This is a genomic window from Limnohabitans parvus II-B4 (assembly GCF_003063455.1).
Lineage (GTDB): Bacteria > Pseudomonadota > Gammaproteobacteria > Burkholderiales > Burkholderiaceae_C > Limnohabitans_A > Limnohabitans_A parvus.
On record NZ_NESN01000005.1, the window covers coordinates 228,895 to 283,429 of the forward strand.

General features: G+C 56.8%; 58 protein-coding genes, 1 tRNA gene and 1 pseudogene (2 of these 60 running past the window's edge). 35 read left to right on the forward strand and 25 right to left on the reverse strand.

All coding sequences use genetic code 11. From position 1 onward, the window contains the following. A pseudogene (locus B9Z37_RS13460) lies at positions 1 to 270 on the reverse strand (GspE/PulE family protein) (its annotated part extends 987 nt beyond the left edge of the window); the annotation flags it as partial. Positions 271 to 402: 132 nt separating this feature from the next. Beyond that, positions 403 to 1,563 carry an ABC transporter ATP-binding protein gene (locus B9Z37_RS13465; protein WP_108313534.1) on the reverse strand — a complete coding sequence of 387 codons (1,161 nt, stop codon included), beginning with the start codon at positions 1,561 to 1,563 and terminating at the stop codon, positions 403 to 405. Positions 1,564 to 1,668: 105 nt separating this feature from the next. Between B9Z37_RS13465 and B9Z37_RS13470 the strand changes: the two genes are divergently transcribed. Further along, a complete protein-coding gene (locus tag B9Z37_RS13470) occupies positions 1,669 to 3,303 on the forward strand; it encodes an ABC transporter permease (RefSeq protein ID WP_108313535.1) in 1,635 nt (544 codons plus the stop codon). A gap of 42 nt (positions 3,304 to 3,345) precedes the next feature. Here B9Z37_RS13470 and B9Z37_RS13475 read toward each other — a convergent pair whose 3' ends face one another. Then, positions 3,346 to 4,290: an ion transporter gene (locus B9Z37_RS13475; RefSeq protein WP_108313536.1), complete on the reverse strand. Its 945-nt coding sequence runs from the start codon at positions 4,288 to 4,290 to the stop codon at positions 3,346 to 3,348. Between the two features lie 33 nt (positions 4,291 to 4,323). Continuing rightward, positions 4,324 to 5,838, reverse strand: a complete 1,515-nt coding sequence (locus tag B9Z37_RS13480; RefSeq protein WP_108313537.1) for an acetyl-CoA hydrolase/transferase family protein — start codon at positions 5,836 to 5,838, stop codon at positions 4,324 to 4,326. A 247-nt stretch (positions 5,839 to 6,085) separates the two neighbouring features. Here B9Z37_RS13480 and soxZ (B9Z37_RS14745) point away from each other — a divergent pair, with 247 nt between their 5' ends. Continuing rightward, positions 6,086 to 6,895 (forward strand): thiosulfate oxidation carrier complex protein SoxZ, encoded by an 810-nt coding sequence (gene soxZ, locus B9Z37_RS14745; protein WP_338066599.1) that lies wholly within the window; start codon positions 6,086 to 6,088, stop codon positions 6,893 to 6,895. 100 nt (positions 6,896 to 6,995) lie between these two features. Further along, the gene (locus tag B9Z37_RS13490) at positions 6,996 to 7,697 is read left to right on the forward strand and encodes a Crp/Fnr family transcriptional regulator (RefSeq protein WP_108313538.1); all 702 of its coding nucleotides are present in this window, start codon (positions 6,996 to 6,998) and stop codon (positions 7,695 to 7,697) included. A 271-nt stretch (positions 7,698 to 7,968) separates the two neighbouring features. Here the strand turns inward: B9Z37_RS13490 and B9Z37_RS13495 are convergent, their stop codons facing one another. Continuing rightward, positions 7,969 to 8,307, reverse strand: coding sequence for an ArsR/SmtB family transcription factor (locus tag B9Z37_RS13495; protein WP_108313539.1), 339 nt, complete (start codon positions 8,305 to 8,307; stop codon positions 7,969 to 7,971). Positions 8,308 to 8,436: 129 nt separating this feature from the next. Here B9Z37_RS13495 and B9Z37_RS13500 point away from each other — a divergent pair, with 129 nt between their 5' ends. From B9Z37_RS13500 to B9Z37_RS13530, 7 genes are all read left to right on the forward strand, one after another. Next, positions 8,437 to 9,495, forward strand: a complete 1,059-nt coding sequence (locus B9Z37_RS13500; RefSeq protein WP_108313540.1) for an efflux RND transporter periplasmic adaptor subunit — start codon at positions 8,437 to 8,439, stop codon at positions 9,493 to 9,495. A gap of 12 nt (positions 9,496 to 9,507) precedes the next feature. Next, positions 9,508 to 12,735 (forward strand): efflux RND transporter permease subunit, encoded by a 3,228-nt coding sequence (locus B9Z37_RS13505; RefSeq protein ID WP_108313541.1) that lies wholly within the window; start codon positions 9,508 to 9,510, stop codon positions 12,733 to 12,735. Positions 12,736 to 12,767: 32 nt separating this feature from the next. Next, on the forward strand, positions 12,768 to 12,977 hold the full coding sequence (locus tag B9Z37_RS13510) for a YgaP family membrane protein (protein WP_108313542.1): 210 nt from the start codon (positions 12,768 to 12,770) through the stop codon (positions 12,975 to 12,977). Positions 12,978 to 13,006: 29 nt separating this feature from the next. Continuing rightward, complete coding sequence (locus tag B9Z37_RS13515) at positions 13,007 to 14,371, forward strand: TolC family outer membrane protein (RefSeq protein ID WP_108313543.1); 1,365 nt, start codon at positions 13,007 to 13,009, stop codon at positions 14,369 to 14,371. 9 nt (positions 14,372 to 14,380) lie between these two features. After that, on the forward strand, positions 14,381 to 14,671 hold the full coding sequence (locus B9Z37_RS13520; protein WP_108313544.1) for a rhodanese-like domain-containing protein: 291 nt from the start codon (positions 14,381 to 14,383) through the stop codon (positions 14,669 to 14,671). Positions 14,672 to 14,693: 22 nt separating this feature from the next. Then, complete coding sequence (locus B9Z37_RS13525; RefSeq protein WP_108313545.1) at positions 14,694 to 15,047, forward strand: carboxymuconolactone decarboxylase family protein; 354 nt, start codon at positions 14,694 to 14,696, stop codon at positions 15,045 to 15,047. A gap of 87 nt (positions 15,048 to 15,134) precedes the next feature. Then, positions 15,135 to 16,079, forward strand: coding sequence for a cyanophycinase (locus B9Z37_RS13530; protein WP_108313546.1), 945 nt, complete (start codon positions 15,135 to 15,137; stop codon positions 16,077 to 16,079). Between the two features lie 104 nt (positions 16,080 to 16,183). Here the strand turns inward: B9Z37_RS13530 and B9Z37_RS13535 are convergent, their stop codons facing one another. After that, the gene (locus tag B9Z37_RS13535; RefSeq protein WP_240606729.1) at positions 16,184 to 16,603 is read right to left on the reverse strand and encodes a rhodanese-like domain-containing protein; all 420 of its coding nucleotides are present in this window, start codon (positions 16,601 to 16,603) and stop codon (positions 16,184 to 16,186) included. Between the two features lie 367 nt (positions 16,604 to 16,970). On the opposite strand from B9Z37_RS13535, the gene B9Z37_RS13540 reads away from it, so the two are divergent. The 5 genes from B9Z37_RS13540 (at position 16,971) to B9Z37_RS13560 (ending at position 20,126) form a co-directional block, all read left to right on the forward strand. Then, positions 16,971 to 17,294 (forward strand): ArsR/SmtB family transcription factor, encoded by a 324-nt coding sequence (locus B9Z37_RS13540; RefSeq protein WP_108313548.1) that lies wholly within the window; start codon positions 16,971 to 16,973, stop codon positions 17,292 to 17,294. Positions 17,295 to 17,372: 78 nt separating this feature from the next. Further along, positions 17,373 to 17,783 carry a DsrE family protein gene (locus tag B9Z37_RS13545; protein ID WP_108313549.1) on the forward strand — a complete coding sequence of 137 codons (411 nt, stop codon included), beginning with the start codon at positions 17,373 to 17,375 and terminating at the stop codon, positions 17,781 to 17,783. A 41-nt stretch (positions 17,784 to 17,824) separates the two neighbouring features. Continuing rightward, positions 17,825 to 18,130, forward strand: a complete 306-nt coding sequence (locus tag B9Z37_RS13550; protein ID WP_108313550.1) for a c-type cytochrome — start codon at positions 17,825 to 17,827, stop codon at positions 18,128 to 18,130. Between the two features lie 12 nt (positions 18,131 to 18,142). Continuing rightward, a complete protein-coding gene (locus tag B9Z37_RS13555; protein ID WP_108313551.1) occupies positions 18,143 to 19,417 on the forward strand; it encodes an FCSD flavin-binding domain-containing protein in 1,275 nt (424 codons plus the stop codon). A gap of 88 nt (positions 19,418 to 19,505) precedes the next feature. After that, a complete protein-coding gene (locus tag B9Z37_RS13560; RefSeq protein ID WP_240606730.1) occupies positions 19,506 to 20,126 on the forward strand; it encodes a c-type cytochrome in 621 nt (206 codons plus the stop codon). Positions 20,127 to 20,178: 52 nt separating this feature from the next. On the opposite strand, the gene B9Z37_RS13565 is transcribed toward B9Z37_RS13560, so the two are convergent. Beyond that, on the reverse strand, positions 20,179 to 21,279 hold the full coding sequence (locus tag B9Z37_RS13565; RefSeq protein ID WP_108313553.1) for a YeeE/YedE family protein: 1,101 nt from the start codon (positions 21,277 to 21,279) through the stop codon (positions 20,179 to 20,181). A gap of 519 nt (positions 21,280 to 21,798) precedes the next feature. On the opposite strand from B9Z37_RS13565, the gene B9Z37_RS14675 reads away from it, so the two are divergent. Further along, the gene (locus B9Z37_RS14675) at positions 21,799 to 22,011 is read left to right on the forward strand and encodes a thioredoxin domain-containing protein (RefSeq protein ID WP_240606731.1); all 213 of its coding nucleotides are present in this window, start codon (positions 21,799 to 21,801) and stop codon (positions 22,009 to 22,011) included. 63 nt (positions 22,012 to 22,074) lie between these two features. Here B9Z37_RS14675 and B9Z37_RS13575 read toward each other — a convergent pair whose 3' ends face one another. Continuing rightward, the gene (locus B9Z37_RS13575) at positions 22,075 to 22,692 is read right to left on the reverse strand and encodes an SAM-dependent methyltransferase (protein ID WP_108313554.1); all 618 of its coding nucleotides are present in this window, start codon (positions 22,690 to 22,692) and stop codon (positions 22,075 to 22,077) included. Between the two features lie 174 nt (positions 22,693 to 22,866). On the opposite strand from B9Z37_RS13575, the gene B9Z37_RS13580 reads away from it, so the two are divergent. The 15 genes from B9Z37_RS13580 to B9Z37_RS13650 all read left to right on the forward strand — a co-directional run bounded on the left by B9Z37_RS13580 (position 22,867) and on the right by B9Z37_RS13650 (position 35,099). Next, the gene (locus B9Z37_RS13580; protein WP_108313555.1) at positions 22,867 to 23,247 is read left to right on the forward strand and encodes a rhodanese-like domain-containing protein; all 381 of its coding nucleotides are present in this window, start codon (positions 22,867 to 22,869) and stop codon (positions 23,245 to 23,247) included. 113 nt (positions 23,248 to 23,360) lie between these two features. Next, the gene (locus B9Z37_RS13585; RefSeq protein ID WP_108313556.1) at positions 23,361 to 23,669 is read left to right on the forward strand and encodes a c-type cytochrome; all 309 of its coding nucleotides are present in this window, start codon (positions 23,361 to 23,363) and stop codon (positions 23,667 to 23,669) included. 127 nt (positions 23,670 to 23,796) lie between these two features. Further along, on the forward strand, positions 23,797 to 24,120 hold the full coding sequence (locus B9Z37_RS13590) for a hypothetical protein (protein ID WP_240606732.1): 324 nt from the start codon (positions 23,797 to 23,799) through the stop codon (positions 24,118 to 24,120). 128 nt (positions 24,121 to 24,248) lie between these two features. Next, positions 24,249 to 24,821, forward strand: a complete 573-nt coding sequence (locus tag B9Z37_RS13595; protein WP_108313557.1) for a DUF302 domain-containing protein — start codon at positions 24,249 to 24,251, stop codon at positions 24,819 to 24,821. Positions 24,822 to 24,847: 26 nt separating this feature from the next. Next, complete coding sequence (locus tag B9Z37_RS13600; protein WP_108313558.1) at positions 24,848 to 26,167, forward strand: OmpP1/FadL family transporter; 1,320 nt, start codon at positions 24,848 to 24,850, stop codon at positions 26,165 to 26,167. Between the two features lie 134 nt (positions 26,168 to 26,301). Beyond that, positions 26,302 to 26,607 (forward strand): ArsR/SmtB family transcription factor, encoded by a 306-nt coding sequence (locus B9Z37_RS13605; protein ID WP_108313559.1) that lies wholly within the window; start codon positions 26,302 to 26,304, stop codon positions 26,605 to 26,607. 22 nt (positions 26,608 to 26,629) lie between these two features. After that, complete coding sequence (gene soxC, locus B9Z37_RS13610) at positions 26,630 to 27,994, forward strand: sulfite dehydrogenase (protein ID WP_240606733.1); 1,365 nt, start codon at positions 26,630 to 26,632, stop codon at positions 27,992 to 27,994. Beyond that, a complete protein-coding gene (locus tag B9Z37_RS13615) occupies positions 27,978 to 29,054 on the forward strand; it encodes a c-type cytochrome (RefSeq protein WP_108313560.1) in 1,077 nt (358 codons plus the stop codon). Before soxC ends, B9Z37_RS13615 begins: the two co-directional genes overlap by 17 nt. A 68-nt stretch (positions 29,055 to 29,122) precedes the next feature. Further along, positions 29,123 to 29,578 (forward strand): thiosulfate oxidation carrier protein SoxY, encoded by a 456-nt coding sequence (gene soxY / locus B9Z37_RS13620; protein ID WP_108313561.1) that lies wholly within the window; start codon positions 29,123 to 29,125, stop codon positions 29,576 to 29,578. A gap of 48 nt (positions 29,579 to 29,626) precedes the next feature. Beyond that, the gene (gene soxZ / locus B9Z37_RS13625) at positions 29,627 to 29,938 is read left to right on the forward strand and encodes a thiosulfate oxidation carrier complex protein SoxZ (protein WP_199227503.1); all 312 of its coding nucleotides are present in this window, start codon (positions 29,627 to 29,629) and stop codon (positions 29,936 to 29,938) included. A 138-nt stretch (positions 29,939 to 30,076) separates the two neighbouring features. Continuing rightward, the gene (soxA, locus tag B9Z37_RS13630) at positions 30,077 to 30,820 is read left to right on the forward strand and encodes a sulfur oxidation c-type cytochrome SoxA (protein ID WP_407067241.1); all 744 of its coding nucleotides are present in this window, start codon (positions 30,077 to 30,079) and stop codon (positions 30,818 to 30,820) included. An 18-nt stretch (positions 30,821 to 30,838) separates the two neighbouring features. Further along, positions 30,839 to 31,495, forward strand: a complete 657-nt coding sequence (gene soxX / locus B9Z37_RS13635) for a sulfur oxidation c-type cytochrome SoxX (protein ID WP_108313564.1) — start codon at positions 30,839 to 30,841, stop codon at positions 31,493 to 31,495. Between the two features lie 60 nt (positions 31,496 to 31,555). Beyond that, positions 31,556 to 33,292, forward strand: a complete 1,737-nt coding sequence (gene soxB / locus B9Z37_RS13640) for a thiosulfohydrolase SoxB (RefSeq protein WP_108313565.1) — start codon at positions 31,556 to 31,558, stop codon at positions 33,290 to 33,292. 65 nt (positions 33,293 to 33,357) lie between these two features. Then, a complete protein-coding gene (locus tag B9Z37_RS13645; RefSeq protein WP_108313566.1) occupies positions 33,358 to 34,356 on the forward strand; it encodes an MBL fold metallo-hydrolase in 999 nt (332 codons plus the stop codon). Positions 34,357 to 34,445: 89 nt separating this feature from the next. Beyond that, positions 34,446 to 35,099: a DUF4395 family protein gene (locus B9Z37_RS13650; protein WP_240606734.1), complete on the forward strand. Its 654-nt coding sequence runs from the start codon at positions 34,446 to 34,448 to the stop codon at positions 35,097 to 35,099. Between the two features lie 16 nt (positions 35,100 to 35,115). On the opposite strand, the gene B9Z37_RS13655 is transcribed toward B9Z37_RS13650, so the two are convergent. The 4 genes from B9Z37_RS13655 to B9Z37_RS13670 form a co-directional block, all read right to left on the reverse strand. After that, a complete protein-coding gene (locus B9Z37_RS13655; RefSeq protein WP_108313568.1) occupies positions 35,116 to 35,361 on the reverse strand; it encodes a hypothetical protein in 246 nt (81 codons plus the stop codon). Beyond that, positions 35,340 to 35,687 carry a rhodanese-like domain-containing protein gene (locus tag B9Z37_RS13660; protein ID WP_108313658.1) on the reverse strand — a complete coding sequence of 116 codons (348 nt, stop codon included), beginning with the start codon at positions 35,685 to 35,687 and terminating at the stop codon, positions 35,340 to 35,342. Before B9Z37_RS13660 ends, B9Z37_RS13655 begins: the two co-directional genes overlap by 22 nt. A 17-nt stretch (positions 35,688 to 35,704) precedes the next feature. Next, a complete protein-coding gene (locus tag B9Z37_RS13665) occupies positions 35,705 to 36,079 on the reverse strand; it encodes a rhodanese-like domain-containing protein (protein ID WP_240606735.1) in 375 nt (124 codons plus the stop codon). A gap of 106 nt (positions 36,080 to 36,185) precedes the next feature. Next, positions 36,186 to 36,260 (reverse strand) — tRNA-Arg (locus tag B9Z37_RS13670). Between the two features lie 87 nt (positions 36,261 to 36,347). On the opposite strand from B9Z37_RS13670, the gene B9Z37_RS13675 reads away from it, so the two are divergent. Beyond that, complete coding sequence (locus tag B9Z37_RS13675) at positions 36,348 to 38,009, forward strand: PAS domain-containing hybrid sensor histidine kinase/response regulator (RefSeq protein ID WP_108313569.1); 1,662 nt, start codon at positions 36,348 to 36,350, stop codon at positions 38,007 to 38,009. Here the strand turns inward: B9Z37_RS13675 and B9Z37_RS13680 are convergent. From B9Z37_RS13680 to B9Z37_RS13695, 4 genes are read right to left on the reverse strand one after another with little or no spacing between them, the layout of a single operon-like run. Further along, positions 37,969 to 39,153 (reverse strand): vWA domain-containing protein, encoded by a 1,185-nt coding sequence (locus B9Z37_RS13680; RefSeq protein WP_108313570.1) that lies wholly within the window; start codon positions 39,151 to 39,153, stop codon positions 37,969 to 37,971. The genes B9Z37_RS13675 and B9Z37_RS13680 overlap by 41 nt on opposite strands. Beyond that, complete coding sequence (locus B9Z37_RS13685; RefSeq protein WP_108313571.1) at positions 39,147 to 39,776, reverse strand: GNAT family N-acetyltransferase; 630 nt, start codon at positions 39,774 to 39,776, stop codon at positions 39,147 to 39,149. Before B9Z37_RS13685 ends, B9Z37_RS13680 begins: the two co-directional genes overlap by 7 nt. Further along, the gene (locus B9Z37_RS13690; protein ID WP_108313572.1) at positions 39,773 to 40,009 is read right to left on the reverse strand and encodes a hypothetical protein; all 237 of its coding nucleotides are present in this window, start codon (positions 40,007 to 40,009) and stop codon (positions 39,773 to 39,775) included. The genes B9Z37_RS13685 and B9Z37_RS13690 overlap by 4 nt, the downstream gene beginning before the upstream one ends. Before the next feature lie 9 nt (positions 40,010 to 40,018). Next, a complete protein-coding gene (locus tag B9Z37_RS13695) occupies positions 40,019 to 40,861 on the reverse strand; it encodes an AAA family ATPase (RefSeq protein ID WP_108313573.1) in 843 nt (280 codons plus the stop codon). A 106-nt stretch (positions 40,862 to 40,967) separates the two neighbouring features. Between B9Z37_RS13695 and B9Z37_RS13700 the strand changes: the two genes are divergently transcribed. Continuing rightward, positions 40,968 to 41,627: a c-type cytochrome gene (locus B9Z37_RS13700; protein WP_108313574.1), complete on the forward strand. Its 660-nt coding sequence runs from the start codon at positions 40,968 to 40,970 to the stop codon at positions 41,625 to 41,627. A gap of 114 nt (positions 41,628 to 41,741) precedes the next feature. Here B9Z37_RS13700 and grxD read toward each other — a convergent pair whose 3' ends face one another. The 4 genes from grxD to hemA form a co-directional block, all read right to left on the reverse strand. Then, positions 41,742 to 42,065: a Grx4 family monothiol glutaredoxin gene (gene grxD, locus B9Z37_RS13705; RefSeq protein ID WP_108285042.1), complete on the reverse strand. Its 324-nt coding sequence runs from the start codon at positions 42,063 to 42,065 to the stop codon at positions 41,742 to 41,744. Between the two features lie 99 nt (positions 42,066 to 42,164). Further along, the gene (gene prmC / locus B9Z37_RS13710) at positions 42,165 to 42,998 is read right to left on the reverse strand and encodes a peptide chain release factor N(5)-glutamine methyltransferase (protein ID WP_108313575.1); all 834 of its coding nucleotides are present in this window, start codon (positions 42,996 to 42,998) and stop codon (positions 42,165 to 42,167) included. Next, positions 42,995 to 44,083, reverse strand: coding sequence for a peptide chain release factor 1 (gene prfA / locus B9Z37_RS13715; protein WP_108313576.1), 1,089 nt, complete (start codon positions 44,081 to 44,083; stop codon positions 42,995 to 42,997). The genes prmC and prfA overlap by 4 nt, the downstream gene beginning before the upstream one ends. Before the next feature lie 127 nt (positions 44,084 to 44,210). Beyond that, on the reverse strand, positions 44,211 to 45,482 hold the full coding sequence (gene hemA, locus B9Z37_RS13720; protein WP_108313577.1) for a glutamyl-tRNA reductase: 1,272 nt from the start codon (positions 45,480 to 45,482) through the stop codon (positions 44,211 to 44,213). Positions 45,483 to 45,596: 114 nt separating this feature from the next. Here hemA and B9Z37_RS13725 point away from each other — a divergent pair, with 114 nt between their 5' ends. Further along, positions 45,597 to 45,875 carry a hypothetical protein gene (locus B9Z37_RS13725; RefSeq protein ID WP_108313578.1) on the forward strand — a complete coding sequence of 93 codons (279 nt, stop codon included), beginning with the start codon at positions 45,597 to 45,599 and terminating at the stop codon, positions 45,873 to 45,875. Positions 45,876 to 45,967: 92 nt separating this feature from the next. Here B9Z37_RS13725 and ugpQ read toward each other — a convergent pair whose 3' ends face one another. The 5 genes from ugpQ to ugpB all read right to left on the reverse strand — a co-directional run bounded on the left by ugpQ (position 45,968) and on the right by ugpB (position 50,907). Beyond that, a complete protein-coding gene (ugpQ, locus tag B9Z37_RS13730; protein ID WP_108313579.1) occupies positions 45,968 to 46,702 on the reverse strand; it encodes a glycerophosphodiester phosphodiesterase in 735 nt (244 codons plus the stop codon). 10 nt (positions 46,703 to 46,712) lie between these two features. Next, on the reverse strand, positions 46,713 to 47,723 hold the full coding sequence (ugpC, locus tag B9Z37_RS13735; RefSeq protein WP_108313580.1) for a sn-glycerol-3-phosphate ABC transporter ATP-binding protein UgpC: 1,011 nt from the start codon (positions 47,721 to 47,723) through the stop codon (positions 46,713 to 46,715). Then, positions 47,723 to 48,577 carry a sn-glycerol-3-phosphate ABC transporter permease UgpE gene (gene ugpE, locus B9Z37_RS13740; protein WP_108313581.1) on the reverse strand — a complete coding sequence of 285 codons (855 nt, stop codon included), beginning with the start codon at positions 48,575 to 48,577 and terminating at the stop codon, positions 47,723 to 47,725. Before ugpE ends, ugpC begins: the two co-directional genes overlap by 1 nt. A 34-nt stretch (positions 48,578 to 48,611) precedes the next feature. Next, positions 48,612 to 49,493 (reverse strand): sn-glycerol-3-phosphate ABC transporter permease UgpA, encoded by an 882-nt coding sequence (gene ugpA / locus B9Z37_RS13745; protein WP_053171788.1) that lies wholly within the window; start codon positions 49,491 to 49,493, stop codon positions 48,612 to 48,614. Between the two features lie 109 nt (positions 49,494 to 49,602). Further along, positions 49,603 to 50,907 carry a sn-glycerol-3-phosphate ABC transporter substrate-binding protein UgpB gene (ugpB, locus tag B9Z37_RS13750; RefSeq protein ID WP_108313582.1) on the reverse strand — a complete coding sequence of 435 codons (1,305 nt, stop codon included), beginning with the start codon at positions 50,905 to 50,907 and terminating at the stop codon, positions 49,603 to 49,605. Between the two features lie 271 nt (positions 50,908 to 51,178). Between ugpB and B9Z37_RS13755 the strand changes: the two genes are divergently transcribed. Then, positions 51,179 to 54,535 carry the 5' portion of a DUF3683 domain-containing protein gene (locus B9Z37_RS13755; protein WP_108313583.1) on the forward strand. It continues 534 nt past the right edge of the window, so the window shows 3,357 of its 3,891 coding nt (coding positions 1-3,357); it begins with the start codon at positions 51,179 to 51,181; the stop codon falls past the right edge of the window.

Sequence of the window (54,535 nt, forward strand, 5' to 3'; positions counted from 1 at the left end):
CACCTTGATGCGTGACGACAGGCGGTCTTTGAGCGCCATGGGTGGGCTGGTCATTTCGCGCAATTCGCCATCGATGCGCATGCGCACCCGGTAGTGGTTTTCGTAGGGTTCAAAGTGCAGGTCAGAGGCCTTGAGCGTGACCGCCTGTTCTAGCAGTTGCTGCACCAAACTGACAACAGGCGCATCGTCGATAGCCCCCAGCATGGGGCGGTTGTTGAGCTTGTCCAGCATGGCGTCTCCATGAGTTATTTTGTTTTCAATTGAAAACGTATCATGAGCCGCCTTGGGCTGTTTGTAAATGTGGCAAGCAAAAACCGACAGGTGGCGCTGCCGTCAGGTGCAGGGTTGGTTGGACGGACGGCTGTGGCAGCGGCAGGGCCACTGTGCAGACTCTGCAGCGCTTCAGACGAACTTGACGGGCTGGTATTGCGGGTCAGTGTGTTCACAGGCCTGTGCCTTGGAGCAGGGCATCTGGCACAGCTCGCGGTTTTGAACCGGGCATGCACGGTTGAACGTGACCACATGGTCCACCTCGGCACGGATGCCGATCCACTCGCCCAGTTTGTGGTCGTGGTGGCTGGGCACATGGGCCATCAGCAATTCGCCGCTGGCCAGGCGCAGGGTGTACAAAAACTCTGATCCGCGGAAGGCCTTGCGGATGATCTCGGCCTTCACCGGGGCGTGGTCATCGTGCACGATGTCGTCGGCCCGCAGTAACACGTCGCACTGGCCACCCTCAAAGGCGCATGGCAAGGGGCATTCGGCCACATCGCTCAATGTGCCGACGGGGGTGTCGACCATGATCTGACCGTTCACTTCGCGCAACGTGGCTGGAGTGAACACCCCATGGCCAATGAAGTCCGCCACAAAGCGGGTGGCCGGGCGGTGGTACAGGCTGTAGGCATCGTCCCACTGGTGCAATTGGCCTTCGTTCATCACGCCAATCACGTCGCCGATGGCAAAGGCTTCGAGCTGGTCGTGCGTGACCAGCAAGGCGGTGGCCTTGGCGGCCTTGAGGATGTTGCGCACCTCATGGGCCAGGCGCTCGCGCAGGTCGATGTCCAGGTTGGAAAACGGCTCGTCCAGCAGCAGCAAATCGGGCTTGGGGGCCAACGCCCGGGCCAGGGCCACGCGTTGCTGTTGACCGCCCGAGAGTTCGTGCGGGTAGCGTTTGTCGGCACCGCCCAAACCCACCAACTCAAGGACTTCGGCCACGCGTTGCTGGCGTTCGGCTTTGGGCAGATGGTTCAGACCAAAGCCCACATTGCGGCCTACATCCATGTGCGGAAAAAGGGCGTAATCCTGAAACACCATGCCAATGCGGCGGCTTTCTGCGGGTTCGGTGTGTCCCGCTTCGCTGACCACGCGGCTGGACAGCAGGATCTTGCCGCCCGAAACAGGCTCCAGTCCGGCCACGGCACGCAGCAGCGTGGTTTTGCCGCAGCCAGAGGGGCCAATCAGCACGCCAATGTCACCCGCACGCAAGTTCAGGCTCACACCGTGCACGGCGGGCGTTGGGCTGCCTGGGTAATGGATGTCCAGTTGGCGAAGTTCTAGAAACATGAGAAGGATTGTAGGCAGGTTGGATTGGCCTCCCATGGCCGTGGGCTGATCGCCAGCAGGCTGGCTCCTACAATAAGCCATGACCTTGTTGAATCCGGTTTCTTGATGCAGCACACCCTGGCCCGCCGTTTGTCGGGTCTTCCCTCGCTGTTTTATGCCTTGCTGGCACTGGCTTTGGCCTTGCCAGTGTTGGCCGTGCTCGGCTCGTGGCTGCAATGGAGCCCGCAAAGCACCGACATTTTGCTGGAGATGGGGCGCACTGTGCTGCCCGATTACGCGCTCACCACCTTGGGTCTTTGCCTGATGGTGGCTGTGGGTGTGACGGTGCTGGGCCTGGCCACGGCGGCTCTGGTCACGCTGTTTGACTTTCCAGGGCGGGGTGTTTTTGAGTGGTTGCTGCTCTTGCCTTTGGCCATGCCCGCTTATGTGGTGGCTTATGCATACACCGACTTTTTGCAGTTCAGCGGCCCGCTTCAAATGGGCTTGCGTGACTGGTTTGGGCTCAAGGGCCGGCTGTGGCCCGATGTGCGCAGCGTCTGGGGCGCGGCGCTGGTGTTCACGTTGGCGCTCTACCCTTATGTGTATCTGCTGGCCCGCACCGCCTTGGTGGAACGCGCTTCGGGCCTGATGGAAGCGGCCCGCTTGCTGGGCGCTCCCTTGTCACGCCGCATTCGCGAGATTGCTTTGCCATTGGCTCGACCGGCCGTGGCCGCAGGCGTGGCACTGGCGCTGATGGAAACCCTGGCCGACTTCGGTGTGTCCAGTTACTTCGGCATCCAGACCTTCACTGCGGGCATCTACAAAGCGTGGCTGTCCATGGACAACCGCATTGCCGCAGCGCAACTGGCCACGGTGCTGTTGGCGGTGGTGGTGGTGTTGCTGCAACTGGAGCAGCGGGCTCAAAACCGCATGCGCTTCAACCAAGGGCGTGGTTCACGCCAAGGTTCTGCCGAAGCGCAGCCCGTGGTGCTGCGGGGTGCACAACGGGTCATGGCCTGGGGGGTGTGCAGTTTGCCCGTGCTGCTGGGCTTTGTGTTGCCCGTGCTCATCATGTTGCGGGCATTGGCGGCAGAAACGACCGATTTGCCCTGGGCCCGTTTTGGCCAATGGGCGCTGACCAGTTTGCGCTTGGGCGCGGTGACCGCCTTATTGGCGGTGGCTGTGGCGCTGGCGCTGGCTTTCAGCGTGCGCACACGGGCCGACCGCATCAGCCAGGGGGCCATTCAGCTGGTCGGGTTGGGTTATGCCATTCCCGGCGCGGTGGTGGTGGTGGGTTTGCTCTTGCCCGTGGGCTGGATTCAGCAGACCTGGCCCGCCTCTTCGGCCGGAGCCTGGATCACGGCCACTTCATTGGGTTTGGTTTGGGCCTACCTGGTGCGCTTTTGCGCCGTGGCCTTGCAGTCGGTGCAAAGCGGCTATGCCCGCATTCCGGCCAGCCTGGACGATTCGGCCCGCATGCTGGGCGTGACCGGTTGGGGCCTGATGCGCCGCGTGCATGCCCCTTTGCTCAAACGCACCACCTTGGCGGCCATGCTGCTCGTGTTTGTGGACGTGATGAAGGAGCTGCCCGCCACCATGGTGTTGAGGCCCTTCAACAGCGACACGCTGGCGGTGGTGGCCTACCAGTTGGCGCGAGACGAGCGCTTGGGCGAAGCGGCTTTGCCTTCGCTGGCGCTGGTGCTGGTGGGCTTGATCCCTGTGATCATGCTGAGCCGCACATTGCGCCAGACAAAATCCTGAAACCATCGGCAGGCCAGGGCATGATGCGCCCTTCCAGCCGGCTTAAACAGACTTCTTGTCGTTCAGCGATTGTTCTTCGACGATCTGCCGGACGATGGCCTTGGCATGGTCTTCGGTGAGGCTGAATTCCTGACGCAAGTGTTCAATGGTTCGTCGCTCTTTTGCACTCACGTGGCCGTCTTTGAGGACTTCTTCCACCTCGGTGGTGAATTCAATTTCTTGCGTCCGCACGCGTGTGGCAAATGCCGACGCCACGATGCCGGTCAGCAACGCCACCGTGAACACCCCAGACAGCGCTGTGAGCGCACCGATCACTTTGCCCCAGACGGATATGGGCGTGGCGTCGCCATAACCCACTGTGGTGATGGTGACGATGGACCACCACATGGCGTCGGGAATGGTGCCGAATTTGTCGGGCTGCAAGGCATGCTCTGCGTAATACATCAGGCATGAGGTGATGAGGATCGAGAGCGCCAGCAGGTAAAGCGCGGAGATGAAAACGTCTTTTTCTGCGTAGATAGAGGCAATCAGGTCTTCCAGCGCCGTGGAGTAATGCGACAACTTCAGGATGCGCATGACCCGAATGACACGCAAAAAGCGCAAATCCAGACCTGGCCACAAGTATTGCAAGAAAAACGGCACGATCGCCAGCAAGTCAACCAGGCCGTGAAAACTGAACATATAGCGCAGACGCCGCCGGTTTGCGCTGGCATGCTTGTTGGCGTGGTGGTTTTTCTCTGCGGCTGTCCAGATGCGCAACAGGTATTCGATGCTGAAAAACACCATCGAAACCGTGTCGAACCAAGCCAGTGCCTGGTGGTGTTGCTCGCCGATCGAGGGCACGGATTCGATGACCACAGCCACCACATTGCACAGCACCATCAAGGTCAACACCCAGGAAAATACCCAAGCGGTCTTTTGGTCTTTGTGGCTTTTGAGTTCAAGGATCAGAAACAGCCGGTGTCTTATTGGGAGGGGTGCGTTCATGCGCACATCTTAGACAAGAATGCCCGTCGACTTTTACATCTGCCCAGTCTTCAGATAGCGGCTATGCCAGCTCAGCGCTTCGTCCATCATGTGAGGCGTGTGCAGACCTGCGCTGCTGTGCCTGGCGCGTTCCATGTAGTCCAGCAATTGGGGCCTGAACGAAGGGTGAGCGCAGCGTTCCATGATCAACTTGGCGCGTTGGGTCGGGGCCAGCCCGCGCAGGTCGGCCAAGCCTTGCTCGCTCACGATCACCTGCACATCGTGTTCGGTGTGGTCGTGATGCGACACCATGGGCACGATGCACGAAATGCGTCCCTCTTTGGCCACGGAAGGCGTCATGAAAATCGACAAATAGGCATTGCGCGCAAAGTCGCCCGAGCCGCCAATGCCGTTCATGATGCTCGAGCCCATGATGTGGGTGGAATTCACGTTGCCGTAAATTTCGGCTTCGATCATGGCGTTCATGGCAATCACGCCCAGGCGACGCACCAATTCTGGATGGTTGCTGATCTCTTGTGAGCGCAACACGATGCGCTGGCGGTAAAAGTCGATGTTGCCCTTGAACTCGGCCGCCGCATCGGGGCTGAGCGATAAGGCTGTGGCCGACGCAAACGCCAGTTTGCCCGACCGCAGCATGTCCAGCATGCCGTCTTGCAGGACTTCGGTGTAGGCCGTCAGGTTTTCAAAAGGGCCTTGGTTCAGACCGGCCAGCACCGCATTGGCCACATTGCCCACGCCCGATTGCAGCGGCAGCAGTTCGTTGGGCAAGCGACCGACTTTGACCTCATGCGTCAGGAACTCGATGATGTGGCCCGCGATCCGGGACGACACTTCGCTGGGTGGGTCAAAAGCGGCGTTGCGGTCGGCGTGGTCGGTCACCACCACGGCGATCACCTTGGATGGATCGCACTGCAGATGGGGCTGACCAATCCGGTCACTGGTCTTGACCAAAGGAATCGCTTGGCGGTGTGGCGGCAATTGCGTGCCGTAATAAATATCGTGCATGCCCTCCAGTGCAGGGTCTTGGTGCAGATTGACTTCCAGAATGATTTTGTCGGCCTGGTCCAGCCAAGTCTTGTTGTTCCCTACCGAAGTGGACGGGATCAAGCGCCCATCGGGCAAGATGCCCGCCACCTCCACCACGGCCACATCCAGTTTTCCCAGAAAGCCGAACCACGCCGCTTGCGCCACATGCGAGAGGTGCATGTCGGTGTAAAGCATTTGTCCGGCGTTGATCAGCTTGCGGCAAGTTGGGTCTGACTGGTAGGGCAGTCGCATCTCGATGCCTTGGGCCTGGGCCAGTGCGCCGTCCAGCTCGGGGGCGGTGGAGGCCCCGGTCCACAGCCCAATGCGGGCATGGGTTTGGCCCGACGCGTGCAAGGCCGCCAGCCGTGCCGCCAAAGCCTGCGGCACCGCCTTGGGGTAGCCTGCACCGGTGAAGCCGCTCATGCCCACATTGGCTCCTACAGGGATCAATTCGGCCGCTTGTTCTGCGGTCATGACTTTGCCAAGCAAAGCGGCATTCTGGATGCGGGCGACAAAGGGCATGTGTGGTTTATCAGATCAACAGAACGCACGAGTGTGCATGGCTTGAGTCTGTCTGTCTTTGCGTCAGGACACACATGTGCCTCCGATCATCCTGCAATTGACGCGACGATAATGCTGCGTAAGGTTATTTTTCGAGAAAAAACGATGAAGATTCAGCTTGCATTGATGGCCACGGCCTCCGGCTATGACGGCACGCTTGCCACAGGCGTAGCTGTATGTATGTGGGCCGGAATGTACAAAGCCTGATATGTTGATTCCTGCTAATCTCATCCGGCGCCAACTTCTGCAACACGCTGCTGCCAGCGGTGCATGTCTGGCTTACGGTGTACGACCTGCTCTGGCCTTGGCTTCAGCCCCTGTTTTTGAGGGTAAAACCCTGGCTCAAGTGGCCAAAGCACTGGGGGCCAAATCGATCGCAGCCAGTGCCGATGTGCGTTTGAACACCCTGGATTACGCCGAGAATGGAGCCGCTGTGCCGGTGGACATCAGTACTTCTTTGACGGGTGTCGAGCGGGTTGTATTGTTTGTCGAGAAGAACCCCACGCCATTGATCGCTGTTTTTCAGCTCAGTGAGGCGGTAGATACCGTTTTGACGCTGCACACCAAGCTGGCCCAGACCTCTGCGGTCTATGCGATGGTGATTACAGCCGACGGCCGTGCGCTGCATGCGAAAAAAGAAGTCAAGGTGGTGTTGGGCAGTTGCGGTGCAGTCTCCGAAACGCCGGACAACGTGGATGCCAAACGCCCCACCGAACCCACCCGAATTCGTGCACAAAATCAAGGGGATTCGACCTTGGTGCGCATGCGCATGGCGCACGAGATGGAGTCCGGCCAACGCAAGAATGCAGTAGGCAAATTGGTGCCCACTTGGCACATCAACCAAGTGTCGATCCAGCTCAATGGCAAACTGATTGTCGCGGCCGATTGGGGGCCGGGTGTTTCGCGCAACCCGTATCTGCAATTCACCCTTAAAAAGGCCAAACCCGGCGACAAACTCTCGGTCATTTGGCGTGACAACAAAGGGGCCATGCGCACCGACGATCTGTTGTTGGTTTGATCCGCCCCTTCTGCCCCTGAGCCGATGTCTCTGTCGGATGGCTTGTTGCCCATTGGCCTGTGTCAGCAGGCGGGGCTGTGGGCATGCTAAATTCAAAGCCATGATTCCTATCCAAATCGATTCCGCATGGAAAGGCACCTCGGACTGCCGCAACTGTGGCATTCGGGACATGGTGTTGTTTGCTGACCTCAACGAGCAAGACTTTGGCGAAATCCATACGCCCATTGATGACATGGTTTTTGCAGTCGATTCTGTCCTTTACAACGAAGGGCAAACGGCATTGGGCGTGTTCACCTTGCGCAAAGGCATGGTCAAGCTGGTGAGAGCCACAGCAGATGGACGCGAACGAATTGTTCGTGTTTTGCGTCCAGGCGACGTGCTAGGCCTGGAAGCATTGGCTACCGAACGTTATGACACTGAAGCCATGGCATTGACCGAAGCCAGCGTGTGCCGCATTCCCTTGGCGGTGCTTCACCACCTGTCTGCCACTTCCCCACGCCTGCACAAACGCCTGATGCAAAAGTGGCAACAAGCCCTCAAGGACGCAGACGACTGGCTGGCCGATCTGAACTTTGGCTCCGCACGTCAGCGGGTGGCCTCTTTGGCGCTCAAAATGCGCGACCCCGAGCAGCCTCATATGACCTCTTTTTTTGCGCGAGATGATATGGGTGCCATGCTCGATATCAAACTCGAAACTGTCAGCCGCGAAATCAGTAGCTTGGTTCGTGACGGGGCGCTTAAGCCTTGCGATAAGCAAGGCCGTCGCTATGAAATCCTTAACGAAGCGATGTTGTTGCGCTGATCAGCATGCCCGAAGTTCAGATGCGTTTCGCTGGCAGCCCCACATGCTGACCGTGTGGAGCGGCCACCCCATCTAGCAGGATGCCGTGGGAGACTTCTGCCTGCATCACATCACTTTGACGGCCGATCAGACTTTTTGAGCATGCCCCCAAAGTCTGTTGAACCTGGGCGGGGTGACTTGATCGGTAGCGAGAGTTGTGGGTTTTATGGCTATTTTTGGTGGTGAAACAGCGCACTGACATGCCTGCACCGCAGACTTAGCCTCACCCATGTCAGGACAGCGAAGTGAACGCGGCACGCCGTCCGGCCGACTTTTCCATTTGGCGGGCGATGTTGCCGCAGACCAGATCACACAACTCGAAGATCGAAGGATCGGTGATGCGGTAGTAGGCGCTGGTGCCCCGGCTTTCGCGCTCGACCAGGCCTTGTTGCGTCATCAGGGCCAGGTGGCGCGAAACGTTGGCGGCGGTGAAGCCGCACATTTGGGCCAATTCGCCCACATTGCGTTCGCCTGAGCGAAGGATGTTGAGGATTTGCAGTCGGGTGGGTTCGGCCAGTACCTGAAAGTAAGCCGCAACTTCCACCAATGCGCCCTCAGGCAGCTGTTTCATTGGGCTGCAATCGGTGGAGTTTGGGGGAAGGGTTGAATTCATCGTGTCGTTTTTCCGGAGTTTCATTTTTTATTGTATCATTGCGTAATTAATCAATCAGTTAAATAAGCAAATTCTGAAGGAATAACAATGAAGCGCACCCATTTGCTGACCTTGGCTCTTTTTGCATCGGTGTCTGTGCATGGCACCGCCATGGCGGCCGATGCGCAGGCCCTGAAAGTGATTTCGGTCCAAGTGGCCAACGGCGCTCAGTCTGAAAGCAGCGTGGATGCGGTGGTCGAAGCCGTGCGACAAACCACCTTGTCAACCCAGGTTGCGGGCGCAGTGGTGACCCTGCAAGTCAAAGCCGGCGACCGTGTCAGGGCCGGACAAGAGTTGTTGCGCATTGATGCCCGTGCGGCCCAGCAAGGTGTGGTGGGGGCAACAGCACAGGTTGAGGCTGCACAGTCTCAATTGGCAGTTGCAACACAAGAATTGAACAGACAAAAACAGTTGTTGCAAAAGCAATACATCAGTCAAGGTGCTTTTGACCGCGCACAGGCTCAATGGGATGCGGCCAAGGCGCAAGTCAAATCGTTGCAAGCTCAGACGCAAGTGGCGCAAGCGCAGTCAGGGTTTTTCATTGTGAAAGCCCCCTATGCCGGCGTCGTGAGTGATGTGTCGGTGACTTTGGGCGACATGGCCCTGCCAGGACGTGCTTTGGTGACGATGCACGACCCGTCCGCCTTGCGTGTCACAGCATCGGTTCCGCAAGCCTTGTTGGCTTCAGTGGGCGCCCAGCAAAAAGCCATTCGCTTTGAGTTGCCGGGGGTGGCGGGCTTCGCCACACCTCAAACGCCTCAGCAAGTACAGGTCTTGCCCGCAGTGGATCCTGTGACGCACACAGGGCAGATTCGATTGAGTTTGCCTGCAGCTGCCCAGGGTTTGGCCCCGGGCTTGTTTGCAAGGGTGTGGTTGCCGGGTGTCAGCGCGGGGCAGTCGGTGGCTGAGCGGGTTTATTTGCTCAGCAGCGCCATTGTCCGTCGGGCTGAAATGACGGCCGTTTATGTGGTCAATACCCAGGGCAAGCCCAGTTTGCGTCAAGTTCGACTGGGGCAAACACTGGGTGACCGCGTGGAGGTTCTGAGCGGACTGCGCAAAGACGATCAAGTGGCGGCTGAGCCGCAATTGGCTGGCGCGGTGCGCTGAAAGGGCTTGGAAATGAATGAGCCTAAAAGCCAAAGCGTTGAATTGAGCATTTCGGGTCGCATCGCGGCTCTGTTCCAGAGCGCACAGATCACGCCGCTCTTGGCCTTGGTGGCTTTGCTGCTGGGCATATTTGCGGTGCTGGTCACGCCCCGTGAGGAAGAGCCTCAAATCAATGTGACCATGGCCAATGTGCTGATCCCGTTCCCAGGAGCAGCCGTGCGCGATGTGGAGCAGATGGTGGCCATTCCGGCGGAGCAGGTGTTGTCAAAAATTGCCGGTGTGGAACACATCATGTCGGTTGCGCGCCCGGGTGTGGCGGTGTTGACGGTGCAGTTCAAAGTGGGCGTGCCACGCACCGAGGCATTGGTGCGTTTGCATGACACCATCCGAAACAATGCCGACTGGCTACCTAAGGGCTTGGGTGTCATGGAGCCCCTGGTTAAACCCAAAGGCGTGGACGATGTGCCCATTGTGACGCTAACGCTCTTTAGCAAGAATGAGGATGCCAGCGCCTACAGCCTTGAGCGTGTGGCACACAGCATAGAAGCCGATATCAAGCGCGTCAAAGGGACGCAAGATGTACAGACTCTGGGTGGTCCAGATCGAGCGGTTTTGGTTCAGATTGATCCTGGGAAAATGGCCGGATTTGGCGTGACTGTCCAAGACCTGCGCATGGCACTGCAGTCGGCCAATATGGGCTTGCCTGTGGGTGAACTGATCACAGGCAATAAAAGTGTCAGCATTGAGGCTGGACCTTTCCTGTTGCAAGCCAGTGACGTGGCTGACCTGGTGGTTGGGGTGCAAGGCGGTCGTCCGATATTTGTGAAAGATGTGGCCGAAGTGGAAGAAGGTCCTTTGCCTGCCACCCGTTATGTGACGCATGGCCTTGGCAAGGAAGCTGGTGGCGGCGAATACCCCGCTGTGACACTGACGGTCACCAAGAAACCGGGCGAGAACGCCATCGACGTTGCTAATGCAGTGATGGACCGCGTGGCTGAGCTGCGCGGCACGGTGATACCGGACGAGGTGGATGTGGCCGAAACCCGCAATTACGGCACCACGGCCAATGACAAAGCTCAAAAACTGATTCAAAAACTGCTTTTTGCCACCGCTGCGGTGGTTGCACTGGTGTTCATTGCGCTGGGCAAACGTGAGGCGGCGATTGTGGGCACAGCTGTCATCCTGACGCTCACGGTGACACTGTTCGCCTCATGGGCTTGGGGCTTTACGCTCAACCGTGTGTCGCTGTTTGCACTGATTTTTTCGATCGGCATTTTGGTGGATGATGCGATTGTGGTGGTGGAAAACATCCACCGCCATCAACAGCTTTACCCAGGTAAGTCGCTGGCCGAGATCATCCCCGGTGCGGTCGATGAAGTAGGTGGGCCGACCATTCTGGCCACGTTAACGGTCATTGCCGCACTCTTGCCCATGGCCTTTGTGAGTGGCTTGATGGGGCCCTACATGAGTCCGATCCCGATCAATGCCAGCATGGGCATGCTCTTGTCGTTGGCGATTGCTTTTGTGGTCACGCCTTGGCTGGCACGCATTTGGATGAAGCCATCGCACGCAGCTGATGCGCATGCTGCACCTGCTGGATTGGCCGCCAAATTGGGTCCTTTGTTCGAGCGGGTATTTGAGCCCTTGCTGCACAACGAACAGGGGGCGCGCAACCGCAAGTTGTTAGGTCTGGGCATTGCGAGTTTGATCGCTTTTTCGCTGGTGCTGCCAGCGACAGGGCTGGTGCTGCTCAAGATGCTGCCATTCGACAACAAGTCTGAATTTCAGGTCGTGGTGGACATGCCTGCAGGCACACCCGTCGAGGAAACTGCCGCCGTCATGCGCGAATTGGGGGCCCACTTGGCGCAGCAGCCCGAAGTGACGGACTACCAAGCGTATGCGGGCACTTCATCGCCGATCAATTTCAACGGCTTGGTGCGCCAGTACTACTTGCGCTCGGGTGGTGAGGTGGGCGATATGCAGGTCAAACTGGTGGATAAGCACGACCGAAAAGACAAGAGCCATGCGATTGCCACGCGTCTGCGCCCTGAACTGCAAGCGATTGGCCAGCGCTTTGGTGCGAATGTGAAAGTGGTCGAAATGCCACCTGGCCCACCTGTGTTGGCGCCCATCGTCGCTGAAATTTACGGCCCTGATGCTGAAGGCCGTCGTCAGGTGGCCAAAGCTGTTCGGGCCATCTTTGAGAAGGCCGACAATGTGGTGGACGTGGATGACAGCAGTATTGCCTCCGCACCGCGCACATTGTTGCTGGTGGACCGTCGTAAAGCGGCCGCATTGGGCATTCCCCAGCAGGCTATCGTCACCACTTTGCGTGCGGGTTTGGCCGGAGAAGCCGCCACTTACTTGCACGACGGCAGCAAATACCCAGCTGCTGCTTTGATCCAGTTGTCCGCAGAGCGGCATGGCGATTTGTCTGCTTTGCTGCAACTCACGGTTCGCGGCGCTTCTGGTAAGTTGGTGCCGATCCGCGAGCTGGTCACCGTGACCGACAGCGAGCGCGAACAGCCGGTGATCCACAAGGACTTGTTGCCTGTGAACTTTGTGACCGCCGATATGGCGGGAAAGCTGGACAGTCCGCTGTACGGCATGTTCAAGATGCGCGGCGAGATTCAAAAAATCCAGACGCCCGATGGCTTGGGCCTCGATGAATACTTCATCAGCCAGCCATCAGACGCATGGCGCGGCTACGCTCTCAAGTGGGACGGCGAGTGGCAGATCACTTACGAGACCTTCCGCGACATGGGCGCCGCCTATGCGGTGGGCTTGGTACTGATCTATTTGCTGGTGGTGGCGCAATTTGGCTCTTACCTCACGCCGCTGATCATCATGGCACCGATCCCACTGACCATCATCGGCGTCATGCCCGGACACGCGCTGCTGCAATCACAGTACACCGCCACGAGCATGATCGGCATGATCGCGTTGGCTGGGATCATTGTGCGCAACTCTATCTTGCTGGTGGACTTCATTAATCTGCAGGTCAAAGAGGGCATGGCTTTCAAGCAAGCAGTGGTCCAGTCGGCCATTACACGTGCACAGCCCATCATGCTCACGGGTGGCGCGGCCATGCTGGGTGCCTTCTTTATCTTGGATGACCCGATTTTCAACGGTCTGGCGATTTCGCTGATCTTCGGTATTTTTGTCTCGACCATCCTCACGCTGGTCGTCATTCCCACGCTTTACTACGCGGCTTACCGTCGTCAGTATGAAGCGGCTTGATTTTTAAACCTGAAACTTTTGGAGAAATTCTCATGAAATCCTGGCAAATCGTACGCCTCGTCGCTGGCACCTTCATTCTTTTGTCGCTGGCTTTGGGCATTGAAGGTAGCCCCATTTTTGTGAGCCCTTGGTGGTTGGCTTTTACCGCTTTTGTGGGTGCCAACCTGCTGCAAAGTGCACTGACAAAGTGGTGCCTGATGGACACCATTTTGCGCAAAGTGGGTGTTGAGCCTGGTTGCTGATTCGTTTCCAGATCATTCGGAGCCCTAAGATGATTTCACGCACGCTGATCGCCGCTTGGGTGCTGAGCGCTACAGCCGCCAACGCCACAGACCTGATGCAAGTTTGGCTGGCAGCTCGCCAGCACGACCCGCAAGGCGCGGTTAGCCAGTCCAGTCGGGCTGCTGGGGCCACGCGGAACGACCAAGCCGCTGCTCTGTGGCGACCCCATCTTGGCTTGAGTGCCAGTGGGGGGGGGTCCAGTGCTCAAAGTCAGATGAATGGTGCGCAGTTCGCCATGCCCAATTCGAGTCCTGTCAGCGGCGCATCGTTTGGCACCTCGGTCAATGGTGGTGCGGCCACGCGCTGGACCCTCCATGCCAAGCAGCCGCTGTACAGTCTGGAACGGCGCGCTCAAAGCAAGCAATTGGGCATTGCTGCCCAGGCCAGCGAGCACGAATGGCAAGGGGTTCAGCAGGACTGGATGTTGCAAACTGCACAGCGTTACTTTGATGTGGTGCAGGCTGAGCGACGGCTGGCGCTGGTGCTGCAACAGCAGCAAGCGGTGAACAAAGCCTTGGTCGAAGCGAAAGATCGCTTTACTTTAGGTGATGTGCCAGTGACCGACACACACGAAGCTCAAGCAAGGGCTCAGGCTTTGTCTGCCCACGCGATTGCTGCAGTCAATGACTTGGACATGACGCGGCAGGTTCTGGCTGACGTCACAGGCTTGCCAGTTCAATCGATTCAACTGCAAGCGCCTGGGCGTGCATCGGTGACCCAGGTCATCGAGCCTTTGGCCGATTGGCTGCAACGCGCCGAGCAAAGTAATCCGTTGCTCAAGCTACAGCAGGCGCAAGCGGATGCGGCGCAGCAAGACATTGAAAAATACCGCGCCGTGGCTTCGCCCACTCTCGATTTGGTGGCTCAGGCTTCGCGCGACCGCATCAGTGGCTCTGGTGACTATGGTTCGGCCAGCAACACGCAAAGCCAGCAGATGGTCGGTTTGTTGCTGAATGTGCCGCTGTACTCCGGTGGCTGGCGCAGTGCCAAGCTTCAAGAGGCCATGCATTTGCATGACAAGGCTCGCGCTGAGTTGGCGCGTAGTCGGATGCAGGTTAGTCAGATGACCCGTTCTGCGTGGCAGGCTGTGCAAAGTGGGCAGGCCCGTTTGGCGGCACTCGATGCCGCCCGCACAGCCAGTCAAGCCCGCTTGGCTTCGACCCAGTTGGGGCGCCAGGTGGGGGATCGCACCACACTGGATTTACTCAACGCGCAAAACGATGCCAGTGCAGCCGAGTTGGCTTGGCTGCAAGGCCAAGTTGAAACTTTGATCGCGCAATTGCGTTTGCACGCGATGGCCGGACAACTGGGTGAGCCCCAGCTTCAAGCGGTCAATGCCGCATTGTCTAACTGAGGAGAACCGATGACCGCCATCAATACAGCCCCCCTTTTGATCATCGATGTGCGTTCACCAGGCGAGTTTGCCTCGGGTCATGTGCGTGGTTCGATCAATCTACCTCTGGACCGCTTCGCCCAAGCCATTGAGCAAGTGGTGCCGGATAAATCGACCTCCGTGCTTTTGTGCTGTGCTTCAGGTGGCCGTTCTGGTATGGCCTGCAGCTTCATGCAACAGATGGGTTACCAGCAAGTGAGCAATGGCGGCTCAGCAGGATCGGTGTCCGTGCAATGTGGTCTACCGATTGACCGTCTTTGATTGAATTTTGAAAGGAAAGAGCATGAGTACCTTTGATCACCCCGGTTTGATTCAGAACATCAACCATTCATTAGCCGGCTTGCGCAAAGCGCAACCGGATGCCATGCAGGGCTTTGGTCAGCTCGCCAAAGCGGCGATGGCCGAAGGTGCAGTGAGCGAGAAGCACAAGGAGCTGATTGCACTGGCCATCGGCATCACGCAGCATTGTTCGGGTTGCATTGGATTCCATGTCAAAGCTTTGCGTCGTTTGGGTTGCACGCGTCAGGAGTTGGAAGAAATGCTGGCTGTTTGCGTGTACATGGGCGGCGGACCTGCATTGATGTACGCGTCTGAAGCCGAGGCGGCTTGGGATGCGTTTGCACCAGCACAGAACTGAGGTTGTTTCTTGACGCCTTCAGTCCCTTGAGGTTTTAAATGGTCTGGTGCACACCCTAATTTGCGGTTCATGGTTTAGAGTGAAAACATGAACCGCAGAGACGTTTTAGCTCGAATGATCGCCAGTACAAGCGTGGCGTTGACCCCATTGTTGGGGCTGCCTGTGTTGGCGCAGCGCCACAGAATGTCCCGATTGGTCATTGTTGGCGGTGCCGAAGACCGCCTGCAGGACCGCATCATCTTGCGCAAGTTCATCGATTACTGCGGCGGAAGCGAGTCCAAAATTCGCATCGTTACCGCAGCCAGTACCGACCGTGACGGCGTTTGGCAAAGTTATCGCAATGTTTTCACTGCCTTGGGTGTCGAAGACGTGCAGCGACTTGAGCTCGATAGCCGTTCCAGTGCGCATTCAATCTCACTGCAGTCTGAGATTTTGCAAGCCGATGGCATCTTCATGAGCGGTGGCGATCAGTCCAGGCTCATGGACAGCTTGTGGGATACGCCGGCCTACCAATCGCTGCACCAAGCTTTTCACATGAATGGTTGTTGTATCGGCGGCACCAGCGCTGGCGCTGCGGTCATGTCGCGTCACATGATTGCCCAGGGGCCTGCAGTGCTGCGACCGAGCAAGGAGGCTGTGGACACTGATATTGGTCTTGGGCTTTTGTCGCAAGCGGTGGTTGATCAGCATTTCTCAGAGCGCAGACGACTGGCGCGTTTGCTGTCGACATTGGCGATGCGACCAGACTTGTTGGGGGTTGGCATTGACGAAGACACCGCTTTGGTGATCGAGCGTGGCGAAGCCATCGAAGTCATTGGTAAAGGTTCAGTGACCTTGGTCGATCCCTCGCAGATGCAATCCAATGTGGGCGAACTGGAGAGCTTGGAGCAAATTGAAATGCTGGGCGTTCAGCTGCATTTGTTGCCAGCAGGTCATCGCTACAGTACGAAATCCGTTGGCCATACGCGTCGTACGCAATCTTTGCACCAGGCTATTGAACGCTTGGTCGCTGTGGGGCCGATCCGCCGCTGAACAACTCAGGCAGTGATACCTGAGGTGCGGGAAATGCGTGAGACCTCAAAAGTGTGAAGCCAATTTTTGGGAGAGTTTTGTGGACTTGCTGTACGAGGGCGGAATCAGAATTCGTCTTTCACCATGGTCAAACCCAGAGCATCCCAGTCGAGCATGCCGCCGCGGTAGTAATAAATTTTGTCAGCAGGGAAACCATCGCGTGTCATGGCACGGATCGCCATTGGGCTTTGCGGGCAAACGGGACCGTTGCAGAAGGCGAATACCTTTTTGGCTGCAGTGCAGTTCCACAGTGCCCCTGATTTTTGGCAACCGAGCTCATTGAGGCGCGAAGCCACTTCTGTGTAGGGGATGCCCACAGAGCCAGGGATCGTCCCTTTGACACGGTCGTTGGCGTCGCGCATGTCGACCACCAAAGAATTGCGATCACTCAAAGCTTCCAGAATTTCAATTTCACCCACAGGGTGTACGCCAGGCACAGGTACCAAAGGCTGCAGGGAACCACCGTTTTTGCCGGCTGTTGTCATGACCCGAGTGATTTCTACAGACCCCTTTGTAGTTTTGACAACAACAGTTTTTTGGTTGTCAAAAATATTCAATGGCGTCCCTACGGGAATGACGGCAGCTTGGCCAAAAGCCACGCTTGCAAAACCGAGTCCCAAGAGCCAAGTAGCAATGCATTTCATGGTTATTTTTTCAAAATAGCAAAAGTGTGCATATGGTCACTTAGATGGCTTGAACTGGCCATGACATAAGTCAACGAGCGCACTCGGGTTAACCCTTGTTTGTTTTGATCGATTGGGGAACACGGTGCGGAAATTGGCGTTTGCGGCAAGTGTTTTGGGAGACAATCAGGACTTAAGCTGAAACCAGACGGGAAGAATTATGGTCAATATGACCAAAAAATCGGTGCAAGATCAGTCCATTGCAGTATCGGACGAGCAAATAGAAAAGGCCGCAGAAGTTTTTCGAGTGATGTCTGCGCCTATGCGCCTGAGGATCATCAGCTGCTTATGCAGTGGCGAAAAAAACGTCGGTGAATTATTGAGTGAGATCAATACCACCCAGCCCAATATGTCGCAGCATTTGAATACGCTTTATCAGGCGGGTGTGCTCGACAAGCGCCGCGATGGCGTTCAAATTTATTACCGCATCGTCAATGACAACATCGTCAACATTTGTCGTGCGGTGTGCAAACAAACCGATATTGAAAGCTGAGTGTCAGTTTCGAGTCGGGTTTTCACTGTCGCTTCAATGTCCTTCAAGGCGCTAATATCAGTCCATCAGGAGACACGGATGAAGCGTTTTTTATTTTTGATTTCAGGCTTGCTCGCATGCACTTTGAGCATGGCGCAAATCAAGGTGGTTTATCACTTGAGCGAAGGGATTCCTCAAGCCTCGCGTGCGATTGGCAATATTCGCAACCACCTCAATGCAGATCCGACAGCCAAAATTGTGGTGGTCACTCACGGCTTGGGTATTGACTTCCTTCTCGATGGTGCAACCAATCAGATGGATCAACCCTTCGCTGGCAGCGTCAGCGATTTGGTGGGCAAAGGCGTGGAGTTCCGTGTGTGCAACAACACATTGGTTTCGCGCAAAATTCCTGCAGAGAAGGTACAAATGGAGGCCAAAGTGGTTCCTTCAGGGGTCGCAGAAGTGGCCAAACTACAAGCCAAAGAAGGCTTTGTGTATCTGCGCCCTTAAAGGGCATTGGTCGTCAGCTAACAGTTTTTTGAGGAGTCTTCATGAAAATTCAACATGCTTTGACAGCGGCCGCATGGGTCTGTTTGTCGGGCCTGGCTCAAGCCCAGGTCGATCCGCTGCATGTGCGCAGCTGGGCTGCATCGTGCGCGGCCTGCCATGGCACTGATGGGCGTGCGCAGCCGGGCATGGAGTCCTTGGCGGGTGCCAACAAGGACGACATGGTCAAGAAAATGTTGGATTTCAAAGCAGGCCGTAAGCCTGCCACCATCATGCACCAGCTGTCCAAGGGTTATTCCGATGAACAGATCGTCGCCATCGCAGGCTACTTCGCCGCCCAAAAGAAATAAGGAAAGACAGCCATGCAACGTCGTCATTTTTTACAGACTGGTTCCGCATTGGGTGCCATGGGCTTGGTTTCGGGTTGTGCCACTGTGGGTGGGGGCAGTGGCCCCAAAGTGGTGGTCATTGGCGGTGGCTATGCCGGCGCAACAGCGGCCAAATACCTGAGGATGTGGTCTGAGCACAAAATTCAAGTCACGCTGGTGGAACCCAACGATGCTTTCATTTCATGCCCTATTTCCAATTTGGTGATTGGTGGCAGCAAAACCATCAATGAAATCACCACGCCTTATGACAACCTGACCAAGCGCCATGGTGTACAAATCATCAAGGACCGCGTTAACACGATTGATGCCGACAAGCGCATCGTCAAGCTGGCGGGTGGTACCGAGTTGAGCTATGACCGCCTGATCGTTTCACCCGGTGTGGACTTCATGTGGGAAACGTTGCCAGGCATGGCCAAGGCAGATGCCAAGGACAAAGTCATGCACGCCTGGAAGGCGGGCGTGCAAACCCTCACGCTGCGCAAGCAACTGGAAGCCATGCCCGATGGTGGTGTGTTTGCCATGTCGATTCCGCTGGCTCCATACCGCTGCCCGCCCGGCCCGTATGAGCGTGCTTGCCAGGTTGCCGAATATTTCACAAAAGCCAAGCCCAAGAGCAAAGTCTTGATTTTGGATGCCAACGATGACGTGACATCGAAAGGGCCGTTGTTCAAAAAAGCTTGGGCTGAACGTTACAAAGGCATCGTGGAATACCGCGCTAAACACCGCGTGACCGATGTCGACGCGTCCACCAACACCTTGAAGTTCGAGTTCAACGACGACATCAAGGCCAACGTGCTCAACGTCATTCCTGAAATGCGTGCGGGTGATATCGCTGTCAACGCCGGTTTGGCCACAGCCAACAAGCGCTGGTGCGAAGTTGATTTCCTGACGTTTGAGTCCAAGGCCGCGAAAAACGTGCACGTTCTGGGTGACTCGATCCAGATTGCTCCTGGCATGCCTAAATCAGGCCATATGGCGAACCAGCATGGCAAGACCTGCGCGGCAGCTGTGGTTGCCTTGTTGATGGGTAAACAGGTCAACCCTGCCCCGATTTACAACAACACCTGCTATAGCTTTGTCAGCTCGGAAGACGTGGTTCATGTGTCCAGCGTGCACCGCTACGACGCCGATAAGAAAACCATGTTGACAGTGCCTGGGTCGGGTGGTGTGTCCAGTGCTGCCAACGAGTTGGAGGGCCGCTACGCCCACGCTTGGGCGCGCAACATCTGGGCCGATACCTTGGCGTGATGCTGAAACCGAAAACGCCGCAGTCGTTAGACTTGCGGCGTTTTTTTACGGCAATTTTTCTGCAATCTGTTGCTGATCGAGGCACATCATGAAAAACCAAAATTCAACTCGTCGCTTGTTGCAAGCGGCTTTTTTGCTCAGTGTTGCCACGTTGAGCGCATCGGCCATGGCTCAGGCTGATGAAGCGCGCGCCAAAAAAATCGTCGGCGGATCTTGCTTTGTGTGCCACGGGGCAGAGGGTGAATCGTCCAGTGAAGTGTTTCCTCGTTTGGCAGGCCAGCACTGGGAATACACAGCGAAGCAACTTGAAAACTTCAAGTCAGGCAAGCGCAAGAGTACAGCCATGGCCGACATGGTGGCCAAGTTGACCCCTGATGAAATGGCGGCCTTGGGCAAATTTTTCGAAAAACAAACCGCCGCAGTTGAGCCGCCTAAAGACGCTGATTTGGCTGCGGTAGGCAAGTTCATTTACCACAAAGGCAACAAATACAGTGGTTTGGCCGCTTGTGCCAGCTGCCACGGGGCAGAGGCCAAGGGCACAACCTCTTTGCCACGTTTGGCTGGCCAATACGCTGCGTACACGGAAACACAGCTCAAGCAATTCAACCAGCGTGAGCGCACCAACGACAACGCGGTGATGCATGCCATCACAAGCAAAATGTCACCCTTGGAAATGGCGGCTGTGGCTGAATATTTGAGCGGCAAATAAGCAGGGCAAGTCGGGTTCAATCCAGGGTATGTGGCTGCACTGATTGCACTCTTCAGGGCAGTTTGAATCCCTCTGCCTGAGTCTTGGTCGATGAGGCGGAGTTGCTGCTCTCATCAAGCCAGCGATCGGTCAGGCCAGCACCAAGCCACATACCGACCAGACTCACCCATGCGGTGAGCGCGAAAATAGCGCCGCCTGTGACACCAGCACCCACTGCGCAACCGCCCGCGAGCATGGAGCCAAAGCCCATCAGTATTGCCCCACCAATATAGCGGCGCATGCTGTAGCCATCTGTAAATCCTTCGAGCTTCCAGTCTTTGCCAATCAAAGCACCGATCAGTGACCCTAAGAAGACACCTGGCATCAACCCAAATTCAAAACCAATCGCTGGCCATGGCCATTGCATGACGCGCATCAACCATTCGGCGGAGGGGCCACTGAAGGTGAGGCCCTGAATTTGGACGGGATCAAACGATTCACGCGCAACCCATTGGCTAAATCCCCACGCGGCAGCCACCATCAAACCTGTGCCAACGCCGCCCACCCACATCCAAAAGTTGCGGTTGGGGGAGCGTAAAGAAAAATACAGCGCAGCCACGAGCCATATGCCGCCCATGGCCAAGCCCGCACTATGACCGAGGCCTGTGATGGCCAGCAAGTCACGTGATGCACCACCGGGAATGGTCCACCAGCTGCTGATGGCCAAGCGCAGGGGGGACAAAACACCAGAAAGCGCTGATTGCGCTGTGACTGCAAAGATCAGTCCGGAAAGCAGCGCACGTAAATTGCCATTGGCTGACAGCACCAGCAGACGGCTGGCACAACCCCGCGTCATGACCATGCCAATGCCAAAGGTCAAGCCACCTAGAAGTGCGCCAGACATGCTGCCCGTGGCAGAAATCTGACGTGCATTGTTGGTGTCCAGCCAACCCATCAAGACCATAAGTTGTACGGCAATCACGGCGGTGGAAAAAGCCAAGAGCCACACCGAAAGCTTGTCGCCAAAACGGCGATGCCAAAATTCGATCACCGCTGCACGCAAACAAAAACGAGACCGCTGTGCAAAAAACCCGAACAGTCCGCCGATCACGGCGCCACCGCTGGCGAGAACTGCGGGGTTTCCATAGGCTTCGAGCCAGTGACTCATTGACATGCAGCGCTCCGTGACATCATTGTCAAATGATATATATCCTACGCCCGAAATACGTGCAGCCCTTGATGGAGGTCAAGTGTCGGTATCTTTGGCGAATGCTTCAGGTGTTTTGCGCATGATGCGCCAAGCTTCTGAACACTTTAAGCCACGGGCAAACCACCGTTTACCTCAGCAACTTGTACACTGTGCTGTGATCTTCCATCCTTCCCGAAGTGCTCATTTTCTGGGATTATTTTTTTCAATTGCATGACTGAACTTCTCGCCAATGCTGTCATCCGTCGGCGTCATTTGTTGACGTTGGCTTGTCTTGCTTCATCGTCTGCAGTTTGGGCTCAGCCAAGCAGCTCTGCTGTATTGCCCGTGCCGCAGTCTTTACAGTCGGAGTTGACGAACGCGATTCAGCAAAAGCAAGTCCTGATCGTGATGGTCAGTCTTGAGGGGTGTCCATTTTGTCGGATCGCCCGAGCCAGCCATTTGGTCCCCTTGCAAAATGCGGGCATCCCCATTTTTCAATTGGACATGCGCAGTTCCCAAGCGGTGCTGGATTTCCAAGGTCGCAAGACCACGCACGATCAACTGATCAAACAATGGCGCATCTCCATTGCCCCCACTTTGCTGTTCTTTGGTCCGGGCGGTAAAGAGGTGGCTGAGCGCATGGAAGGCGGATATTTGCCGGACTTTTACGGCCCCTATCTTGAAGAGCGAATGCTCAAAGGTCGGCAAGCGCTTTGACGCGACACCCTGAATCCAGGCACTTCTTTTCTGGCGTGGTGTTACCCCCTCATCGGGGCTGATTTACCGCTTTCGTGCCGTCAACCCTAGCAAACCTGACATGCCACGGTGGGCACTGCCTTCATCGATCTGCGTTGTATAAGTTTTCAGATCAATGATGTCGTAATTGACAAAAGCTTCGCGAATCATCGCCTCATCGTACATGTGATCCAGCTTGCCAGGGCCTCCAGTGTTGAAGCTCAATTGTTCGGCTGTATAGCCTTGAATGATGAGTGTGCCGCCTGATTTGAGGGACGCGTCCATCTGCGCAAACAGCACTTTGCGTTCCGCTGGCGTGGCAAATTGGAAAAAAATGCCGACCACATTGTTGTAATGCGCGACTTTCCAGTCAAACGACTGCCAGTCACTGCAATGCCATTGGACAGATTGGCCACGGCGTTGAGCCAACTGGTGTGCTTTTTGAACGGCATTTTCTGAAAAATCGAATGCCTCAACACGCAGCCCTTGCTCGGCCAGCCAGACACCATTGCGGCCTTCTCCATCTGCGACAGCCAGGGCGGAGCCTGTTTGCAAGTGCGCCACTTGGCTGCACAGGTAGGCATTCGGCGCTTCACCAAAGATGTATTGCTCCGTCGCGAAACGTTGATTCCAAGTGTTGAGTGGGGAATTGAATGCCGTCATGGTCTAGTGTGGTTTGCAAAAGTGTGAGCAGTTGCGTGAAAATTTGAGTATATTCGTGAAAACTTATTTATGATGAGCAGAGCGATCGGTACATGTTGGACGGTTGAAAGGCCAGGCGGCCAAGATGCTCGTTGTAAGCGATGCCTCAACCTTCCCGAAATGAAAGGAACTGCCATGAAAAATGCACACGATTTGGTCACCGAGGCCAAAAGTTGCACACAAGAAGTCGCTTTGAAAGATGCCGAACAAGCGATCCGAGAAGCAGCTGTGTTGATCGATGTTCGCGAGGCAGACGAGTTTGCTGCAGGCCATTTGGCTGGCGCAATTTTGATGCCTCGCGGTTTGCTTGAATTCAAACTCAGCGCAGCCCCCATGTTGGCTGCCCGAGATTTGAAAGTCGTTCTGTACTGCAAGACCAGTGGCCGAGCAGCCCTGGCAGCACAGAGCATGCAGGCCATGGGGTACTTGAACGTTCAATCGATTGCCGGGGGCTTTGATGCTTGGGTTGCAGAAGGCAAACCGGTCGTCAAGCCAGAACAACCCTCTTTCGAGTAAAAAACGCTCGGCAATCAGTGAAACCACTGATATATCGGTGTTCTTTTACTTGCGCGAGCAAGCGGAATTTACGTTAAATTAGCCGCTGTTTATATTTCTACTTTGGAGCTCAAATGAAACTGATTTCTGCACTCATCGTTGCGTCTGCTGCTTTCGCTGCACCTGCATTCGCCAATTTGGATCTGGCCAAGAAAAACGCTTGCATGGCGTGCCATGGCGTGGACAAGAAGGTGGTGGGTCCGGCCTATCAAGATGTGGCAAAAAAATACGCAGGTCAAAAGGATGCAGCAGCTGCATTGGCCAAAAGCATCAAAGCTGGTGGTTCTGGCAAGTGGGGCCCCATCCCTATGCCAGCACAAGCTGCCTTGAGTGATGCCGATGCCAACACATTGGCCGCATGGATTCTGGCTGGCGCCAAATAATTGTCAAACCCCGATCGCGAACAAGTGGTCGACGGGATGATCAAGTTGTGAAAGCTCGATTGGTACTCGTGGCTTTTTTCTTCCGCTCTTCGGGTAACCGAAGAGCGGTTTTTTTTGGAGTGAACCCATGATGACAAGCTTGAAATGGACGTTTGTGTTTTGTCTGTCTGCTGCTTTGATGGGGGTTCAAGCGCAACCCGCCATATTCAATGGCGCTGACCTGAAGTTGGGCCAAAAGCTGATTGATGAAAACAAGTGTGTGGCATGCCACGCCACCAAAGTCCCTGGAGACGGCAGCGCCATCTACAAACCCAAGGGACGCATCAATACGCCAGGCTTGTTGCGTGGCATGGTCGAGCAGTGCAACACAGAGCTGAACATGGGCATGTTCCCTGAAGAGGTCAATGCCGTCGCCGCAGTATTGAACAGAGACCACTACAAATTTAAATAAACCTTCACTTATATAGGGTATTTCCTATATTAGCCTTTATTGATCTAAGGGATGATCCAAATCAAGGGGCGGCAGTGTGATTTGACATTGTTGCCAGTTTGATTGCAGCAGATCTGAAGGAGAAATACATGCGCAAATCTTGGACATGGGTGAAGTGGGGCGTTTTGGCCAGCTCGGTTTGGTTGACAGGCTGCGGCACCATCAACACGATGGGCAAGCTTGAATCTGGCGCTGGTGCAGAAGCCAGTCGCATGTGGGATCGCTGGGTCGAAGGCAATGGTGATATCGCGATCGCCACCACTTGGGAGCGCAAAGTCAAAGCCGGTATCACAGCTAACGAGGTGGAGCAAGTCCTGAAGCAAGTCGCCACGGAGCGCAACATGAAAGATGTGGGCACGCTGCCATTGTCCAAAGAACTCGAAGCACGAACCGGTCAAAAACAAAAATTGTTGACGGTGTATTCGTTCTGCACTCCCGCTACGGCCCGCCGCATGGTGGACTTCAGCCCACACATGGCCGCTTATCTGCCTTGCCGAGTCTCCATGGTTGAGAAAGAAGACGGCCTTTGGCTCTACACCCTCAACATGGACATGATGGTCAAGATGGGGCGTAAGTTGCCTTCTCCATTGAAAGAAGAAGCGCAAGCCGTGCGCGACACCATCTGGGAAATGATGGAGCGCGGCTCCAAAGGCGAATTCTGATCATCTGAAACAACGAGGAGACAAGCATGAAGAAAATCAACACTTTGCGTGCCACCGTGGTGGCGGCTGTTTTGGCCACAGGCTCTGCAGCTTGGGCGACGAATGGCATGTTGATGGAGGGTTATGGCCCTCAGGCCTTATCGATGGGCGGTGCTGCTGCTGCATATGACAATGGAACTGCGGGGATGATGAACAATCCTGCAACCTTGCAATTGGGTGCAAACGGTACACGGGCAGATATCGCTTTGGGTGTTCTGGGTCCCAATGTGTCGGCTATGGGGCAGAAGTCTGATGGAACATCCTATGTCATGCCTGCAGTGGGTTGGGTCAAAAAAAATGACCAGTTCACATGGGGTGTTGGTATGTTCGGTCAAGGTGGAATGGGCACTGAATTCGGTCCAAACGCTGGAATGATGGCCAATATGCGTTCTGAGTTGGGCGTTGGCCGCGTGATCTTCCCGCTGGCTTACCGTGTTAACCCGCAACTGAGTGTAGGCGTCTCGCTGGATTATTCCTGGGCCAGCATGGACATGCAGATGACAACGAATCGTGTAAACCTGAATGCGATGATGGACTCTGCTAATCCAGGGAGTTCTGCGGCGCTTGGAACGTCAGGGACGCCTGGGCCAATGGGAAACCCCAGTTACGGGCGACTCGATTTTTCAAATTCAAATGACTTTTCAGGTGCGGCCAAGTCGACGGGCTGGACTGGAAAATTTGGCGCAGTGTTGGAGGCTACGCCTGATCTGACATTGGGGTTTAGTCATCAGCTAAAAACCAATCTGGCAGATATGACCACCTCGGCAACTGGTGCGACGTTCACCATTTACGATAGCTCTTTTGGCGTGATCGGCGCCACGATGTCTGGGAAATTGACCATTCACGACTTCCAAATGCCCGCTGTAACAACCATTGGCGGTGCTTACAAGGCCAGTCCGGCATTGACCTTGGTGGCGGACATTAAAAACATTGGATGGTCTTCGGTGATGAAGAAATTTTTGATGACTTTCAATGCAGGTCAACCGTTGCAATTCGCTATGGATCAAAACTGGAAAGATCAGACGGTCGTTTCGTTGGGTGGGGCCTACCGTGTAAATGAGTCGACAGTGTTGCGTGGGGGTTATAGCCATGCGTCCAATCCTGTTCCTGATGCTTATGTGCACCCTTTGTTTCCAGCGATCGTTAAGTCTCACCTGACGGCAGGTATTGGTCATAAATTTAATGATCAGGTGTCTATGGACGTCGCTGTGTCTCATGCCCCCAAAGTCAGTGTGACCTCCGGTCAAGGGGCCCCTATTTCCCACAGCCAGACCAACTACCAGTTGATGTTGAGTTACCGGTATTGATTGCCTGGTTAAGTCACTCCTGATCAGGGTTTGTCCTGATCAGGATGTGCTCCCCGTGTAATCCCTGATTCAGATTAATCATTTATCGTATATATTCGCACATCCGAATATACGAACCTAATGGCAAGCAGTGCATGAGTGATGAGATCGATGAGGTTTTTGACAAAGCGGCTGAGTTATTTGCCGTACTGTCGACGCCTATCCGTCTGCGCATCATCAGCCAGTTGTGCCAGGGCGAAAAGAATGTTGGGCAATTGCTCGAGAGCATCGGTGTGGCCCAACCCAATATGTCCCAGCATCTGAACATCATGTACAGATCGGGTGTTTTGGGTAAGCGACGCCAAGGTGCTCAAATGTTTTATCGGATTGCAGACGAGACAGCTGTGGTGGTTTGTCGTGCCGTGTGCACACAAGTTGCCATTGAAGCGGACGTGAATTGACAACTCAAAACGAGGAGTTTGTGTGAAAGAAGACAGCATCAACTCGGGAAGGGTGCAAAAAGCACCTGAAAACTTCCTGACCCAAAGTGGCATCAAGGAGGTCTTTGCCGAAGGCAAAAAAGGCCGCCGTGATTTCATTCGCAACGCATTTGCAGCGGCTGCTGCGGGTGCCGCTGCGCCCATGGCGATGGCTCAGGGCAACCCAGTGCCGACCGAGGGTGGTGACCCCAACATCCTGAACCTTCCTGAGCACGCGACCAATCTGGGTCAAGGTGTGGCTGTTGAGGGTTACGGTAAGCCATCTAAATTTGAATCGAACTTGCAGCGTCGTCAAAGCCCAGGCCTGACACAAACCACACAAGCTTCGGTGTCGTTTGCGCCACTGCAGTCCTTGTTTGGCATCGTCACGCCCAGCGGCTTGCACTTCGAGCGCCACCACCAGGGCTGGTGGGACATCGATCCGTCCAAGCACCGCTTCATGATCAACGGCATGGTCAAAAAGAACATGGTCCTGACCATGGACGAGATCATGCGTTTGCCTTCTGTCTCGCGCTTTCACTTCATCGAATGCGGTGCCAACACCGCGGTCGACTGGGGTAACGTGGCTGTGCCCACCGTGCAATACACCCACGGTATGTTGTCGTGCAGCGAGTTCACGGGCGTGCCCTTGATCACTTTGCTCGAGTTGGCTGGCGCTGACTTGAAAAACGCTAAGTTCGTTTTGGCTGAAGGTGGTGATGGCTCGTCCATGACGCGCACCATCCCCATGAGCTTGATCACTTCCGGTGAAGTGCTGGTGGCCTACGGTCAAAACGGCGAAATGCTGCGCCCAGAAAACGGTTATCCCCTGCGCTTGATCGTGCCAGGTGTGCAAGGTGTGAGCTGGGTCAAATACCTGCGCCGCATCGAAGTGGGTGACAAGCCCTATGCAGCCAAGGATGAAGCGATTCACTACATCGATTTGCAACCCGGTGGCTTGCATCGCCAGTACACCAACCTCCAGGAAGTCAAGAGCGTGGTGACCACGCCCTCCGGTGGTCAGGTGCTGCTCGACAAAGGTTTTTACAACATCACCGGTCTGGCTTGGTCGGGCAAGGGCAAGATCAAGCGCGTGGACGTCTCCACAGACGGTGGCCGTAACTGGCGTCAAGCACGTCTGGAGACGCCCGTGCTGTCCAAAGCTTTGTCACGTTTTAACCTCGACTGGGTCTGGGATGGCAAGCCCGCCATCATCCAAAGTCGTGCGCAAGACGAAACAGGTCATGTGCAACCCACATACCAACAACTGCGTGGTGTCCGTGGCACGCGTTCGATCTATCACAACAACGCCATCCAGTCGTGGTTGGTTCAGGAAAACGGTGAGGTGAAAAATGTCCAGGTTTCGTAATGCCGTTTTGACGGCCGCCTTGCTGGCGGTGGCGGGTTTGGCTTCTGCGCAAACAAGCAAGTATCCAGGTGTGGGCCGTGATGCCACGCCCAAAGAAGTGGCCAAGTGGGACATCGATGTTCGCCCTGACTTCAAAGGTTTGCCTGCTGGTTCGGGTACTGTGGCCAAAGGTCAAGATGTTTGGGAAGGCAAATGTGCACATTGCCATGGTGTGTTTGGTGAATCCGGTGAAGTGTTCAGTCCCCTGATTGGCGGAACCACGGCCGAGGACATCAAGAATGGCCGTGTTGCCAACTTGAATCGCTCAGACTATCCGGGTCGCACCACCATCATGAAGGTGGCGACGGTTTCCACTTTGTGGGACTACATCAACCGCGCCATGCCATGGACCGCACCCAAGTCGCTGACGACCGAAGAGGTTTATTCGGTCACAGCCTTCTTGCTGAATTTGGCCAATGTCGTGCCAGAAAACTTCACACTGTCCGATAAAAACATCGCTGAAGTGCAAGCCCGCATGCCCAACCGCAACGGCATGACGACCCAACACGCCATGTGGCCTGGCAATGAGTTTGGTGGTGTGAAAGCACCTGATACGGCCAACAAGCTGTGCATGAAAGACTGCACACCTGAGCCTAAAGTGGCTTCCTTCTTGCCTGACTTTGCGCGCAATGCCCATGGCAACTTGGCGGAGCAAAACCGCTTGGTTGGCCAGCAAATTGGTGTTGACACGACAAAGCCTGAAGCCAAAGCCGGTATGCCTGCAGTTGCAGCACCTGCCGCAGCGGCACCTGCCAAGCCCGAAAACACCGAGGCCAAAGCCGCCATTGCCTTGCTGAACAAGTACAGCTGCACGGCTTGCCATGGTGTGGACAAAAAAGTGGTCGGCCCAGGCTTCAACGAGATTGCCAAAAAGCACTCAGGCAAGGTCGACTATTTGGTAGGCAAGATCAAAGCCGGTGGATCGGGTGTTTGGGGTCCGATCCCGATGCCACCCCAGACGCTGCCAGATGCAGACGCCAAAAAAATTGCCGAATGGATTTCCAAAGGGGCCAGCAAGTAATTCGGGTTTCATCCGTTGTACTGCTGAACCAATTTCACTAGCATCATTCAACTTCAAGGAGATATCAGATGCAAACTCGTCGCGAGACACTCAAGCAGAGCGCTGTGGTCGCAGGCTTGCTGGCTTCGGCTGGCTTCCCACAATTTGCCCAAGCAGCTTTCAATAAGGCTGGCTTTGAAGCCAAATCCGTTCAGGATGCAGCCAAGGCCTTTGGCGCAGCCAGCATGGCTGAAAGCAAAGACGTGACCATCACCGGTCCAGACATCGCAGAAAACGGTGCCGTGGTGCCTTTGGGTGCCAGCACCTCTTTGGCGGGCGTCAAACAACTGTTGATCCTGGTTGAAAAGAACCCCGCTGCTTTGGTGGCCATGTTCCACGTGAGCGATGCTGTTGAAGCCAACTTCGCGACCCGCGCCAAAATGGGCCAGTCGTCTGACGTTTACGCTGTGGCCATCATGGCCGATGGCAAGGCTTTGTTCGCCAAGAAAGAAGTCAAAGTTACTTTGGGTGGTTGCGGCGGTTAATCGCCCGATTGCTTTTCAACAGAATCATTGAAAGATTAGGAGAAAAAAATGGCAGATCCAATGCGCATTCGTGCCCAAGCCTCCGGCGACAAAGCCACCGTCCGTGTTCTCATGAGCCACGAGATGGAATCTGGTCAGCGCAAAGATGCCGCTGGCAAACTGGTCCCTGCCTGGTACATCCAGGAAGTGACAGCCTCTTTGAACGGCAAGCAAGTGCTGGCCGCCGAATGGGGCCCCGCAGTGTCCAAAAACCCCTTCATGCAATTTGCCATCAAGGGTGCCAAGGCGGGTGACAAAGTCGCCGTGACTTGGAAAGACAACAAGGGTGATACCCGTACAGACGAAGCCACAGTTTCCTGATAACGTGCTTGTGTCCAAAAGGGTGAAGTCAGAGCTTCACCCTTTTTTCGTTTCCAGAATTAATCAAAGAGGTGACGCATGAAATACGCGACCACAATGACCCTGGCCTCCTTGCTGGCCATGTCTGCAGTTTCAGCCATGGCGCAAAAGACCGCCAGTCAAGGTATTGATGAATACCGTGCAATGCTCCAAGATGGCAATCCTTCAGAATTGTTTGAGGCCAAAGGCGAGGGCTTGTGGACACAAAAGCGCGGTCCAAAAAATGCCAGCCTCGAAAAGTGCGATCTGGGCAAGGGGCCCGGTGTGGTCAAAGGGGTGTTCGTGGAGTTGCCCCGCTACTTTGCAGACACACAACGCGTGCAAGATTTGGAAACACGCTTGGTCACCTGCATGGAAACACTGCAGGGATTCAATGCGGCAGAAATTTACAAGACACCCTTTGGCCGAGGTGAGCAAAACAATGTGACCGCATTGGCCACCTGGATCGCTGCAGAATCCAAGGGCATGCGCTTCAATTTGTCGCAAGCGCACCCGCAGGAAAAGACGTTCTACGAAGTCGGCAAGCGTCTGTTTTTCCAACGCGGTGGTCCTCACGACTTCTCGTGTGCTTCTTGCCACGGTGAAGAAGGCAAGCGCATTCGTTTGCAAGATTTGCCCATGCTCACCAAAAATCCAGGTGATGGTGTTGGCTTTGGTGCTTGGCCCGCTTACCGTGTATCCAATGGCCAAATGTGGGGCATGCAGCTGCGTTTGAACGATTGCTACCGTCAGCAACGCTTTCCCTATCCCGGTTTTGGCAGTGATGCCACCTTGGCTTTGGCCACCTATTTGGGGGTGAACTCCAAAGGCTCGGCCTCGGCGGCTCCAGCCATCAAGCGCTAATTATTGAAGGTGATCACCATGAAAAAGAACATCGTTTTTGTCTTGACCGGCTTGGCCACAGCATTGTTGGTGGTCGGTTGTGCATCGGGCCCGTCAGTGGCCGAGCTCAATGAATTGACCAGCAAAATCGTCAAAGCATCCTTCCGTGACCAGGGCATCGCCACGGTCGATCGTGTGCTCAATACCGATGAAACCAATCGCGCATGCAGCGATGCCGATGTGATGGGTAAACCCCTCGATGAAAAGACCGCCAAGGCAATTGAAGAGATGAACCTGAAGGCCATCAAATGGCCATCGGATGGCAAGTTCATCGGTGACTGGAAAGAGGGTGAAAAAATCGCCCAAAGTGGTCGTGGCTTGACTTGGACCGATAAAGCCACCGATGTGAATGGTGGCAATTGCTACAACTGTCACCAAATCAGCAAGGAAGAAATTTCCTTTGGCACGATTGGCCCAAGCCTCTACAACTACGGCAAGATCCGGGGCGTGACCGATCCCAACAGTGTGGAGAGCAAACCGATTGTGGAATACACCTGGGGCAAGATTTGGAACTCCAAGGCCTACAACGCCTGTTCCAACATGCCACGTGCAGGTCACATGGGCATCCTCAATGAAACACAAGTTCGCCACATTGTGGGTTTGTTGCTCGACCCCAAGTCACCAGTCAACCAATAATGAATTTCAAACCCGGCTTGTCCGGGTTTTTTTGCCATCAATACATCAGTGAGTGCAAATATGAATCTGACCAAACGTGAATTCATCCAAGTGATGGGCGCAGGCACCATGGCCGGCATGAGCATGGGCAAGTTTGCCGAAGCCAGTGCAGCAACCGCCGCCAATGGCCTGTATGACATCCCCAAGTTCGGCAATGTGTCTTTCTTGCACATGACCGATTGCCATGCGCAGCTCAAGCCCATTTATTTCCGTGAGCCGAGCATCAACATGGGCATTGGTTCCATGCAGGGCAATTTGCCTCACTTGGTGGGCGAGCATTTGCTCAAAGTGGTCAAAATTCGTCCGGGCTCGGCAGAAGCGCACGCACTGACTTACCTCGATTACGAAAAAGCAGCGAAGCGTTACGGCAAAGTCGGTGGTTTTGCGCATTTGGCCACCTTGGTCAAGCGCATGAAGGCCAGCCGCCCAGGCGCATTGCTGCTCGACGGTGGTGACACCTGGCAGGGTTCTGGCACATGCTTGTGGACCAACGGCCAGGACATGGTCGATGCCTGCAAGTTGCTGGGTGTGGACGTGATGACGGGCCACTGGGAATTTACTTTGGGCATGGAGCGTGTGAAGGAAATTGTTGAGAAAGACTTCGCAGGCAAAGTGGATTTCGTCGCGCAAAACGTCAAGACCAATGACTTTGGCGATCCAGTGTTCAAGCCTTATGTGATTCGCGAGATCAATGGCGTACCTTGCGCCATCATCGGCCAGGCATTCCCCTACACACCGATTGCGAACCCCCGTTACATGGTGGCTGACTGGGCCTTTGGTATCCAGGACGACAACATGCAAAAAATGGTGGACGAAGCCCGCGGCAAAGGTGCGCAGGTCGTCGTCGTCATCAGCCACAACGGCATGGACGTGGACTTGAAAATGGCCAGCCGAGTCAGTGGCATCGATGCCATCATGGGTGGCCACACCCACGACGGCATGCCTGTCGCCAGCCTGGTGTCCAACAAGGGGGGCAAAACCATCGTCACCAATGCGGGCTCCAACGGCAAGTTCTTGGGCGTGCTCGACTTTGATGTGAAGGACAAAAAGGTCAGTGACTTCCGTTACAAGCTGCTGCCCGTGTTCTCGAACATGCTGCCTGCCGACAAGGAAATGGATGCCTTGATCACCAAGATCCGTGCGCCCTATGAAGCCAAGTTGTCCGAGAAGCTTGGCGTCTCGGAAGGCTTGCTCTACCGCCGTGGCAACTTCAACGGCACAGGTGACCAACTCTTGGTGGATGCCTTGCTGGACGTGCAAGGCGCTGAAATCGCGTTCTCGCCCGGCTTCCGTTGGGGCACTTCGCTCTTGCCCGGGCAGGACATCACACGCGAGTGGTTGCTGGACATGACGGCCACAACGTACTCGTATGCCACGGTGACCGAGATGGCGGGTGAGACCATCAAAACGGTTTTGGAAGACGTGTGCGACAACCTCTTCAACCCCGACCCTTACTATCAGCAAGGGGGTGACATGGTGCGCGTGGGCGGCATGAGCTACAGCTGCAACCCCTTGGGCAAGATCGGTACACGTATCGGTGACATGCGCCTCAATGGTCAGTTGATCGAAGCCGGCAAGAAGTACAAAGTGGCCGGTTGGGCGCCTGTGGCCGAAGAGGCGCGCAATCAAGGTAACAAGCAAGTGTGGGAAGTGGTCGAGACTTGGCTCAAGACGCAGCCAGGTGGGCGCATCAAACCGCGCAAGCTCAATGCCCCCAAGATCACAGGCGGATTGCCCAATCAGGGTTATGTTGCTTGATCAGGCATGAGGGCGCTGACAGCCGCAAGTCCGACTGTCAGCGCTGCAGTTGAAGGGGAATCATCATGAAAAGAAGACATTTTTTGATGGCCACTGCAGCGACCTGCGGTGTGGCACTTTGGCCAGAGGCACGTTTGTTGGCGCAACAGGCACAGGACTTCATTGAAGGACCGCCTGTGAAGGACATTCCCGCTAAACAGTTGTCGCCACACGTCTGGATGATCTTTTCCCCCGATGGTTTCCCGACCCCCGAAAACCGCGGAATGATGTCCAACGTGATCTTCGTGGTGACCACTGCCGGTGTGGTGGTCATCGACTCGGGGGCCTCGTTGCAAATTGGTCAAATGGCCATCCGCATGATCCGCAAAGTGACGGACAAGCCGGTCGTTGCGGTCTTCAACAGCCACTACCATGGCGACCATTGGCTGGGCAACCATGCCTTCGTCAAAGCCTATGGCAAGCAGCTGCCGATTTATGCGTTGTCCAGCACGATTGACAAGCTCAAAGGCGCTGAGGGCAATTTGTGGCGTAGCCTGATGGAGCGCTGGACCAACCAGTCTACTTTGGGCACTGAAGTGGTTTTGCCCAACACGATCGTCAAGCCCGGACAAGTCGTTCGCATTGGGGACGTGAGTTTCCGAATGCACCACTACGGCACGGCCCACACGCCATCCGACTTGTGTGTGGAGGTGGTGGAGGACAAGCTCACCGCTGTGGGCGATATCGCCATGGGCAACCGCATTGCGAACATGGACGAAGGCTCCTATGCTGGCACGTTCAAATACTACAAAGCCCTGATGGCTGCAGCCGGGGAGCAACTGTGGGTGCCTGGCCATGGCCAAGGCAGCAAGGATTTGCTCATGACCTATGGCGAGTTCATGGCGGGCATTTGGGAGCCTTGTTTGCAAGCGGTCAAGGATGGCAAGTCTGAGTCCGATGCCCGCAGCATGGTGCTCAAGGACCCCAGAGTCGCGGCTCGCGCCAAGACGATGCAGGGCTTTGACGGGAACATCGGCAAATACATCAGCCTAGCGTATCTCGAAGCCGAAAAAGACGCCTTCTGACGGGTTTAAAAAAGGGGAGACAAATGGCCGATTCAAATACTGAGACTGCAAATACCTGGTCACTGCTGTGGTTCAGAAGCCGTGATGACATGACGCCATTCATCAACGACACGGCTGTTCGCATCCGTGCAGGCATCATGCTGGCCATTCCGATCTTCATGGCCTTCACCTTGTGGGACATCGTGTTTGGCAGTCGGTGGATCGTCACCGGTGAAGTGATCAAGGACACGTTTGAACTCGACTTTGACAACCGCATTCTTTACATGGTCGAAGCGGTGCGCCGAACCTACGACTACACCGTGCAGACATGGCTGCTGTTTTATGCCTTGTTTGAAATGCTCGCAGGCATGAGTGTGAGAACGGCATACCTCTCACCGACCATCTGGCTGTCGACCTTGCTGGCCCGCCGTGCTCGTCCTGTGTGGAAGCCCTTGGCGCCCAAACGGTTTGCATGGACCATCGGGGCCTCCATGATCAGTGTTTGTCTGGTGTTTTTTCACCCTGAGAAGTTCGCTGCAGCGGTCAACTTCATCTTCCAAAGTCAGGTTCTGCCCACGACCGAACAATATTTGCCACGCTGGTTGCCTTTGGTGATGGTTTGGGTGTGCTTGGGCTTTATGTGGATGGAAACGGTGCTGGGCTTTTGTCTGGGTTGTGAGGTTCATGCTTTGCTGGTCAAGCTGGGCATTTTTCAGGACGAGTGCGAGGCTTGCAACAACCTCGATTTTGGGCAACCGCGTTGATCCACTGCAAAACGCATCAGCGCTGCGTCTTGCAGCCTGAGCTCATTCGTGTTTGATAATTCGCCAAGATCCGTTTGACGATTTTCAATGGCAAGTTCCTGATCCCGGAAGGCAAAACGCCCGACCAGCGAATGGAAAAGGCTGCAGCCCAGCGTGTCACCGGGCGCAACCAAGCCGTGGCTTCCAAAAGCTCTTTTTGTTGATGGCTGTTCATCATGATGGCACTGCCTTGATTTGTGTTCAAGACATGAAATTGCGCCATGCACCGATGTTGTAAACGCGTTGGTAGCCGTTCTTCTTTAACATCAACTTGGCCATGCCACTGCGTGTGCCGCTCGCACAACCTACCACCACGGGTGAAGTTTTTGGAATGCTGCCCAAATGCTGACCCAGTTCATTGAGTGGAATGTTGCGGGTGCCGGGCGCATTGCCGGAGGCAAACTCGGCTTCAGACCGAACATCCAAAAGGATGGCCCCTTGCGTTTTCAGTTGAGGCAGCAAGGCGATGACTCGTCGGGCATTCCACCATTTGTAGCCAAACCAAAGTGCCAAAGCCATCATGGGCCAATAGTCTTGTATGAATTTCATGTTGGTCATTGCGCTGCTCAGCGAGGCGCTACCAATGGCCAGCCCTTAGCTGCCCATTGGCTCATGCCGCCTTCGACATAGCGAACGTTTTTATAACCCTGCTGTTTGAGCATGTCAAAAGTGGCTTTTGAGCGATTTTGTGTATTGCAAATCAGTAGCACAGGCTGGGTGGAGTCCTTGGGGATCTGTGATTGTTTCTGCGCCAACTCGCTCATGGGCAGCAGGACCGCGCCTTGGGCGACACCGGTCAAGTGTTCTGGCTTTTCCCGGATGTCAATCAGCACCACTTTGCCGCTTTCGTGTTCAGCGCGGGCTTGTTCGAGTGTCACTGTGTCTGTAGTGTTATTCTCAGTGCATGCTGCCAATGTGCATAACACCAGCATGGCTGCCATTTTTTTAAGCATAAAAATCTTTCGATTTTTTGATGAGTGTGGATAGACGCGGCGGCAGTTGAATGCATCGACTCATGCATTTGCACAATCTGTGAAATGGGTGATGTGGTGCCCCCGACAGGAATCGAACCTGTATCACTCCCTTAGGAGGGGAGAGTTCTATCCATTGAACTACGGTGGCCAGGCGTGCATTTTACAGGCCGCAGGTGCGGGATGAATGCCGGGCCGGGGTGTGTGAGGTCGATCGCTGCTGATCGATAATCCAAAAATGCGCCATTTGATCCTCAAGACCTTACGCCGCCTCTTCGCATCCACGCACGACGAAGAGCAACTGCGAGTCAGTGAACAACGGCTTCGCTTGTTGGCCGACAGCGCTCGCGATGTGGTCTGGACCATGAGCCCTTTGGGTGTGTTGACCTATGTCAGCCCCGCGGTGGAGGTGCTTCGTGGTGTTACGCCCGAGCAAGCCAAGCTGCAAAGCATTGATGAAACACTCACCCCTGAATCACGCGATGCGGTGCTGCATTACTTTGCCGAGGTGGGGACTGCTGTTCAGCAGGGCAAAGCACCACCACAGTTCCGGGGTGATCTGGAATACTGGCGAAACGATGGTTCCTGCTTCTGGACCGAGGTGTTGGCTTTTCCGGTGATGAGTGCCAGTGGGGTGTTGCTTGAAATTCTGGGCGTGACGCGTGACATCAGTCAGCGACGGCAGTATGAAGACAGCTTGCGCGAGGCGCGGCAAATGGCCGAAAAATCCAACGCCGCCAAGACCGAATTTCTGGCGCACATCAGCCATGAAATCCGCACGCCCATGAGCGCCATTCTGGCGTCTACCGAGCTGGTGCTGAGCACCTCGCTCACGGCTCAGCAACGCACTTTGCTGCAAAAAAGCAAAAGCGCTGGGCGCTTGTTGCGGGGCATCATCAACGACATTTTGGATTTGTCGAAACTCGAGCATGGCAAGCTGGTGCTGCAGCATGCGCCGCTGGATGTGAACGAGGTGTTGCAGCAAGTCGGTGACTTGGTCAGTGACAGCTGCGCACGCAAAGGGTTGCACTACAGCGCCGTGATTGCGCCCGGTGTGGTGACGCAGCGCCGCGGCGATGCACAGCGGTTGACGCAGGCACTGTTGAACCTGGTGGGCAACGCGGTCAAGTTCACTGAGCGCGGCCATGTCCGGGTGACTGTGAGTGGCTGTGAAGGGGATGTCCCGGGGGAGCGTCTGCGCTTTGAGGTGCAAGACACTGGTGCGGGCCTGTCGCCTGAACTTCAGGCCAAGGTGTTTGAGGGGTTTGTGCAAGGCGACAACGAGCAAACACGCTTTCATGGGGGTACGGGCTTGGGGCTGTCCATTTGCAAAAGTTTGGCCCAACTGATGAGCGGCGATGTCGGGGTGCTGTCTCAAGAGGGCGAGGGGTCGACTTTCTGGTTCACGGTGCAATTGCCACTGGCGCCCGAGGGTCTGCGCATGCCCTCTGAAGATGTGCCTGCGGCCGTGATGCCCCGATTGGCGCAGGCGCTGCACGTGTTGTTGGTAGAAGACAACGTGTCCATGCGCGATGTGCTTCAGCAGCTGCTGGCGCTGGCTGGGGCCCGTGTTGACACCGCAGAAAATGGTGCCGAGGCGGTCCAGCGCGTCAATGCAACGCCCTACGACCTGGTGCTGATGGACATGCAGATGCCTGTGCTGGGTGGCCTGGAGGCGACCCAAATCATCCGGCAGAACTCCGCCCACCAGGACTTGCCGATCGTGGCCTTGACCGCAGGAGGCTTCAACGAAGACCGGGAGCGTTTCTTTGCAGCGGGTGTGAACGACTATTTGATGAAGCCGTTCGAGTACAAAGACCTGATTGCGGCCCTGGAGCGCAACCTGCCTAGTCGGGTGGTTACTTGCTCAGCAGGCGCATCGCATCCTCCAACCCCTTGAGGGTCAGTGGGAACATGCGGTTGCTCATGAGCTGCTGAACGATCGAGATGCTCTGACGGTATTGCCACACGCCTTGCGGCTCGGGGTTGATCCAGGCGAATTTGGGGAAGGTGTGCGTCAGGCGTTGTAGCCATTCGGCCCCGGCCTCTTCGTTGTTGTATTCGACGCTGCCGCCTTTTTGCAAAATTTCATAGGGGCTCATGGTCGCGTCCCCGATGAAGATCAGCTTGTAATCCTTGTTGTACTTGCGCAGGATGTCCCAAGTCGGGAATTTTTCGGCGTAGCGGCGTTTGTTGTTCTTCCACATGAAGTCATAGACGCAGTTGTGGAAGTAATAAAAGTCCAAGTGTTTGAATTCGGCCTTCACGGCCGAAAACATCTCTTCGACCCGGGCGATGTGGTCGTCCATGGTGCCGCCCACGTCCATGAGCAGCAGCACTTTCACATTGTTGTGGCGCTCAGGCCGCATCAAGATGTCGAGATAGCCCGCATTGGCCGCTGTTTGTCGGATGGTGCCGTCCAGATCCAGCTCGTCATGCGAGCCTTCGCGTGCAAAGCGGCGCAAGCGGCGCAGCGCCACCTTGATGTTGCGGGTGCCCAGTTCTTGCTGGTCGTCATAGTCTTTGTAGGCGCGTTGCTCCCACACCTTGACGGCGCTTTTGTTGCCACCTTTGCCACCGATGCGGATGCCCTGTGGGTTGTGGCCACCGTTGCCAAAGGGCGAGGTGCCGCCCGTGCCGATCCACTTGTTGCCGCCTTCGTGGCGTTCTTTTTGTTCTTCGAGACGCTTTTTGAGCGTGTCCATCAGCTCGTCCCAGCCCATCTTCTCGATGGCGGCTTTTTGTTCGGGCGTGAGTTCCTTTTGCAAGATTTTTTCGAGCCAGTCGAGCGGCACTTCTTTGGTGAAGTCGGTCAGCATTTCGACGCCCTTGAAGTAAGCGCCAAAAGCCTTGTCGAACTTGTCGAAGTGCTTTTCGTCTTTGACCATGACTGTGCGGGCCAGGTGGTAAAAATCGTCGATGCTGCAGGCGTCCGACGCCGGGCCGACCACATTGGCCTGCAGGGCTTCAAGCAGTGTCAGGTACTCGCGCACCGATACAGGCAGCTTGGCCGCGCGCAGGGTATAGAAAAAATCGATCAGCATGGCCGTGTGTCCTTGAGGCGTGAGCGGCTCAATTGAAAGTCCAGATGTGCACGCACACTGGGCCATTCGCTGGCAATGATGCTGTAGACGCAGCTGTCACGCAGCGCGCCTGCGGCCAACGGGTGCGGGTTGATTTGGTGGCTGCGCAGCACGCCGTCCAGCTTGGCCCCCAGGCGTTCAATGGCACGGCGGCTTTGGTGGTTGAAGAAGTGCGTGCGGAACTCCACCGCAATGCAGTTCAACTGTTCAAAGGCGTGGGCCAGCAGCATGCGCTTCGCTTCGGTGTTGAGCGGGCTGCGTTGCACGCTTTGGCGGTACCAAGTGGAGCCGATTTCGACACGGCGATTGACGGCGTCGATGTTCATGTAGGTGGTCATGCCCACAGCCTGGCCCGATGTGGCATCGATCACGGCAAACGGACACATGCTGCCCTTGGCTTGTAGATCGAGGCGACGCGCAATTTCAGCCGCCATGCCTTCGGGTGTGGGGATGGCGGTGTACCAATGATTCCACAGCTCACCATCGCGCACAGCTTCGACCAAGTCGTCATGGTGCCCGACAGTCAATGGCACCAGCATCAGATGCTGACCGGTCAATGAGGGAGGGGCGATCCACTGGCTCATGAGGAGGTATCGGTGTCTTGGTCTTTTTGTTTGGCACGCCAGAATCTGGCCAGATGCAAGCCGCCTCCGCCTCCTAGGCCCACCAGCAAAATGCCACCGATGCTGGCCGAGTCATAGCCTGAGCTGAAAATGTTCCAGCCCAGCAGTTTGCCGGCCCAGTAACCCAGCAGCGCGCCACCGACAAAACCGACCGCGTCAGAAATGCCTTCCAGCAAAGGGTTGGGTGAAGACATGGTCTGGCCTTAACGGTTGCGCTGGTTCATGAAAACCAGCTTCTCAAACAGGGTCACATCTTGCTCGTTCTTGAGCAAGGCGCCTACCAGTGGCGGCACAGACACTTTTTGGTCTGCACTTTGCAAGGCTTCGAGCGGAATGTCTTCGGCCACCAACAGCTTGAGCCAGTCCAGCAGCTCGCTGGTGGAGGGTTTCTTCTTCAGGCCCGGCAATCCGCGCACGTCGTAAAAAGTTTTGAGGGCCAAAGCCAGCAAGTCTTTTTTGAGCGTGGGGAAGTGCACATCCACGATTTGGCGCATGGTGTCCGCTTCGGGGAACTTGATGTAGTGGAAGAAGCAGCGGCGCAAGAAAGCGTCGGGCAGCTCTTTTTCGTTGTTGGAGGTGATGAACACCAGGGGCCGGGTCTTGGCCTTGATCAGCTGGCGTGTCTCGTAGCAATAAAACTCCATGCGATCGATCTCGCGCAGCAAGTCGTTCGGGAATTCGATGTCCGCCTTGTCGATCTCATCGATCAGGATCGCCACTGGGGTTTCGGAGGTGAAGGCCTGCCAGAGCACACCTTTGACGATGTAGTTTTCAATGTCTTTGACTTTTTCGTCGCCCAGCTGGCTGTCGCGTAGGCGGCTCACCGCGTCGTATTCGTACAGACCTTGTTGGGCCTTGGTGGTCGATTTGATGTGCCACTGCAACAAAGGCAGCCCCAAGGCAGCAGACACTTCCTCGGCCAGCATGGTTTTACCGGTGCCGGGTTCGCCCTTGACCAGCAGGGGGCGTTTGAGGGTGATGGCGGCATTCACAGCCAGCATCAGGTCCTGTGTGGCGACGTAGTTTTCGGTACCTTGGAATTTCATGGTGGACAGTTCTCAAAAACAGTAAGGAAGCTTGTCAGGATTATGAGGGCCAGCCCGATATAATCCGCATTTGATTTTTATCAATCATTTGGATTGTGTAAGCAAAATGAACAAGCTGTTGACCTCAATGTTTGCCTTGGCTGTCGCCTCTGTGACCGCTATCTCTGCCCATGCCCAAGAGATCAAGGGTGATGCCAAAGCCGCAGAGCAGAAGATTGCCATGTGCATCGGTTGCCACGGTATCAAGGGCTACCAAGCCAGTTTCCCAGAGGTCTATCGTGTCCCGATGATCTCCGGCCAGAATGCCAAATACATTGTGGCGGCCTTGAGTGCCTACAAAAAAGGCGATCGCAAGCATCCCACCATGCGCGGCATTGCCGACAGCCTGAGCGACCAGGACATGGCCGATCTGGGTGCTTATTACGAACTGCACGGTAAAACCGATGCCGTGCCCGCGGCCCCCAAGGCACCTGATGCCAAAGTGGCCGCCCTGCTGCAAAAAGGCGCTTGCGTGTCTTGCCACGGCGACAACTTCTCCAAGCCTGTGGACCCCAGCTACCCCAAGATCGCTGGCCAGCACAAAGATTTCCTGTTTGTGGCTTTGAAGTCTTACAAGGTTGAAAACCAAGCCACGTGGGGCCGTAGCAATGGCGTCATGGGGGGTATCGCCAAGCAATTCTCCAATGCCGAACTCAAGGCTTTGGCCGGCTACGTGGCCAGCGTTGAGGGTGAACTCAAAACGGTTCCCCAGTCGAAGTTCCGCTGATCAGGGCTAAAGCCCCAAACAAAAAAGCCAGTCAAATGACTGGCTTTTTTCATTGGCGCGAGCCCAGTTAGCAAGGCCGTGCTCAGCCAGAGCCTGACGGCCCTGGTGTCGAGATCAGGCTTGGCCGTTGATGACCTGTTGCAATTCACCCGATTCGTACATCTCCATCATGATGTCCGAGCCGCCAATGAACTCGCCTTTGACGTAGAGCTGGGGAATGGTGGGCCAGTTGCTGTATTCCTTGATGCCCTGGCGAATTTCTGCATCGTCCAGCACGTTCACGGTTTTGACGGTTTTGGGATCGACACCGACGGCCTTCAGGATCTGGATGGCGCGGCCCGAAAAACCGCACATGGGGAAGCTGGCGCTGCCCTTCATGAACAGGGTGATGTCGTTGCCTTTGACGAGTTCGTCGATGCGTTGCTGGGTGTCACTCATGGTCTTTACTCCAAATGGGGCCGTTTTCAATGGGATGGATTATCCCTCTGATTGAAAGTCTGCTTTCGACAGAGGGCTGTTGGGATGCGGAATGGGAGTTCAAAAGGGTTTTCGCCCGCCTGTGCAGCGATCGACGCCAGCCAGGTCTTGACGTGACTGGACCTGCTCAAACCCAGCTTGGTCCAGCAAGGTTTGCACGGTTTTGGCCTGGTCCCAGCCGTGTTCGAGCAAAAGCCAGCCTCCCGGGACGAGGCGACTGGGGGCCTGGGCGATGATCTGGCGGATGTCGTCCAGGCCATCGGGACCACTGGTCAGGGCGCTCAGGGGTTCGTGCGTCAGGGCGCTCAGGTGGGGGTCGCCATCGACCACATAGGGCGGGTTCGAAACAATCATCTCGAAGCGGTCGGATACGGCGGCCATCCAGTCGCTGTGGATGAAGTGCACCGGGAGCTGAAGTCGATGGGCATTGGCTTGCGCAACGGCCAGCGCGTCGGCGCTGGCGTCTACGGCGGTGATCTGGTTTTGGGGTCGGTGGTGCTGCAACGCCAAAGCGACAGCCCCACTGCCAGTGCCCAGGTCGAGAACCCGCTGGGTGGTTTCTGTGGGCAGTTGCTCAAGCGCCCATTCCACCAGTGTTTCGGTGTCCGGGCGTGGGTCGAGCACACGGGCATCGACTTGCAGATTCAGGCCGAAGAAGGCCTTGAAACCCGTGATGTATGCCACAGGTTCGCCCGAGATACGCCGTTGCATGGCCAGCTCCAGCCGCTCAGTCACGGTGGGGTCCAATGTGTCGGTGTCGTGTGCCAGAAGCCAGGCGCGGTCGTGAGGGTCCCGTCCCAGCACGTGCAGGTGCAGCAGCTGGGCATCGATGCGAGCCAGTCCCAGCGCTTGGGCGCGCTGCAGGCTTTGGGCAATGGTCAGAGGCGCATTCATGCTGTGCCACCGATTTCCAGTGCCGCCAGCTGTTCGGCCGCTTCATAGGCTTGCAAGGCGTTGACCACGTCCTGCAAATCGCCTTCCATGATGGTCAGCAGCTTGTAAAGCGTCAGGTTGATGCGGTGGTCGGTCAAGCGCCCTTGCGGGAAGTTGTAGGTGCGGATGCGGTCCGAACGGTCGCCGCTGCCGATCAGGCTCTTGCGCTCAGCCGCGTCTTTGGCGGCGCGTTCGGCGCGGTCTTTTTCCTGGATGCGGGCCGTGAGCACTTTCAAAGCCTGAGCCTTGTTGCCGTGTTGGCTGCGGCCGTCCTGGCATTCGGCCACAATGCCGGTGGGCAAGTGGGTGATGCGCACAGCCGAATCGGTCTTGTTGATGTGTTGCCCGCCTGCGCCACTGGCGCGGTAGGTGTCGATGCGCAGGTCAGACGGGTTGATCTTGATGGCTTCGGCTTCGTCTGGCTCGGCCAATACCGCGACGGTGCAGGCGCTGGTGTGGATGCGGCCTTGTGTTTCGGTGGCGGGCACGCGCTGCACGCGGTGGCCTCCCGACTCGAATTTCAGTGTGCCGTACACGTTGTGGCCCTCGATTCGGACCACGACTTCTTTGTAGCCTCCGAGTTCGCTGACAGATTCCGACACGATCTCGCATTTCCAGCCTTGGCTTTCGGCGTAACGTGAGTACATGCGCAGCAAGTCGGCAGCAAACAGGGCAGACTCGTCGCCACCGGTCCCTGCACGGATTTCGATAAATGCCGGGCGTGCATCGTCCGGGTCTTTGGGCAGCAGCATGCGTTGCAGTTCGGCTTCCAGTGTTTGTAGCTCGCTGTTGGCGTTGGCTATTTCTTCCTCGGCCATGTCCCGAAGGTCTGCGTCATCCAGCATGGTCTGTGCGTCGGCCAGATCGGCTTGTCGCTGTTGAAAACGGGCAAAGCGCGAGGCCACGGCGCTGACTTCTGCATGTTCCCGCGAGAGCTTCAGGAACTGACTCATGTCGCCCATGATGTCTTCACGCGAGAGTAGAAAGTCCAGCTCCGTCAGTCGCAGGGCGTAGCGTTCAAGTTGTTGGATCAAAAAGGGTTTCATGCGACCAAAATGTTGTAGGTCCGCGCTTGAGCGCCGACTTCTGCATGTTTCGGGGCGCAAGCGCCGACCGACGAGGAGAGAGGGGGAGACGGTCGTCGCGCCAGCCACAACCCGCTCTAAGTCAACGCTAACGTTCGTGTCGTAGAAACAGGCGTTGCACCGCTTGCATGGTTTGCTCGCGATGGGCGGGGTCAGCGCTGCGCAACTCAGCCAGTGCCCCGTGCAGCATCTTCTGCGTCAAGCTCTTGGCTAGGGCTTCCAGAACGGCATCGACGTCATCGCCTTTGGCCAACAGTTTGCGGGCACGGGCCAGTTCGGCTTCACGCCAGTTGTCCGCTTGTTGGTGCAGCTGCTGGATCAGTGGTACCGCATCTCTTTGGCCCAGCCAGTGGCTGAAGCTTTGCACCCCCGCGTCGATGATGACCTCGGCATCGGCCACCGCCGCTTGGCGCTGGGCTTGGCCTGCTTGGACCACGCTGGCCAAGTCGTCCACGGTGTAGAGGTAGACGTCTTCAAGTGCTTTGACTTCGGGTTCAATGTCGCGTGGCACGGCCAGATCGACCATGAACATGGGGCGGTGTTTGCGTTTTTTGAGTGCACGCTCCACCGCACCCAAACCGATCAGGGGCAGGGTGCTCGCGGTGCAGCTGATCACGGCATCGAACTCGTGCAGACGGTCAGGCAGGTCGGCCAGACGCATGACTTCAGCCCCAAAGCGGCTGGCAAGTTTTTCTCCACGCTCCAGGCTGCGGTTGGCAATCGCCATCCCTCGGGGCTGTTTGGCCGCAAAGTGAGTCACCACCAACTCGATCATCTCGCCTGCGCCGACGAAAAGCACTTTGATGTCTTTGAGGTCTTCAAACAGTTGGCTGGCCAATCGGACCGAAGCGGCGGCCATGCTGATGGAGTGGGCGCCAATTTCGGTGGCCGTGCGCACTTCTTTTGCGACAGCAAAGCTGCGCTGAAACAGCTGGTTGAGTGTGCTGCCCAATGCGCCTGCCTGCTCGGCTGCCCGTACGGCGTCTTTGAGCTGACCCAGGATTTGGGCTTCGCCCAGCACCATCGAGTCGAGTCCGCTGGCCACCCGAAAGGCGTGTCGGGCGGCTTCGTTACCTTCCAACACATAAGTGTGCGATTGAAGCTCTTGTGCGGATACGCCGCCGGCTTGGGCCAGCCAACGCAAGGTATCGGCGGTGGCCGCTTGGTCGGCGGCGCAATAGATCTCGGTACGGTTGCAGGTGGACAAGATCGCCGCCTCGGGCGTCTGTGCATTGCGCTGCGCCAAGTCACTGCGCAAACCCTGCAAGGTGGGGGCCAGTTGGTCCAAGGCGAAGGCAAACCGGCCGCGCAGATCCAGCGGCGCAGTGGTGTGATTCAAGCCCAGAGTCCAAACTGCCATGCGCTGATTATAGAAAGCCTCATCTGTCGGTCCTGCAAGGCGCTGAGGCGAGGGCTTTCAGGGCACAATTCACAGGCTATTTCCAGCTCATCCCCAGCCCCCCCTCATTTGTTCATGACCGTCTGGCAACTGATCCTGCACCTGTTCAACTTTGTGTTGCCTGCATTGGCCATGGCTGCGTTCATGCCTTGGGCCGGGCGCTGGGTCTTGCGTTCGAGCAGGGCGATGCCTGTGCGCAGACGCATGGCGGTGCATGCGATTTGTGGTGTGGCGGTGCTGGTGGGGGGGCTGCTTGTTCAGGGACAAGACGGAAAAATGGCCACTTACGCCGCTCTGGTACTGGTGGCCGCCAGCGCCGAATGGGCCATGCATCGGGGCTGGAAGCAAACCTGACCGACCTCATTGACCGCTAGAGTGACCGTTAAGAGGAGACTAAATGACTTCAAGACTTCAAAAGTCGGGGGCCAAGCTCGATTAAGAGGTACTCAGACCGGGCTGAACACATCCACCCGGTCGGTGATGATGCCGTCGGTGCCCAGTTCCAGCAGGTGCTGAGCGGCCCAGTCGTCGTTGACGGTGTAGCTCAGGCACCGCATGCCTGCGCCGTGGACTTGGGTCACGGTGGTGGCGTCCCACAAGGCGTAATTGGCCACCACGGCCACACACTGAAGCGCCAAGGCTTGTTCAAACCAACCCTCCCACAGCGTGTCGACAAGCAGGCCTCGCGGCAACTCGGGGGCGGTTTGTTGCGCAGCGCCTAGCGCATCGGGTTTGAACGAGGTCAATAGCGGTGGCACCTCGGTCCCTTGCCACAGTTGCGCGGCCAGGCGGGCCACGGCTTTGCCTGTGGCTGCTTCGCTCCCAGGGGTGGGCTTGATCTCGATGTTGAGGAGGTAACGGTTAGCCAAGCAAAACCGGGCCAGGGCTTCGAGTGTGGGCAAAGGCTCGCCCGCAAAGGCGCGTGAATGCCAGCCGCCCGCGTCCAGTTGTGACAGTGCGTGCCAAGTGAGTTCACCGCCAACGCCTTGGCCGCTGGTCGTGCGCTCCAGGGTGGCGTCGTGCATCAAAAACACCACCCCATCAGCGCTGAGTTTGGCGTCGCACTCAAACATGCGGTAGCCGTGCGCCGCGCCCAGCCGGAAGGCGGCCAGGGTGTTTTCGGGGGCGAGTTTGCCAGCGCCTCGGTGGGCGATCCAGCGGGAGTAGGGCCAAGCTTGCATGGGCTTCGGTTCAGGCGATGCGTTTTTGGGTCTGGGCGTCAAACCCGTGCACCCGGTCGGCGCGGGGTGTGGCGTGGAAGGTGCTGCCCGGCAGCGGCGGCGTGACCGATTCGTCCACGCGCAAGGTGAGCGTTTCATCACCCAATCGGGCATGCACCAAACGTTCAGCGCCCAGCAGCTCCACCGTGTCCACCGTCAGTGTCCAGCCCCCCGAGGGGGTGATGTCCAAATGCTCAGGGCGGATGCCCAGGATTTGCCCCTCAGGCGTGCCCGGGGCGCGCTTGAGCAGGTTCATGGGCGGTGAGCCGATGAAGCTGGCCACAAAGGTGCTGGCCGGGCGGTTGTACACCTCTTCGGGCGTGCCGAATTGCTCCATGTGGCCGCCGTTCATCACGATCATGCGCTGAGCCAGCGTCATGGCTTCGACCTGGTCGTGCGTCACAAACAAGCTGGTGATGCCCAATTCGCGGTGGAGCTTTTGAATCTCGAGTCGGGTTTGGGCGCGCAGCTTGGCGTCGAGGTTCGACAGCGGCTCGTCAAACAAAAACACCTGCGGCTGGCGCACGATGGCGCGGCCCATGGCCACGCGCTGGCGCTGGCCACCGGACAGCTCGCGGGGTTTGCGTTGCAGCAGGTGGCTCAGTTCAAGGATGCCCGCCGCCTTGTCCACCCGGGCCTTGATTTCTTCCATCGGGCGCTTGGCGATTTTCAGACCGTAGGCCATGTTGTCGAACACGCTCATGTGCGGGTACAGCGCGTAGTTTTGGAACACCATGGCGATGTCGCGCTCGGCAGGTTCCAGCTCGTTCACCACGCGATCACCAATCGAGATGGTGCCGCCCGAGATGTCTTCGAGGCCCGCCACCATGCGCAGCAAGGTGGACTTGCCGCAGCCCGAGGGGCCAACGATGACGACAAATTCGCCGTCCGCAATGCTGGCGCTCAGGTCGTGGATGACGGTGTTGGCTTTGGCGCCAGCGCCGTAGGTTTTGAGGATGTGGGAAAGGGTAATTGCAGCCATTATTTTTCAGTATCAACCAGGCCCTTGACGAACCATTTTTGCATCAGCACCACGACCAGCGCCGGGGGCAGCATGGCCAGGATGGCGGCGGCCATGACCACGTTCCATTCGGTCCAGGATTCGCCCGAAATCAGGCGTTTGATGCCCAGCACGACGGGGTACATGTCTTCGTTGGTGGTCACCAGCAGCGGCCACAGGTATTGGTTCCACCCATAAATGAACTGGATCACAAACAGCGCCGCGATGTTGGTGGCCGACAAGGGAAGCAGCACGTCTTTGAAAAAGCGCATCGGTCCGGCACCGTCCATGCGGGCGGCTTCCACCAGCTCGTCGGGAATGGTCAGGAAAAACTGCCGGAACAAAAAGGTGGCGGTGGCCGAGGCGATCAAGGGCACCGTCAGACCTGCAAAACTGTTGAGCAGGCCCAGACCTGCCACCACTTCGTAGGTGGGGCTGATGCGCACTTCGACGGGCAGCATCAGGGTGACAAAAATCATCCAGAACACCATGTTGCGCAGCGGGAAGCGGAAATACACGATGGCAAAGGCCGACAGCAGGGAGATGGCGATCTTGCCAATGGCGATGCCCAAGGCGCTGATCAGGCTGACTTGCATCATGGGCCACATGGCCGGCAAGGGGCTGCCTTGGGAGTTGGTGCCGCCAAACAGTGTCAGGCGGTAGGTCTCCCAAAAATGCCCACCGGGCATCATCGACATGGGCACGCTTTGGTTGATTTGCTGGGCGGTCTGCGTCGAGCCGACCAAGGTCAGGTAAAGCGGAAAGGCCACGATGGCCACACCGATCAGCAAGATGACATGCCGCAGGATTTGCAGGCCGGGGCGACGTTCGATCATGCGCGGCCTCCCATGGAAACGGTTCGGTGCAACATCAGTACTGCACTTTCTTTTCAACAAACTTGAACTGCAAGACCGTGAGCGAGACCACGATCACCATCAGCACCACCGACTGTGCGGCCGAGCTGCCCATGTCCAGCGCCTTGAAGCCGTCGTAATACACCTTGTAGACCAAGATGGCGGTGTCTTTGCCGGGGCCGCCGTGGGTGGTGGCGTCCACGATGGCGAAGGTGTCAAAGAAGGCATAGACGATGTTGATCACCAGCAAAAAGAAGGTGGTGGGTGACAAAAGCGGGAACACGATGGTCCAAAAGCGCCGCCAGGGGCTGGCCCCGTCGATGGCCGCCGCTTCGATCAGAGATTTGGGGATGGACTGCAAGCCCGCCAGAAAAAACAGGAAGTTGTAGGAAATTTGCTTCCACACCGCCGCCATCACAATCAGCGCCATGGCGTGGTTGGGGTTGAGCAGGTGGTTCCACTCGATGCCCATGGCCCGAAGCGCGTAGCCCACCACGCCCATGGGCGAGGCAAACATGAACAGCCACAACACACCTGCGACCACCGGGGCCACAGCGTAAGGCCAGATCAGCAGGGTTTTGTACAGGCCCGCGCCACGCCCGACCCGGTCGGCCATCACGGCCAAGAGCAGCGACACCGACAGGCCAGTGACTGCCACCAAAAGTGAAAACACGGCGGTGGTTTTGAAGGAGTCCAGGTAGCCGCTGTCGTTCCACAAGCGAGAAAAATTCTCCAAGCCCACAAATTCACGCGAAGCGCCAAAGGCGTCTTCTTGCAGCACGCTTTGGTAAAGGGCTTGTCCAGCGGGCCAGAAAAAGAACACCAGCACGATGCTCAGCTGTGGCGCGATCAACAGCCAAGGCAGCCAGCGGGATTTGAAGCGGACGCGTTTTTCCATAAATTTTTTGAAAGACCCAGCCTTGAAGTTTCACCTCAAAATGTGCAAAAGCAGAGGCCAAGCCTCTGCTTTTTCAGTGCCAACCACTCTGTTGAGTGATTTTTTCAGTTCACTTGTTGGCTTTTTCGAAGCGTTCAAGTTGCTCGTTGCCGCGCTTGATGGCTGTGTCCAAGGCTTCTTTGGTGCCTTTTTTACCGCTCCACACGCCTTCGAGTTCCTCGTCAATGATGGTGCGAATCTGCACAAAGTTGCCCAGACGCACGCCACGCGACTTGTCGGTGGTCTTGCGGATCATCTGGGTGACCGACACGTCGGTGCCGGGGTTCTTTTTGTAGAAGCCAGACTTTTCGGTCACTTCAAAAGAGGACTTTGTCACGGGCAAGTAGCCGGTACGTTGGTGGCTGGCCGCTGCCACATTGTCTTTGGACAGGTGGGCAAAGAACTGCGCCACGCCTTTGTATTCAGGGGCCTTCTTGCCGCTCATGACCCAGAGGCTCGCGCCGCCGATCACGGTGTTTTGGGGCGCACCGTTCACATCGGGGTAGTAAGGCAGGGTGCCGATGCCGTAGCCAAATTTGCCGTTGCGCACCACGCTGCCGTAGAGCGCTGAGGAGCCGGTGGCCATGGCGCACTCGCCCGAGACAAAAGTGGCGTCAGCCGCGTTGCCACGGCCCTTGTAGACAAACAGGCCTTGTTTGGCCATGTTGGCCAAGTTGTCAATGTGGCGCACGTGCAGCGGGGTGTTGAAGCTCAGACGAGCGTCCATGCCGCGCATGCCGTTGCCCTTGGTGGCGAATTCGGTGTTGTGCCAGGCCGAGAAGCTCTCCAGCTGTGTCCAGCTGATCCAGCTGGTGGTGAAAGGGCATTTGTGGCCGCTGGCTTTGAGCTTGGCCGCTGCCAAAGCCACTTCAGGCCAGGTGGTGGGTGGGGCGTTGGGGTCCAGGCCTGCGGCCTTGAAGGCGTCTTTGTTGTAGTGGAAGACGGGGGTGGAGCTGTTGAAGGGGAAGCTCAGCATCTGGCCGTTGGGGGCGGTGTAATAACCGGCCACAGCGGGCACATAGGCGTTTTGGTCGAACTTCAGGCCTGCGTCCTGCATGACTTTGCCCACGGGCACGATGGCACCTTTGCTGGCCATCATGGTGGCGGTGCCCACTTCAAACACCTGCAAGATGTGCGGTGCATTGCCTGCCCGGTACGCGGCGATCGCGGCGGTCATGGACTCGTCGTAGCTGCCCTTGAAGGTGGGCACCACTTTGTAGTCTTTCTGGCTGGCGTTGAAGTCTTTGGCCAGGTCGTTCACCCACTCGCCAAGGGCGCCGCCCATGGAGTGCCACCACTGGATTTCAGTTTGTGCTTGGGCCGAAAGGCTGGCCAGGCTCAAGGCCAAAGCGGAAAGGGTCAGTTTGAGTTTCATGGCAATTCCAAAAAAATGAGTTGGTTCGCTTAAAAAATAAGCAAATTCCACAGCGAGTGTGGCGCTGATTCATGACCCAACCATTTAAATGACATGACCGATTTGTGACAACCCGGGGTTTCCATGACACCCGGAGCCTTGGGCGACAGGTGTCCCTGTCCCCGGCGCGTGTTTGTTGCACTGCGGTAACATTCAGGCCCAGCCGGTTTGACGCCTCCGTCCAGGTCTGGCTGACCGCGTTTTGAGAACGCATTTGACCGCGCACATCCCTATGAATGCACCCACCACGCTCCAACATTTGATGCAAGCCGACGCCGATGCGCCGCGCCTGCGCGAAATTCCCTACAACTACACCAGCTTTTCAGATCGCGAAATCGTGGTGCGCCTGCTGGGTGAACCCGCTTGGACGCTGCTGAACCAGTTGCGCGAAGAGCGCGGCACGGGCCGCTCAGCCCGCATGTTGTATGAAGTGCTGGGCGACATCTGGGTGGTGGAGCGCAACCCCTATTTACAAGACGACTTGCTGGACAATCCCGGGCGTCGCAAATTGCTGGTTGATGCCCTGCAGCACCGCTTGGGCGAGGTTCAAAAGCGCCGCACACCCGAGGCCGATACGGCCCGCGACGCCTTGGTGGGCCAACTGCTGGCGCTGGCCACCCAGGCCGTCACGCAATTCAACGAGCGTTTCACCCGCATGGCCAAGCTGCGCGGCCAGGTGCAAAAGACCTTGGGCCGCCTCACGGCCAAGGACAACATCAAGTTCGACGGTCTTTCGCGCGTGAGCCATGTGACCGACGCGACCGACTGGCGCGTGGAATACCCCTTTGTGGTGCTGACGCCTGACAGCGAGACCGAAATGGCGGGGCTGGTCAAAGGCTGTATCGACTTGGGCCTGACCATCGTGCCCCGGGGCGGCGGCACCGGCTACACGGGTGGCGCGATTCCGTTGACTTGGAAGAGCGCGGTCATCAACACCGAAAAGCTCGAAGCCATGACCGAGGTCGAGATGGTCGACCTGCCGGGCCCAAACGGTCAAGTGCTGCACAAAATCCCGACCATCTACACCGAAGCCGGTGTGGTGACCCAGCGTGTGGCCGATGCGGCCGAGCGCGGCGGTTTTGTCTTTGCGGTGGACCCGACATCGGCCGAAGCCAGCTGCGTGGGGGGCAACATCGCCATGAACGCGGGCGGCAAAAAGGCGGTTTTGTGGGGCACGGCGCTCGACAACTTGGCCAGCTGGCGCATGGTCACGCCCGACGCCGAATGGCTGGATGTGGTGCGCATGGACCACAACATGGGCAAGATCCACGACGCCGAGGTCGCCACCTTTGAGCTGCGCTACTTCAAGGCCGACGGCAAAACCCCGATCCGAACTGAAACCCTGGTCATCCCCGGCAAAACCTTCCGCAAAGAAGGCTTGGGCAAGGACGTGACCGACAAGTTTTTGAGCGGCCTGCCGGGCGTGCAAAAAGAAGGCTGCGATGGCCTGATCACCAGCGCCCGCTGGGTCGTGCACCGCATGCCCACCCACACCCGCACCGTGTGCATGGAGTTTTTTGGCCACGCCCGCGAGGCCGTGCCCAGCATCGTCGAGATCAAAGACTTCATGTTTGCCGAGCAAAAGCGCACCGGCACCGTGATGGCCGGTTTGGAGCACCTGGACGACCGTTATTTGCGGGCCGTGGGTTATTCCACCAAGAGCAAGCGCGGTGGCTTTCCCAAGATGGTCTTGATCGGTGACATCGCCGGTGACAACGCCGACGACGTGGCCAAGGCGACCAGCGAGATCGTGCGCATTGCCAACTCGCGCAGTGGCGAAGGCTTCATCGCCATCAGCCCCGAAGCGCGCAAAAAGTTCTGGCACGACCGCAAAAAGACGGCCGCTATTTCGCGCCACACCAATGCTTTCAAGGTCAACGAGGACGTGGTGATCCCGCTGCCACGCATGGCCGAGTACACCGACGGCATCGAGCGCATCAACATCGAGCTGAGCCTGCGCAACAAGCTGCAGTTTTGCCGTGAGCTGGAAGATTTTCTGGAAAAGGGCAACCTGCCTTTGGGCAAGCAAGACGACGCCAGCGACATTCCTTCGGCCGAGTTGCTGGAAGACCGCGTGGCGCAAGCCTTGGCGGTGGTGCGCGAGGTGCGTGCGCAGTGGCAAGGCTGGTTGAGTGATGTCGACGCGCTGTTCCCTCAGCTGCAAGAGCACAGCCTGCGTGCCAGCTGGAAAACGCAAATCCGCCCGGCTTTCCAGAACATCTTTTCCGGTTCGGCCTTCCTGCCGATCCTGACCGAAGTCACAGCCATTCACCAACGTGTGCTCAAAGGCCGTGTCTGGGTGGCGCTGCACATGCACGCGGGTGACGGCAACGTGCACACCAACATCCCGGTCAACTCCGACAACTACGAGATGCTGCAAACCGCGCACGAAGCGGTGGCCCGCATCATGGTGCTTGCGCGCAGCCTGGACGGCGTGATCTCGGGCGAGCACGGCATTGGCATCACCAAGCTGGAGTTCTTGACCGACGACGAGTTGGCCAACTTCACCGCCTACAAGGCCAAAGTAGACCCCGAAGGGCGCTTCAACAAAGGCAAACTGCTGCGCGGCGCGGCCCTCACGGGGCTGGGCGACGATGTGCACGCGGCTGACCTGACACACGCCTACACCCCCAGCTTTGGCCTGATGGGCCACGAGTCGCTGATCATGCAGCAGTCAGACATTGGCGCGATTGCCGCCAGCGTGAAGGACTGCCTGCGCTGCGGCAAGTGTAAGCCCGTGTGCGCCACGCATGTGCCGCGTGCCAATTTGCTCTACAGCCCGCGCAACAAGATTTTGGCGACTTCCTTGCTGGTCGAGGCTTTCCTCTACGAAGAACAAACCCGTCGAGGCATTTCGATCAAGCATTGGCAAGAGTTTGAAGACGTGGCCGACCACTGCACCGTCTGCCACAAGTGCCTGACGCCTTGCCCGGTCAATATTGACTTTGGCGACGTGTCCATGAACATGCGCAACCTGCTGCGCAAGATGGGGCAGAAAAGCTTCCGCCCTGGCAACGCAGCGGCCATGTTCATGCTCAACGCTACCAACCCCGAGACCATCAAGCTGGCGCGTGCCGCCATGGTGGGCGTGGGCATGCGTGCGCAGCGCTTTGTGGCCGGCTTGCTCAAGGGCGTGGCCCGCAAGCAGACCAGTGCACCGCCTGCCAGCGTGGGGACTGCGCCCATCAAAGAGCAAGTGATCCACTTCATCAACAAAAAGATGCCGGGCAACCTGCCCAAGAAAACAGCGCGTGCTTTGCTCGACATCGAAGACAACGATTACGTGCCGATCATCCGAGACCCGAAGGCCACCAGTTCGGAATCCGAGGCGGTGTTTTACTTCCCGGGTTGCGGTTCGGAGCGCTTGTTCAGCCAGGTCGGCCTGGCCACCCAGGCCATGCTTTGGCATGTGGGCGTGCAGACCGTGTTGCCGCCGGGCTACCTGTGCTGCGGTTACCCGCAAAAAGGTTCGGGCCAGTTCGACAAGGCCGAGAAGATCATCACCGACAACCGGGTGCTGTTCCACCGTGTGGCCAACACGCTCAACTACCTCGACATCAAGACCGTGGTGGTCAGCTGCGGCACCTGC

Coding starts and splice junctions, on each gene's coding strand:
- B9Z37_RS13595 (WP_108313557.1), top strand. CDS start 24,249: ATGCGCAAATCTTGGACATGGGTGAAGTGGGGCGTTTTGGCCAGCTCG.
- B9Z37_RS13575 (WP_108313554.1), bottom strand. CDS start 22,692: ATGACGGCATTCAATTCCCCACTCAACACTTGGAATCAACGTTTCGCG.
- B9Z37_RS13725 (WP_108313578.1), top strand. CDS start 45,597: ATGACCGTCTGGCAACTGATCCTGCACCTGTTCAACTTTGTGTTGCCT.
- B9Z37_RS13650 (WP_240606734.1), top strand. CDS start 34,446: ATGACGCCATTCATCAACGACACGGCTGTTCGCATCCGTGCAGGCATC.
- B9Z37_RS13605 (WP_108313559.1), top strand. CDS start 26,302: ATGAGTGATGAGATCGATGAGGTTTTTGACAAAGCGGCTGAGTTATTT.
- B9Z37_RS13475 (WP_108313536.1), bottom strand. CDS start 4,290: ATGAACGCACCCCTCCCAATAAGACACCGGCTGTTTCTGATCCTTGAA.
- B9Z37_RS13525 (WP_108313545.1), top strand. CDS start 14,694: ATGAGTACCTTTGATCACCCCGGTTTGATTCAGAACATCAACCATTCA.
- prmC (WP_108313575.1), bottom strand. CDS start 42,998: ATGAATGCGCCTCTGACCATTGCCCAAAGCCTGCAGCGCGCCCAAGCG.
- soxX (WP_108313564.1), top strand. CDS start 30,839: ATGAAAAAGAACATCGTTTTTGTCTTGACCGGCTTGGCCACAGCATTG.
- B9Z37_RS13580 (WP_108313555.1), top strand. CDS start 22,867: ATGAAAAATGCACACGATTTGGTCACCGAGGCCAAAAGTTGCACACAA.
- B9Z37_RS13510 (WP_108313542.1), top strand. CDS start 12,768: ATGAAATCCTGGCAAATCGTACGCCTCGTCGCTGGCACCTTCATTCTT.
- ugpQ (WP_108313579.1), bottom strand. CDS start 46,702: ATGCAAGCTTGGCCCTACTCCCGCTGGATCGCCCACCGAGGCGCTGGC.
- grxD (WP_108285042.1), bottom strand. CDS start 42,065: ATGAGTGACACCCAGCAACGCATCGACGAACTCGTCAAAGGCAACGAC.
- B9Z37_RS13590 (WP_240606732.1), top strand. CDS start 23,797: ATGATGACAAGCTTGAAATGGACGTTTGTGTTTTGTCTGTCTGCTGCT.
- B9Z37_RS13530 (WP_108313546.1), top strand. CDS start 15,135: ATGAACCGCAGAGACGTTTTAGCTCGAATGATCGCCAGTACAAGCGTG.
- soxY (WP_108313561.1), top strand. CDS start 29,123: ATGCAAACTCGTCGCGAGACACTCAAGCAGAGCGCTGTGGTCGCAGGC.
- ugpB (WP_108313582.1), bottom strand. CDS start 50,907: ATGAAACTCAAACTGACCCTTTCCGCTTTGGCCTTGAGCCTGGCCAGC.
- B9Z37_RS13700 (WP_108313574.1), top strand. CDS start 40,968: ATGAACAAGCTGTTGACCTCAATGTTTGCCTTGGCTGTCGCCTCTGTG.
- B9Z37_RS13500 (WP_108313540.1), top strand. CDS start 8,437: ATGAAGCGCACCCATTTGCTGACCTTGGCTCTTTTTGCATCGGTGTCT.
- B9Z37_RS13665 (WP_240606735.1), bottom strand. CDS start 36,079: ATGGCAGCCATGCTGGTGTTATGCACATTGGCAGCATGCACTGAGAAT.
- B9Z37_RS13600 (WP_108313558.1), top strand. CDS start 24,848: ATGAAGAAAATCAACACTTTGCGTGCCACCGTGGTGGCGGCTGTTTTG.
- B9Z37_RS13690 (WP_108313572.1), bottom strand. CDS start 40,009: ATGTCTTCACCCAACCCTTTGCTGGAAGGCATTTCTGACGCGGTCGGT.
- prfA (WP_108313576.1), bottom strand. CDS start 44,083: ATGAAACCCTTTTTGATCCAACAACTTGAACGCTACGCCCTGCGACTG.
- ugpC (WP_108313580.1), bottom strand. CDS start 47,723: ATGGCTGCAATTACCCTTTCCCACATCCTCAAAACCTACGGCGCTGGC.
- B9Z37_RS13675 (WP_108313569.1), top strand. CDS start 36,348: ATGCGCCATTTGATCCTCAAGACCTTACGCCGCCTCTTCGCATCCACG.
- B9Z37_RS13560 (WP_240606730.1), top strand. CDS start 19,506: ATGAAAAACCAAAATTCAACTCGTCGCTTGTTGCAAGCGGCTTTTTTG.
- B9Z37_RS13520 (WP_108313544.1), top strand. CDS start 14,381: ATGACCGCCATCAATACAGCCCCCCTTTTGATCATCGATGTGCGTTCA.
- hemA (WP_108313577.1), bottom strand. CDS start 45,482: ATGGCAGTTTGGACTCTGGGCTTGAATCACACCACTGCGCCGCTGGAT.
- B9Z37_RS13505 (WP_108313541.1), top strand. CDS start 9,508: ATGAATGAGCCTAAAAGCCAAAGCGTTGAATTGAGCATTTCGGGTCGC.
- B9Z37_RS13655 (WP_108313568.1), bottom strand. CDS start 35,361: ATGGCGCAATTTCATGTCTTGAACACAAATCAAGGCAGTGCCATCATG.
- B9Z37_RS13465 (WP_108313534.1), bottom strand. CDS start 1,563: ATGTTTCTAGAACTTCGCCAACTGGACATCCATTACCCAGGCAGCCCA.
- B9Z37_RS13645 (WP_108313566.1), top strand. CDS start 33,358: ATGAAAAGAAGACATTTTTTGATGGCCACTGCAGCGACCTGCGGTGTG.
- B9Z37_RS13680 (WP_108313570.1), bottom strand. CDS start 39,153: ATGCTGATCGATTTTTTCTATACCCTGCGCGCGGCCAAGCTGCCTGTA.
- B9Z37_RS13615 (WP_108313560.1), top strand. CDS start 27,978: ATGTCCAGGTTTCGTAATGCCGTTTTGACGGCCGCCTTGCTGGCGGTG.
- ugpA (WP_053171788.1), bottom strand. CDS start 49,493: ATGGAAAAACGCGTCCGCTTCAAATCCCGCTGGCTGCCTTGGCTGTTG.
- B9Z37_RS13490 (WP_108313538.1), top strand. CDS start 6,996: ATGATTCCTATCCAAATCGATTCCGCATGGAAAGGCACCTCGGACTGC.
- ugpE (WP_108313581.1), bottom strand. CDS start 48,577: ATGATCGAACGTCGCCCCGGCCTGCAAATCCTGCGGCATGTCATCTTG.
- soxZ (WP_199227503.1), top strand. CDS start 29,627: ATGGCAGATCCAATGCGCATTCGTGCCCAAGCCTCCGGCGACAAAGCC.
- B9Z37_RS13660 (WP_108313658.1), bottom strand. CDS start 35,687: ATGAAATTCATACAAGACTATTGGCCCATGATGGCTTTGGCACTTTGG.
- B9Z37_RS13550 (WP_108313550.1), top strand. CDS start 17,825: ATGAAAATTCAACATGCTTTGACAGCGGCCGCATGGGTCTGTTTGTCG.
- B9Z37_RS13685 (WP_108313571.1), bottom strand. CDS start 39,776: ATGAGCCAGTGGATCGCCCCTCCCTCATTGACCGGTCAGCATCTGATG.
- B9Z37_RS13515 (WP_108313543.1), top strand. CDS start 13,007: ATGATTTCACGCACGCTGATCGCCGCTTGGGTGCTGAGCGCTACAGCC.
- B9Z37_RS13555 (WP_108313551.1), top strand. CDS start 18,143: ATGCAACGTCGTCATTTTTTACAGACTGGTTCCGCATTGGGTGCCATG.
- B9Z37_RS13480 (WP_108313537.1), bottom strand. CDS start 5,838: ATGCCCTTTGTCGCCCGCATCCAGAATGCCGCTTTGCTTGGCAAAGTC.
- soxZ (WP_338066599.1), top strand. CDS start 6,086: ATGTTGATTCCTGCTAATCTCATCCGGCGCCAACTTCTGCAACACGCT.
- B9Z37_RS13470 (WP_108313535.1), top strand. CDS start 1,669: ATGCAGCACACCCTGGCCCGCCGTTTGTCGGGTCTTCCCTCGCTGTTT.
- B9Z37_RS13540 (WP_108313548.1), top strand. CDS start 16,971: ATGACCAAAAAATCGGTGCAAGATCAGTCCATTGCAGTATCGGACGAG.
- B9Z37_RS13495 (WP_108313539.1), bottom strand. CDS start 8,307: ATGAAACAGCTGCCTGAGGGCGCATTGGTGGAAGTTGCGGCTTACTTT.
- B9Z37_RS13545 (WP_108313549.1), top strand. CDS start 17,373: ATGAAGCGTTTTTTATTTTTGATTTCAGGCTTGCTCGCATGCACTTTG.
- B9Z37_RS14675 (WP_240606731.1), top strand. CDS start 21,799: ATGCGCAGTTCCCAAGCGGTGCTGGATTTCCAAGGTCGCAAGACCACG.
- B9Z37_RS13585 (WP_108313556.1), top strand. CDS start 23,361: ATGAAACTGATTTCTGCACTCATCGTTGCGTCTGCTGCTTTCGCTGCA.
- soxB (WP_108313565.1), top strand. CDS start 31,556: ATGAATCTGACCAAACGTGAATTCATCCAAGTGATGGGCGCAGGCACC.
- soxA (WP_407067241.1), top strand. CDS start 30,077: ATGGCGCAAAAGACCGCCAGTCAAGGTATTGATGAATACCGTGCAATG.
- B9Z37_RS13535 (WP_240606729.1), bottom strand. CDS start 16,603: ATGACAACAGCCGGCAAAAACGGTGGTTCCCTGCAGCCTTTGGTACCT.
- B9Z37_RS13695 (WP_108313573.1), bottom strand. CDS start 40,861: ATGAAATTCCAAGGTACCGAAAACTACGTCGCCACACAGGACCTGATG.
- B9Z37_RS13565 (WP_108313553.1), bottom strand. CDS start 21,279: ATGTCAATGAGTCACTGGCTCGAAGCCTATGGAAACCCCGCAGTTCTC.